This window comes from Clostridium pacaense, assembly GCF_020709765.2.
Classification (GTDB): Bacteria; Bacillota; Clostridia; order Lachnospirales; family Lachnospiraceae; genus Enterocloster; species Enterocloster hominis.
On the sequence record NZ_JAJFEB020000025.1, the window covers coordinates 1 to 57671 of the forward strand.

Consider the following 57671-nt stretch of genomic DNA (forward strand, 5'->3'; position numbering starts at 1 on the left):
GACCTCATGGCAGTGGGGGATACCGATTACTCTCCGCCCACCACTGCCGTTAAGTTTGTTTTTGGCAATTCATCTCACCACCTTAGAGGATGGGAGAATCCTTGCTAATATTTGTTGAAAATCATCTTATTTTCTGACGGTGTTTCCTCCCGGCCCGGTCCTCCCCGCCTACTTCATGCGCTGGGTCTTCTCATAACACGCATCCGCCGCTTTGATGACAGCGTTGCGCAGCCCATGCTCCTCCAGGGCCGACACACCGGCAATGGTGGTGCCGCCCGGCGAACACACCTCATCCTTAAGCTGTCCCGGATGTTTTCCTGTCTCCAGCACCATCCTGGCGCTGCCCAGGACGGTCTGTGCAGCCATGGCATAAGCTGTCTTCCTGGGCAGGCCGTACTTCACGCCGCTGTCAGCCAGGGCCTCGATGAACATATACACGAATGCAGGGGAGCTTCCGCTGACACAGCCCACTGCGTCCATCAGCCGCTCCTCCACCAGCTCCATGCGTCCGCAGGATGAGAAGATAAGGCTGATTTCCGCTTTCTCCTCATCTGAATAGATGCCTGCCTCATATGTAACCCCTGTCATGCCCTCCCCCAGAAGCGCCGGTGTATTGGGCATGGCCCTGACCACCCTTACACCGCCGCCCAGCCTGGCGCCGATATCCTGTATGGAAATGCCGGGGGCCAGGGAAATGATTACCTGTTCTTTTGTCAGCACATCCTTTATCTCCTCAAACACCACGTCAAAATACTGCGGCTTCACCGCAAGGATCAGATACTTTACCTGGGCCGCGCATTCCCGGTTGGAGCCGGCGTGGGCCACCTTTGTCTCAGATGTGACCTGGTCCATCTTCTCCTGATGGGCCGCAGTGAAAATCATGTCCTGAGGCGCATACACCTTGAGAAGTCCTTTCATGATGGCGCTTCCCATATTCCCCATTCCGATAAAACCGATCTTAGCCATTAATAATCCTCCTAATCATGAACTCCTGATATATCGTCAGCTCCCCCGGCATGAATGTCCAAACAGGCACCGGGACGGCTGGGACCGCCAAAGCCGTTTCTTTTGGCAAAAACCCCGGCAGACTGCGCGTTGCTGCATGCCGGGGTTTTTCATCAGTCAATATCTTTGAGTATATCACAAAAATCAAATGTAGCAAAGTAGTCCTCAGGAGTTTCCGCCCTCCGGATCATTTCCACGGAACCGTCCTGCTTTAACAGCAGCTCCGCCGACTTTAGCTTGCCGTTGTAGTTATATCCCATGGCAAACCCATGGGCGCCCGTGTCGTGGATGAACAGCAGGTCGCCTTTCCTTATCTCAGGCAGCATGCGGTCAATGGCAAACTTATCATTGTTCTCGCACAGGGAGCCGACCACGTCATACATGTGGCCGCAAGGCTCATCTTCCTTCCCCATTACCGTGATGTGATGGTATGCCCCGTACATGGCCGGGCGCATCAGGTTCACGGCGCAGGCGTCCACTCCCACGTACTCCTTGTGGGTATGCTTTTCATGGATGGCCTTTGTCACCAGGGCGCCGTAGGGTCCCATCATGAAGCGGCCAAGTTCGGTGCAGATTGCCACATCATCCATGCCGGCCGGTACCAGGACTTCCTCATAAACCTTGCGCACGCCGTCCCCGATGGCCAGTATGTCGTTGGGTTCCTGGTCCGGGCGGTAGGGAATGCCGATGCCGCCGGACAGATTGATGAATTCCACATGGGCGCCTGTCTCCTCCTGAAGCTTCACAGCCAGTTCAAAAAGAATCTTGGCAAGCATGGGATAATACTCCACGGTCACCGTGTTGCTGGCCAGGAAGGCATGGATGCCGAAATGCTTCGCGCCCTTATCCTTCAGTATCTTAAATGCCTGGAAAATCTGTTCCGTTGTCATCCCATACTTAGAATCCCCCGGGTTGTCCATGATGTCATTGCTTACCTTGAACACGCCGCCCGGATTGTAGCGGCAGCTGATGGTTTCCGGGATGTATCCCAGGGTCTGCTCCAGGCACTCAATATGGGTTATATCATCCAGGTTGATGATGGCGCCCAGCTTTTCTGCGTATGCGAACTCCTCAGGCGGCGTGTCATTGGATGAGAACATGATATCATGTCCCTTAAACCCGCACGCTTTTGACATCATAAGCTCTGTCATGGAAGAACAGTCCGTGCCGCATCCCATCTCCTTTAACAGGTTCAGAAGAAAAGGATTGGGGGTTGCCTTAACTGCAAAATACTCCTTATATCCCTTATTCCATGCAAATGCCTGCTTCAGCTTCGCCGCATTCTCCCTGATACCCTTTTCATCGTAAAGATAGAAGGGGGTGGGGTATGTTTTCTCAATCTCTTTCAGCTGTTCAAGTGTTACAAATGGTTTCTTCTCCACTTCTCTTACTCCTTTCCCTTTTTGAGCGTGTATGCGCCCTCCCTTAGATGCAAAAAGCCTGTCAGGAAGCACAATAATCCTTGCGGAATATTGTACCCCCTGCCAGACTCCTTTGTCCAGTACTATTTTACTCGATATTGATTACACGCATGATATTGGTCTGTGTGGCTGCCTCGTGGCGTCTTGCGTAGGTCACCACGCCTGCGGTGATGACTGCCAGCTCGCCCACTGTCACAAGGCCCCTTTCCTTAAGCTCCTCCACGGAATTCTCAATCAGTTCATCCGTGGATTCAGCGCGGCGTGACCATATTGGCACAACGCCCCACTGCAGCTGCATCTGGCGCACGGTCGCCATGCTTGGGGACATGCCGATGATCCTTGCAGCCGGCCTCCACTTGGAGAGCATCTGGGTGGTAAAGCCTGTGATGCTTGGAGCAATGATGACGTCTGCGCTCAGGTCATGGGAGGTGGAAACGGATGCGAAGCACACTGCGTTGGAAACATTTTTCATGTTCTGCTTGGACACCTTCCTCTGGCGGTATCCTGCATAGTCCAGATAGGACTCTGACTCCTCGGCAATGGAAACCATCATCTTAAGGGCTTCAACGGGATACTTACCCATGGCGGTCTCGCCGGAAAGCATCACTGCATCGGTACCGTCATAAACCGCATTGGCCACGTCCGTCACCTCTGCCCTGGTAGGCCTTGGGTTGCGGATCATGGAATCCAGCATCTGGGTTGCGGTGATGACAATCTTACATGCCTCGTTACACTTGCGGATGATTTTCTTCTGGATATGGGGAACCTTTTCAGCGGGAATCTCCACGCCCATGTCGCCGCGGGCAACCATGATGCCGTCCGCCTCCTCGATGATGGCGTCCAGGTTCTCGATGCCTTCCGCATTCTCAATCTTGGCAATTACCTTCATGCTGGAACCCTGCTCATCCAGCATTGCCTTGATTTCCCTGATGCAGTCCGCGGTACGCACAAAGGATGCCGCGATAAAATCAAATCCCTGCTTGATGCCGAAACGGATGTCTTCTTTGTCCTTGTCGGTCAGGGCCGGGAGCTTAATCTTCACATTGGGGACATTGACGCCCTTTTTCTCGCCCAGCTCGCCGCCGTTAATCACCTTACATACAATGTCCGTGCCATTGACCTCCGTCACGTCCATCTCAATCAGGCCATCGTCAATCAGAATCTTATTGCCGGGAACCACGTCTTCGCCCAGTCCGCTGTAATTGATGTATCCGATGTTCTCATCCCCAATCAGCTCGCGGGTGGTCAGCGTATAGGTCTGGCCTTCCTTTAATGTTACTTTCTTACCGTCCTTCAGCTGTCCGGTGCGGATTTCAGGGCCTTTTGTATCCAGAAGCGCCGCAACCGGGATATCCAGCTCCTTGCGGACTTCCTTTAACAGTTCCAGGCGTCCCTGGTGCTCCTCATAATCACCGTGGGAAAAGTTGAAACGCGCCACGTCCATGCCATTCTTTGCAAGCTCCATCATGACGTTCCTGTCATTGGTGTTGGGACCCATGGTACAGATAATCTTGGTCTTTTTCATTATTAAATCCTCCATAAACGTTGTACAGTGTGATATGTGAATGATCTGCCGGTTCTTAGGGCCTGTCTGTGTAAATGCTTTTGCAGTACAGCGCTCATGATGCTATTGGGGGGAATCCGGCTTTTTCACGTGTTGATGAGTATACAAATGATCCATGCAGTATTCATAGCTGCCTTCACATTTTGAACAATAACGGAATTCCATGCCAGGGCTGTCCTTGTCCGTCCGGCCGCACACAGCGCACTTATGGCCGGTCTTGTTGGAAACCATGGGCTTGATCTTTTTCTGGAAATCCTTCTGGCGCTTCTTCTGTTTGTAACCCGTCTCCCCGGCCAGCACCATCCAGCCAAAGAAGATGAACATGTGCAGGATGCACACAAAAATCTGGACCCTGGTGTATATGTCACCCTTGACAAAGTAATAAATGTAAACCGCTGCCTCGGCGTACGCAATCCACTTGGCCTTCAGGGGAAGGACCATCATCAGCAGGACCTGCATATCCGGGAACATGAGTGCAAATACAAAAAAGAAGGAATACACCAGATAAACAGGCGTAAGCACCATGGGGAAGCCTACCACCAGGTACATGAACAGGGATGCCGCCACATTCAACAGCACGCCCAGTATGATGTAACAGTTGAAACGGAACTTACCCCATACCTGTTCCACAATCATGCCAAAGGAACGGATGCAGTAGATGGCCAGGGCGTTAAACAGGATGTAGCCCATGGGGTTCCCTCCTGTAAATGCAGGCGGATATACAAAAAAGGTCAGGATCCTCCAGACCTGCCCCTGCATGATGGCAATGGGGTTTAAAATCAGATAATTCAGGAAGCCCGGCGCCACAAGGTACAGCACCGTGCCCATGGCCAGCATGGCACATACATAGTTGATGATCCCGCCGATTGCAAACCGGTTCATTTTCTGCTCAAACTTCTTTAGAAAATTCATGAATACTCCTTTTATGTCAGAATAAATCCTTCTTATTAAATATATAAGCTACCAACAGTGACAGGGCCAGGGCAAATCCCAGGACTATGACAAACCCGTAGGGATTGTTCGCAAAGGGCATTCCCCTGGAATTCACATTCATGCCATAGAAGCTGGCCACCATGGTGGGGATTGACATGACAATGGTTACGGTTGCCAGGAACTTCATGACAATGTTCAGGTTGTTGGAGATGACCGAGGCAAAGGCGTCCATGGTCCCGCTGAGGATCCCGCTGTAAATGTTGGCCATCTCGATTGCCTGTTTGTTCTCCACGATGACATCCTCAAGAAGGTCCGTATCCTCGGGATACTTCTTAATCTTCTCGGTCCTTAGGAGCTTCTCCAGCACCACCTCATTGGAACGCAGGGACGTGGTGAAATACACCAGGGACTTCTCCAGTTCCAGAAGCTCAATCAGTTCCTCATTCTTCTGGGACTGATGGAGCTTGCGCTCAATGACCTCGCTCTTCTTGTCAATGATGCGCAGGTACTGCAGGTACTGGGTTGCATTTTTATAAAGGATCTGCAGGATGAACCTGGTCTTCATGAATGTATGGAAGTCCCTTACCCTTCCGTCCATGAAGGACGTGAGCACGGGTGTCTCCTCCAGGCAGACAGTAATCAGCACATCGTTGGCCATGATGATGGCCAGCGGGATGGTGACAAACCAGTCCTTGCCGCTGCGCTCCTCTATGGACGGGATATCCACCAGCACCAGGGTGTATTCGTCCTCCACCTCGATTCGGGAACGTTCCTCCTCATCCAATGGCGCCTTTAAGTGGTCCGGGTCAATCTGGTATGCATCCGCAATGTCAATGATTTCTGAGGCTGTAGGGTTTGTTAACGCAATCCAGCAGCCAGGCTGCATCTCTTCTTTTTCGTGCATAGCACCGTCTTCGGTCTTAAAAATCCGTATCATGCGAACTCTCCCCCATTTTGAAATTATACGTTCTCATTATAGTGACTGCCCTGCGGTTTGTCAAATAAAATAGCCCCTGATTTTTCACAAACAATAAGTTTTTACAGGAATCATGCACAATTTTTCCCATTTCTTCACGATTTTTTAACGCCTGTCCCCAATTGTATTCCTACCTAATTTATGCTAAACTTTATTATGACCATTCGCGGCTTACTGCCGCAAATTGTTGCATAAATCACAGTTTTTTCCATAAAACTGTATTATGATGAACGCAAAACAACTTCTCAGCCCGGCACAGCCCTTGTATGGACATCACATGTGCCGCTGCTGCAAGTCACAAAGGAGGTTAGGGTAAAACCCACGTATATGAGCTTACATACAAATACCCTTACACTGGGAATCGATATCGGTTCCACAACCGTCAAAGTAGCATTGCTTGACCAGAACTACCATATAGTATTCTCCGATTATGAGCGTCATTATGCCAATATACAGGAAACTCTGGCAGAACTTCTGAAAAAGGCCTGCCCCATAACCGGCCCCGCCCAGGTCATCCCCGTCATCACGGGATCCGGAGGCCTTACATTGTCATCCCATCTGAACATTCCATTTGTCCAGGAGGTGGTGGCTGTGGCATCCGCCCTGCAGGACTATGCGCCACAGACAGACGTGGCCATCGAGCTTGGCGGGGAGGATGCAAAAATCATATATTTTACCGGCGGGATTGACCAGAGGATGAACGGGATCTGTGCAGGCGGCACCGGTTCCTTCATCGACCAGATGGCATCCCTGCTTCAGACCGATGCCAGCGGCCTCAATGAATACGCCGCCCATTACAAGGCCATCTACCCCATCGCGGCGCGCTGCGGCGTGTTTGCCAAGTCGGATATCCAGCCATTGATTAATGAAGGCGCTACCAGGGAAGACCTGGCCGCGTCCATTTTCCAGGCAGTGGTGAACCAGACCATCAGCGGTCTTGCCTGCGGTAAGCCCATACGGGGCAATGTTGCCTTTTTGGGCGGTCCCCTCCACTTCCTGCCCCAGCTGCGTGAAAGCTTCATCCGTACCCTCCACCTTACGCCGGAACAGATCATTGCTCCGGACCATTCCCACCTGTTTGCCGCTGTGGGCGCTGCCATGAACCCTCAGGAGAACCAGTCCGCTGTTTCCCTGGAGGCTATGATTGAACAGCTGTCCTCGGGTATCCAGATGGATTTTGAGGTAAAGCGCATGGAACCGCTGTTCAGGGACCAGGCTGACTACGACGAATTTTCCAGCCGCCATGCCAGCAACCACGTTAAGTCCGGCGACCTTCCCTCCTATGAGGGCAACTGCTATCTGGGCATTGACGCCGGTTCCACCACCACCAAGGCGGCCCTGGTGGGCGAGGACGGCACCCTGCTGTACCGGTTCTATGACAACAACAACGGAAGCCCCCTTGCCACGGCCATCCGCGCCATAACGGAAATCCGCAGCCAGCTTCCGAAGACAGCCCACATTGCCTATTCCTGTTCCACAGGCTACGGCGAGGCCCTTTTAAAGGCAGCGCTGATGCTGGATGAGGGGGAAGTGGAGACCATCTCCCACTACTACGCGGCTGCTTTCTTTGAGCCGGATGTGGACTGTATCCTGGACATCGGGGGACAGGACATGAAGTGCATCAAGATAAAGGACGGCACCGTGGACAGCGTGCAGCTCAACGAGGCGTGCTCCTCGGGCTGCGGCTCCTTCATCGAGACATTTGCCAAGAGCCTGAACTTTTCCGTGGAGGATTTTGCCAAAGAGGCCCTGTTTGCCAGGAACCCAACGGACCTTGGCACCCGCTGCACCGTATTCATGAACTCCAATGTAAAACAGGCCCAGAAGGAAGGGGCCACGGTGGCTGACATTTCCGCCGGCCTGGCTTATTCCGTCATCAAGAATGCCCTGTTCAAGGTCATCAAGATTACCAATGCCTCTGACCTGGGCGCCCATGTGGTGGTCCAGGGCGGCACCTTTTACAATGATGCGGTGCTCAGGAGCTTTGAGAAAATATCAGGATGCCAGGCAGTGCGCCCTGACATCGCAGGCATCATGGGAGCCTTCGGCGCTGCCCTGATTGCAAGGGAACGCTATCACATGAACGGCGAGGCAGAAACATCCATGCTGTCCCTGGATAAGATCATTGCCCTTAAGTATACCACCTCCATGACCCGGTGCAAGGGCTGCAACAACCACTGTGTGCTCACCATCAACCAGTTTGGGAGCGGACGCCGCTTTATCTCGGGCAACCGCTGCGAGCGGGGACTTGGACTTGAGAAGGCCAAGAAGGAGATTCCCAATCTCTTTGACTATAAGTACCACCGCATGTTTGACTACGAACCCCTGCCCCTGGACCAGGCGGACCGGGGCATGGTGGGGATCCCCAGGGTCCTCAACATGTTTGAGAACTTCCCCTTCTGGGCGGTTTTCTTTAAGAAGCTGCGCTACCATGTGGTGCTCTCGCCCCAGTCCACCAGACAGCTCTACGAGCTGGGCATTGAATCCATTCCCAGTGAATCGGAGTGCTACCCGGCCAAGCTGGTCCATGGACATATATCATGGCTCATCAAGCAGGGAATCAAATACATTTTCTATCCCTGCATTCCGTATGAGCGCAATGAAAGCCCGGAGGCGGGCAACCATTACAACTGCCCCATGGTCACATCCTACGCGGAGAACATCAAGAACAATGTGGAGGAACTGTCAGAAGAACATGTAAGGTTTGACAACCCCTTCATGGCCTTTACCAATGAGGAGATCCTGACCCAGGCCCTTATAAAGGAATTTGCCGGGAACCATCAGATTCCTGCGGATGAGGTGAAAATGGCTGCCCACGCAGCATGGCAGGAGCTTCTGGCTTCCCGCCATGACATGGAGGCCAAGGGCGAGGAAACCCTGGCATGGATGAAGGAGAACAAAAAACGGGGCATCGTGCTGGCCGGCAGGCCCTACCATGTGGACTCTGAAATCCACCACGGTATCCCGGAACTGATTACCTCCTATGGATTTGCGGTGCTCACAGAGGATTCCATCTCCCACCTTGGAAGGGTGGAACGGCCTTTGGTGGTAACCGACCAGTGGATGTACCACTCCCGCCTCTATGCGGCGGCCAGCTTTGTCAAGAACCGGGATGATTTGGACTTAATCCAGCTAAACTCCTTTGGCTGCGGCCTGGATGCCGTGACCACGGACCAGGTGGCCGATATCCTGACCCGTTCCGGCAAGATTTATACCGTGCTTAAGATTGACGAGGTGAATAACCTGGGCGCTGCCCGCATCCGTATCCGCTCCCTGATTGCGGCCCTCAAGGTCCGGGACCAGAAGCACTACGAGCACAAGGTGGTTTCCAGCGCCTATAACCGGGTGTACTTTACCAAGGAGATGAAGAAGACATATACCCTTCTCTGCCCACAGATGTCGCCCATCCATTTTGACCTTTTAGAGCCGGCCATCCGCTCCTTCGGATACAAGATTGAAGTATTGCAGAACCACAACCGCAACGCGGTGGACGTGGGACTCCAGTACGTGAACAACGATGCGTGCTATCCCTCCCTGATTGTCATCGGACAGATCATGGACGCCCTGCTTTCCGGCAGGTATGACCTGGACCACACAGCGGTGCTGATGACCCAGACAGGCGGCGGCTGCCGTGCTTCCAACTACATAGGCTTCATCCGGCGCGCCCTGGAAAAGGCAGGCATGCCGCAGGTGCCCGTTGTATCGGTCAATGCCAACGGCATGGAGACCAACCCCGGGTTTACATTTACGGTCCCCCTTATCACAAAGGCCATGCAGGCCATTGTGTACGGCGACATTTTCATGCGCGTGCTCTACGCCACCAGGCCCTATGAGGCAGAACCAGGCAGCGCCAATGCACTCCATGGGAAGTGGAAGGCCCGCTGTATTGCCTCCCTGTCCAAACGCAGCGCCGCCATGATGGAATTCAGCCGCAACATCAAGGGAATCATACGCGATTTTGACAATCTGCCAAGAACCGATATCAGGAAACCAAAGGTGGGGATTGTGGGCGAGATCCTTGTGAAGTTCTCCCCCCTTGCCAACAACCACGTGGTGGAGCTTCTGGAATCCGAGGGGGCCGAGGCAGTGATGCCCGACCTGATGGATTTCCTTCTCTACAGCTTTTACAACAGTAACTTCAAGGCGGAGCACCTGGGTACGAAGAAATCCACGGCGCGCCTGTGCAACGCCGGAATTGCCCTTTTGGAGTATCTGCGCAGGACTGCCAGGAAGGAGCTGTCGGCCAGCCGGCACTTCACGCCCCCGTCAGCCATCAATGAACTGGCTGAGATGGCCAAGGGCTTTGTGTCCCTGGGCAATCAGACAGGCGAGGGCTGGTTCCTTACAGGAGAGATGCTGGAGCTGATCCACAGCGGCGTGAACAACATTATCTGCACCCAGCCATTTGGCTGCCTGCCCAATCATATCGTGGGCAAGGGCGTCATCAAGGAGCTGCGCCGCCACTATCCGCAGTCCAACATCATCGCGGTGGACTACGATCCGGGCGCCAGCGAGGTAAACCAGTTGAACCGCATCAAGCTGATGCTGTCCACGGCCCAGAAGAACCTGAAAAATGAAAAGGCCCCGGAACAGCCCCGGCAGATGAAGAAGCAGAAAAAGGCTTCCAAGGCAAAGACACTGCAGACCGCGTAGACAGGCGGCAGATGAAGGCTGGTATATTTATGGCAGTATTATGAATTCAAAGGGACGGTCACGGAATTTAACACGATTCCGGATGACCGTCCCTTTATTTTGCCTTATTTACTGCCTTTTTAATTTAAACCGCCCAATCAGGTCCTTCATCATCCGCGACTGCCCAGCCAGTTCCTCGCTGGCCGCCGCGCTTTCCTGGGCAGTTGCTGAGTTGGTCTGTACCACGCTCGAAATCTGATCCACGCCCTGGGTCACCTGGCTGATGGAAACCGCCTGGGTATTGGAAGCTTCCGCAATCAGATCCACAAGACCGGCCACATGATGGGAGCTTTCCACCACCTCTTTTAACGCATCCGCGGTCAAGGCGGCAATTTCCGTTCCATTTTCAACAGCCTGAATGGTCTCTTCTATCAGGCCCGTTGTATTCTTAGCCGCGTCCGCGCTCTTCCCGGCCAGGTTACGGACCTCATCCGCAACCACCGCAAAGCCCTTTCCGGCTTCCCCTGCCCGGGCAGCCTCCACGGCCGCGTTCAGCGCAAGGATGTTGGTCTGGAAGGCAATATCCTCAATGGTCTTGATAATCTTGCCAATCTCGCCTGATTTACTGCTTATCTGGTCCATGGCAGACACCATGTCCTGCATCTTCCTGCTGCTTTCGTCCAGATTGGCGCCCTGGCGTTCGGATTCCTTGCGCGCCTTCTGGGCGTTTTCCGCAATCTTATTCACCTGGCTTGATATATCATTTATGGTGGCTGCCAGTTCTTCAATGGAGCTGGCCTGCTCCGTGGCGCCCTGGGACAGGGCCTGGGCGCCCATGGATACCTGTTCCGCCCCGGAATCCACCTGGCCCGCGGACTGGTCTATCATGTGGAATGCCTCGTTCAGTGAATCTATGATTTTTGAGGAGCTGGTATGAAGGGCAGCGAAATCACCGGAAAAGTCCTGCGTGTATGGAATATCCAGGTTTCCATCCGCAATGCTTCCCAGTATGGACGCCAGCTGTTCTATCACCGACTTCAGCCTGTCAACCAGCTCCTTTGTGGCATCTGCCAGTATCCCGGTTTCATCTTCGCTGTCCACTACCGGTACGGACGTCTGCAAATCGCCCTGGGACAGGCCCACCAGCCTCTCGGAGCATTGTTCCATCGGTCTTGAAATGGCGCGGGCAATAAAGGTTGCCAGTATCATGGATACACAGAAAGCTGCCACGGACAGGAGCGCCATGCATACAACGGTAAGATTGCTCTGCCTGGTTAATTCTTTTGACAACCGGCTGCCCTCCATGCGGTTGCTGTCCATCAACGACGTAACCGCTTCCTGTATCTTCTCGATATGTTCCAGCGCCTCATCCTGATACAGGTCCATGGCCTCTTTATCCTTATTCTGTTTTGCCAGTGTAATTACCTCCTGGGCATGCTGTGTGAATAAGGGCAGGTTTTCTTCAATGGTTTCGTAAAAGCTCCTTTCTTCTCCAACCAGGGTTGGTTCAATATTCGCCATGCACTGGCTGATTGCGGCTGCATTTTTATTTATGTCATCCTCAGACTGCCTGATAAGCTGGGTATTCTCCGGATCAGTGGCCATAATCGTCATGATATTGAAGGTATTGCTGGTCAAAGCCTCCATGAGAAGACCGATATCCCCTTGGGAAAATCCATAATTGGTCAGTGCGCCTGAATACTGCACATCCGCTTTTTTCATAAGGAACAAACTGATGAAACCGCTGCTGCTGGAAAGTATTGTTACCAAAAGAAACGCGATAAGCAGCTTTTTATTAATCTTTAGTGAACTCCACACCCTTTTCATTCAATGCCTCCTGGATTTATAATAAGATACTTATTATATCGGCTGGAGTTCCAAAATTAAAAGTCATTAGCGAAATTTTAACGTTTTTGTAATCCGCAGGACGGACATGGCGCTCTTTGACCCTTCTAATATATTTATGCCTGCTTACGCACCGGCCTGATATGATTCCCCAGTCGCAGAGCCTGCCCTCCGGATCATTGATGTACGCCATGACCTGCCCGCTTCCGCTGTTGCATTCGCTGCCCCCATCGTCATCCAGTTTACCCACGATACTGTCCAACAGGCCGCAGATTGTCTCCTGGTCCTGCCCCGGAATCATACCCTGCTTCTGCCAGAAATCCCAATATCCATTGCTCTCATAGTTTTTAATATGCAGGAATTTGTGCGCGGGAATGGTTACAAAATAAATTTTAATCTCGTCCGTGGATTTCACTCTTTCAGCGCAAAAGCCAGTTTCCTGCGCCGCAGGTAATCCCTGAACTGCATGCCCGATATCTCCTTGAATTTCCTGGTCATATGGAAGCCGGAATACCCCAGCCTGCCGGAAAGGCAGCGCAGGGTCAGCGCTTCATCATTATGGTTCTTTATGCATTTGTCGATTTCGTCAACAATGACCTGAATCTGTTTCTGCCATTCGTACATCCGTCTGTTCACCTCGTTTCGGCCACCCTGCATATATTATAGCGGAGTCCGGGGGCTGGCGCTTGACTTTACTTGCTGTCATTATATGTTTGCCTTCCATTTTATGGAAGCCCAGCTGTTTCTATGGCCTCTAAGCTTTAAGAGGCAGAAGCCTGTGGTTGAGTACATCCACCAGCCCCATATCGGTCAGCCCCAGGTCAGGGACCGTGGGCAGGGAGACAAAGCTCAGGGACATGAACGGGGCATCCATCCTGCATCCCAGGGACCTGGCCATTTCATTTAATTCATCCAGCCTTGTCATCACATCCTCTGCAGGCAGCTGGCTCATAAGGCCTCCTATGGGCAGCTCCATGCTCCCAAGTATCCTGCCATCTGCCGCCACCGCCAGACCGCCCTTTAACCTGGCCACCTCATTTACAGCCAAAGCCATATCCGTATCGTCTGCCCCCACCACCACGATATTGTGATGGTCATGGGACATGGAGTAGGCCATGGCCCCCTTCTCCAACTGAAAACCGTGTACAAAACCAATTCCAATGTTGCCGTTCTTACCATACCGTTCCACCACGGCCAGTTTCAGTATATCCTGTTTCAGGTCAGCCAAAACAGTGCCATCCTTCACCTCCAGTTCCCTTATGGTGTCATGGTTTATAATCTGCCGCGGCACCATATCAATCACATGGACCCGGAGTGTATCCCCCTTTTCATCTGTCTTCACCAGGAAGGACTCCGGTATGATTGGATCCTTAAGTGTCACTGTCTCTTTCAGCCACTGGGGATATTCCCCCACCGGACACGCATTAAGCAGTCTCCCGTTCTCAGCAACCACCTTGCCCTCAAAGATAACAGTCAGTGGCTTAACCACCCGCCAGTCCTCCACCAGCAGGATATCCGCCAGACGGCCCGGTGTTATGCTCCCGATTTCATCCTCCAGACGGAAATGCTTAGCGGCATTGACCGTTGCCATCTGGATGGCATCCATTGGATCCAACCCCAGTTCAACTGCCCTGGTCACATTGTAATTGATATGGCCTTCTGTCTGTATTTCCCTGGCATGCTTATCATCCGTGCAGAACATCAGGTTATCGGTGCTAAGCCCCAGGCTTACGATTCCTTTTACCAGTTCATCCACATTGCGCTCACTGCTGCCCTCGCGGATCAACACCTTCATCCCCACCTTCAGGCGCTCCAGCATTTCTTCCGCCGTCACGCACTCATGGTCGTCGGAAATGCCGCTGGACGCATATACATTAAGTTCCTGGCCCAGCCTTCCGATGGCATGTCCGTTCACCACCTTCCTCCTTGCCAGGGTATCTGCAATCTTGTGAAGGTATTCCTCCTTTACCCAGAGGATTTTGGATGGATCCAGTTCCCCCAGGCTTACACTCTCTTCCCAGTCCATGATTTCCGCCACTTCCTCCGCGCCCAGGACCGCTCCGGTTGTTTCCAGTCCCGGTGCAGTGGGGACGCGTGATGAAACCTCTATGAGCATCCGGTATGGCAAACGGCTCATGGAAGCCAGCATGGCCTTCAGGCCGCCCGCCCCTGCCACATTGGCAATCTCCATTAAATCCGCACACAGGGTGGTGGTACCCTGTGGCACCACCACCGAGGCCAGCGCCTCAGGTGACAGCATGGTGGATTCAAAATGCATATGGGCATCAATCAGACCCGGTATGGCATATCTGCCGCGGCAGTCCATTACCGTTGCGGCTTTCAGCCCTGCTTCAGGGTCAATGGACACCACCCTTTTATCCTTGATGTAAATATCTGTCTCATATACCTGTGCGGAAAACACATTAACCAGCTTTACATTGGCAAGCTTCAGATCACATGGCACCCTGCCAAGCCCTGCTTCAATTATATTTTTAATGTCCTCAAAGGTCCTCATATCCTACACCTCCCAGTATACTATTATCCCCGCCTGTATGCTACAGCATGATATCAAGCGCCAGATAAACAATAAACACCGCCGTCAGAACCCACACGGTCTTTGTCATCTGCCGGGCTTTCCCCGCTGCAATCTGTCCCACACTATAGCCGATCAGGCCAAAGAGGATCCCATATGCAATATTATATGTAAACGGCATGATTGCAACTGTCATGAACACGGGCAGCGCAATGGAAACATCATTCAGTGCAAGGCCGCGCAAAGGTTCAATCATGAAAATCCCCACCATTACAAGGGCGGGCGCTGTTGCTATGGATGGGATCATCAGGAACACCGGCGACAGGACCAGGGTGAGAAGGAACAGGATTCCGGTCACGCAGGCCGTCATGCCGGTCTTTCCCCCTTCGGAAATGCCGGTGGCGCTTTCCGCACCATAAATTGTCACGGTACTGGTTCCAAGAACGGCGCCTACGGCAGCACTGCCGGCTGACACGAACAGCGCTTTGCCCGCGCAGGGCATGTTACCCTTCTCATCAATAAGACCTGCCTTGGTTGCCACGCCTAAAAGTACGCCGATGCTGTCAAACAAATCCACAAAAAGAAAACTGATGATGGCAAATACAACGCCCAGGATCATTTCCGGTGAACCGGTGAACATCCCCTTTAATGTAAGCTGCCCAAAGGTCGGAGCCAGGGCCTGGGCAGGATTATCAAACGCAATCAGCTGTGTGGGCAGGATTGTATAGGCAGCCCCGGTCACAGGGTCCTTGATGAACACTCCCAGCACGGTTACTGCCAGCACCCCAATCAGGATTGCCCCCTTTACGCCCCGTATGACCAGGACCGCTGTAAAGAAGATCCCGGCCAATGCCAGCAGCGCCCCAGGATTGGCAAGGTCACCCAGGGTTAACAGGGTGTCCGGTGAGTGGACCACGATTCCTGCCTGGGTCAGACCGCTGAATGCAATAAAGAATCCGATTCCCGCGCCGATGGAATGCTTGATGCACTCCGGCATGGCGTCCACAATCTTCTGCTGTACCTTGAAAATGCTCAGAAGCATGAACGTGGTGCCGGAAATAGCCACACATCCAAGGGCATTCTGCCATGGCAGTCCCAGGGTATTGCAGACATAATAGGCAAAATACGCGTTCAGTCCCATGGCCGGTCCCATGGCAAAGGGCAGGTTTGCCCACAGCCCCACCCAGATACAGGCAATGGCCGCGGACAGGGCGCTGGCCCAGAACAAGGCCTTCATATCCATACCCGTAGCGCCCAGAATCGCCGGATTAACAGCCACAATATACACACAGGTCAGGAAAATGGTGATACCTGCCAGAATCTCAGTTTTAGGGTCGGTCCCCCTCTCCTTCAGATGGAATATCCGTTCCAGTTTCTCATTCATTGTTAAACCCCCAATCTTTTCTTATTCCCCAAATGCTCCGTATCTTATCTTGCTTCCTGTTTCCTGCGCCTGTCTCTTATGCCTCGTTCTTTTTGAATGCCTCTACCCAGGCGTCAAACTGTTCCAGATACTTCTGTCCCTTAATGGAATATGCAAATGCGTTCCTGGCCGTCCGGATCAGTTCATCCTCTGTAAAATGCATCTCATCCAGGGCAATTGCATACTCCTGCACCAGATCCACCATATAAGGCGGGTCATCCGAACTGATGGATACGGGTACGCCTGCCCGCATCATGGTCACTGCCGGATGTTCCTCATAGTTCCTGGCAGCCCCGGTCCATATATTTGATGTGGGACACATGGCGCAGAGGATTTCATGCTCCTTCAGATACTTAAGCAGTTCAGGTTCATGGATGGACTGACAGCCATGGTCAATCCTGCTTACATGCAGCGTTTGGATGGCATCCCATATATTATAGGCGCCGTCATCCTCCCCCGCATGGGCGGTCAGGAACAATCCCATGTCTTCTGCAAGCCTGTAGCTGCCCTGGTGTTTGATACAGGGATGCCCCTTTTCCTCACAGTCCATTCCCAGTCCGTCCACCATGTCCCGGTAACCTTCAAGGTTCTTTACAAAACGCTCACACTGCTCAGGAGACAAGGTCCTGTCCAGGCCCGCAATATAGACAATCTCAACCCCATACTGTTCCTTCGCCTTTTTCTGGGCGCTGCGGTATCCCTCCATTACCACTTCCATGGGGATTCCCCGTTCCTCATTCAGCGGATAATCCAGGTGCAGCTCCTGGTAAACCACGTTCTGCCTCCTTGCATCCTTTGCCAGTGCAAGCACCACCGCCTCGTAATCCTCCTTGGTAATGCATACGGAATTGATGGTCCTGTCACAAAGCATGAAACCATTCAGCCCATCCGCCTTCAGGATTCCTTCCACCCACTGCCGCAGTCCCTCCACCGTATCAGCAGGGAGCTTTACCCCATTCTTCCTGCCAAGATCCAGTGCCAGGTCCCAGGGGATGGAACCTTCAATGTGGATGTGGTTCTCCGCCTTTGGCATGTTGACGATAAGTTTCATTTGACGTGTTGTAAGCATATCTTCTCCTCCTTGATATAGGTATTTAAGTATTATGGTAATACCTTTATATGTGTGAAATAATAATCCTGCGCCGCCCAGGGCATACAGGCCTTAGGGGCGCAAGATGTATTATATTCAGCTTATGATTGTCTCCCGGCGCAAATACGCCGGACAGGTGATATGGCGGTCCGGTCAATAATGCTCCTGGCTCCGCAGGAGATTATAGCGGATATATTTGGTATCAAAAAACGCATTGGCTGAGATGACCGGCTGGTTATCCTGGTCATAGGCCAGATTATCCAGCTCCAATACGGATTGGCACTCCATCAGCAGGGCGCTGTCCGTCACTGATCCCATCTCTTCCCTGGTCATGGTCAGTATCTCCACCCTGTCCCTGCACAGCAGCCTGCCCGCGTACCTGCGCAACAGTTCAAACGAGGACATGGATGACCACTCATCCTCCGATGGTTCCTGCTGAAACAATTCCCTTGGCATATAGTCAATACATACAATGGCCGGATGGCCATCCGCATAATAGACCTTCTCAATGCGGTACAACCGGGCGCCCTCCTCCACCTGGAGATTCCGGCAGTGCTTTTTCATGCGGTGGGACGCGCCCTGAGCCATGGTCCCCTGATTCACGGTCCCCTGATCCATGGCTCCCCGATTTATGGTTTCCTGGCTTATGAGCTTAATCTGCGCCTCATAGCCTCCCAATTCAATCAGGTGTCCGAACTCCTGGGCCGGATTCAGGCTGATTTTGATGGCCGCTGCCTCGGGGTTCACAAAAGTTCCCCTTCCATGAATGCGGAAAATCAGGTTCTCCTGTTCCAGTTCATCCAATGCCCGCCGCACCGTTACCCGGCTGACCCCAAACTTGCGCCCGATCTCCACTTCCGGTGGAAGCTTGGCAGACTCCTTCAGGTCCATATCCAGTATGTATTTCTTCAAATCGTGTTTAATATTATCACTTAGATTCTGTTTAATCACAGGCATCATCGCCATGTCAATACCTCTTTCCGGTATTATGGTAATACCTTTATACCCTATAGTAAGTATTTTTGTGGATTTTGTCAAGTGTTTTATGGATCTATATAAATAAATTCCGTAAAACCGCAAGACAGGTTACCTGCACTGAAACCATATTCCGGTAAAATTGCCATTTAAAAAAGCTGCCATGAACAGATTGAACGCTTCATGGCAGCATTTCCAACTCATCCGGTATAACCCGGCCAAACCGCATCCCTTCCCTACGCAGTCTCCACTGAAACCTTTTTCACCCTTCCCCGTATCCCCGAAACCAGCAGCACCGCGATGGTCATGAAATAGGGCAGGGCCAGCACGATCTGGGACGGGATCCCGAAGTTCTGCATGCTGGCCGCAAGGGCCTGGGCATAGGCGAACATGAAACTGTACACCGCTGCCAGCACCGGGTTCCCCTTTGCAATCATGATGGCTGCAACTGCCAGGAATCCCCTGCCTGCCGACATATTTTCCGTGAATATGGAGGTGCCGCCCAGAGGAAGGACCGCGCCGGCAATCCCCACGAAAAATCCGGTGATTAAAACAGAATACCATTTATAGCGCAGGACATTGGTCCCGGTTGTCTGGGCCGCCTTTTCATTGATTCCCACACTGCGCAGCCTCAGGCCAAAGGGCGTTTTATACATGGCAATCCAGGTCCCGGCAATAGCCAGAAGGGTAAAATAGACCACCAGATTGTGGGTTCCGAACACTTCCCCTATATAGGGGATCCTGCTTATGACAGGCAGCTTGACAGAGGGAAGGCTGACCAGCCTTGAATCCATGAACGAGCCGCGTTTCCCGAAGATATTAAGGAGCAGGAAGGATGTAAATGCATCCATCCCCAGGTTCATGGCGATGCTGACCACCATACCGCTGGAGCCAAGATGGAACACCAGGATGCCGAACAGGACGGAACAGGCCAGCCCTGCCAGGATCCCGCACAGCACCCCTGTGTATGGGTTCCCGGAGTAATAGGTGCCCAACGTGGCAAAGAATGCAGCGCACAGCATGAAGCTTTCCAGGGCAATGTTAAAGATTCCCGTCCTGTCCCCGAAACAGCCGCCAATGGATGACAGGATAAGCGGCACGGCCAGACGCAGGGCCGCTGCCATGGTTATGGTTCCCAGTAAAATTGAAAGCATTATCCCACCACCGCCTTCCTCTTGACAGAACCAATCAGTTTACGGTAATCCACAGTGATGAACAGCACGAACAGGGCCTGAATCAAAAGCACGGTCAGGCGGTTCACGTCGCACATCCGCTCCATATGGAGGGACCCGGCTTTCAGGACGCCCCAGATAACGGCTACTCCCAGGACCGTAATGGGATGATTGCCTGCAATCATGGCAATCATGATGCCGTCCCAGCCAAGGTTATTGGAGAAGCTAGCGGTGAATTTCCCATACGTGCCCTGGACCTCGATGCTGCCGCACAGACCGGCCACGAATCCCGACAGCAGGAAGATTGCCAGGAAGGTCTTTGTCACATTCACGCCTCCAATCCTTGCAAACCTGCGGTTCTCCCCCACCTGCTTCAGCTCATATCCGACTATGGTATACCTGTAAACCATGAAAATCACGATGACCAGCGCCACCGCTATGAGCACGCCCGTGCTTGCATTGGTCTTGGGTATCAGGTTGGTCAGGCGCGCCGTATCTGCTATGGGCGGCGTTGACAGGGCCAGTGAATCCCCGGCAGCGCTGATTCCCATTACTATATAAGTAAAATATTCGGTCAGCAGCACGGCGATATAGTTAAGCATCAGGGTCGTAATCATTTCGTTGACATGGAATGTAAGTTTCATCACGGCCGGAATCAGGGCAAACAGCATGCCCGCAATACCGGCTGCCAGAAGACAGCCCGTGACATGCAGCGCTTTTGGCAGATGCACGTAAAAACCGAACAGGGCCGCCGCATATGCCCCAAAGTAAAGCTGCCCCTCAATCCCCAGGTTCATGACCCCGGATTTGAATGCAATGGTGGCCGCGATTCCCGTCAGGATACAGGGCGTGATCCACCGCAGGGTGTTGCCGAAGTTGCGGACGCTGCCAAATGCTCCCTGGAGGATATATTTCATGGCCGTAGCCGGGTTCTCTCCCTGCCATAGGATCAGCAGGCTGCCGATGATCATGACAGCCAGGAAGGAACACGCGTATTTCATGATGTTCCACAGGGCGTCCTGTCTCATCACCTTTGCTTCCTTGTTCATGGGCAGCCACCTCCTGTCATCAAAAGCCCTATATCCGTCTCTGTCTTTTCCCCATGAAGCCCCCCGTCATACAGCTGCCCGCCGTACATGACCAGGATACGGTCCGACACCTCCATGACCTCGTTCAGTTCATGGCTTACCAGCAGGATTGCCGTGCCCGCGGCAGCCAGGCTTTCTATCTTTTTCCATATGAACTCAATGGCCCCTATGTCAATGCCCCTGGTGGGGTCTTCAATGATCAGAAGGCTGTTATCCTGCAAAAACTCCCTGCCCACAATCAGTTTCTGTATGTTTCCACCTGAAAGGGTCTGTATCTTCAGGTTGGGGGAGGATGCCTTGACATTGAATTCATGGATGATGCGTTCCGTAAATGATATGGCCTGTTTCCGTTTCAGGATGAACCGGTTTCCAAACCCTTTGACAATATGGTATCCCATAATGGCATTTTCCCACAGGGACGCTTCCCGGTTGATTCCCTCGCTGATCCGGTCCTGGGGCACATATCCGATGTGGCGCAGCCGGTGTTCCCGGCAGCCCAGATGGGTGATGTCCCTTCCGTCAAAGGCCACCTCCCCCTTGCTGCATTTCCTAAGACCGAACAGGCCCTCCACCAGTTCCTGCTGGCCGGAGCCTGCGACGCCTGCGATTCCCAGGATCTCGCCCTTTCTGATTTCAAATGAGACATCCTTTAACTTTTCCCGCCCCTCATGGTCAGGAACACACAGGTGCTTAACCTGAAGCAGCACATCCCCCTGTTCCTTGTCCTCCTTCTGGGCGGTCAGGATGACCTCCCTTCCCACCATCATGGTGGCAAGACCGTGTTCATCTGTTTCTTCCGGCTTCACCGTGCCGACATAGCGGCCGTTTTTTAAGACCGTGATGCTGTCCGATATCTCCATGACCTCTTTTAACTTATGGGTGATGAAAAGCACGGTCTTGCCGTTCTTAACCAGGAAACGGATTGCCTCGAACAGGCCCTCGATTCCCTGGGGTGTAAGGACCGAGGTGGGTTCGTCAAAAATAATGATATCCACTCCCCGGTACAGTATCTTTACGATTTCCACCTGCTGGAGCATGGACACGGACAGGTCCTGTACCTGTTCGTCCAGCGGTATGTTGAAGTGGTATTCCTCACAGATAGCCTCCACCCTCCTGCGCGCCTTGTCACGGTTCAGGAAAATGCCCCACCTGCGCGTTTCGTAACCCATCATGATATTGTCCAGTACCGACAATTCGGGAAACAGCATGAATTCCTGGTGCACCATCCCGATGCCGGCCCGGCTTGCATGGTTGGGGTTCCTGAAATCCATCTTTTTCCCATGTACAAACAGTTCTCCCTCATCCGGCCGGTAAAGGCCGCTGATGACATTCATCAAAGTACTTTTGCCTGCCCCATTTTCCCCGATAACCGCATGAACCGTTCCTTTCCTGACGGACAGGGTGATTTTATCATTGGCTGTCAGGCTGCCGAACCGTTTGGTAATTCCTTTTAATTCCAGCACAAAGTCCATAAATGCCTCCTTTTGTACCATCGGCCCTTTGCAGTCCCTATTTCAGCAAATCCTCCAGATTAAGGGAACCTGATTTTACGTCTTCAATTAATTTGTCCAAATCCGTCCTGACATCCTCTGGAAGCTTATCGTAATCCCTGTCGTCGAAAATGGCTGACTGTGTCTCTATCCCGTAGTTGGTACGTCCTGACACGAACTGCCCGTCCTTATAAGCGGTAAAGGAATCAAATACAGCGCCCCGGATATCGGTCAGGGATGACCAGAACACGCAGTCATCAATTCCGCCCTGCCACTCATCAACCCCGATACACCTGATTCCTGCCTCGGAACAGCCCTGAATCACGCCCAGTCCTGCCAGGTTGGCTGTCTGGAAGATCACATCCGCGCCCTGGCTGACCATGATTTTCGTCTGCTCCCCCGCCTTTACCGTGTCGCTGTCATCCCCCACGTATGCGGTCTGTACCGTCACGTCCGGGTCTGCGTATGCGGCTCCTGCCAGATATGCATCGCGGAACCGGTTAATCACAGGAATGTCCAGGCTGCCGATCCAGCCGATTGTTTTTGACTGTGTGGTCCTGGCCGCCACAAAACCGGATACAAAGGCCGGTTCCAGGGAGTCCACGTACACATTTGCCACATTGTCATATTTGGTATCCAGGCTGCTGTCAATGAGACAGAACATGGTGTCCGGATACTCCGGGGCCAGCTCGATGGCCACTTCGTTTACCGTGTCGAACATGGTGTAGATGGGGTTGGCGCCCATTTCCGCCATTGCCCTGATCTGCTCTGAATATTCGGCCTTGTCCAGCGCCTCAATCAGCTTGACCGTGGCCCCGTACTCCTGCTCAATCTGTTCAAATCCGGTCCACGTCAGGTCGGTGAACGGAACCCCTGCCGGGGCTTCGCTGATCAGGCAGGTAAATAATTCTTTATCCTGCTCCCCTGCCCCTTCCTCTTTTTTCCCTGTTTCCCCTTCACTCCCTGCCTTGGCCTGTTCAGTCTGGGCCTGTCCGGCCTGGGACGTTTCCTTTGCAGTTTCCCCTTTGCCTCCGGCGCATCCGGCCAGCACGCAGATGACGGCAGCAGCAGTTAAAAACAGTCTCATTTTCCTCATATCTTTCTCCTCCTTCATGACTCATCAAAAATGGAACACAGCTCACTGATATCTTTAATCACACAATCCGGCTTCTTTTCCTCCAGGGACCCAAGGGGCCAGTTCCCGGACGGCACCCCCACCGTATAAATCCCCGCAGCCACCCCGGCTTCTATATCAAAGGGGGACTCCCCTATGTATACGCATTCCTCCTTCAGGCAGCCGCACACAGCAGCCCCCTTTAGGATGGGTTCCGGGTCGGGTTTGAAGCGGATTACATCATCCCTAGTGACCAGCAGGCTGATATACCGGTCCAGTCCCGTCTGCTTCAGGATATGGGATGCGTTTTTCCTCCGCTCCGATGTAATCAGGCAGATCTTACAGCCCAGATTCCAGATATGGTCCAGGGTCTTCACGGCCCCGTCAATGAGCCTGGCCCGCTCCATATGGATTGGGTACTGCCTTTTATATTCCTCTATGAATTCCTCTATGGTACCATGGTCATCCGGGCTTACATCGGTCAGCGTGGTAAGCATCACTTCCACCGGAAGCCCGAACATGTCCATAATGTCCTCTTTGGCGGGTCTGCCCCCGCTTACCTTTTCAAATGCTTCTGCAAGGGCGTCACAGATGCAGTCCTGGGAATGGATTAAGGTCCCGTCCAGATCCGTGAGCAGCGCCTTATACCGCGGCATCCTCCGTCACCCCTTACTTCTTAAGGATTGCATGGTCCAGCGCATGGCTGCACGGGCAATCCCTTTCGTCCTTCAGATCCGGTATGGCCAGATATAATACCTGCTTGAAATCCTCAATCCCCTGCTTTAACAGCCTTGGGAAATCGTCCGCTTCAATCTGCTCTCCCAGGCACCAGTTGGTGGGGACGCAGATATGTGCATAGCAGATGGCCGCCTCCCTTGCAAAGACTGCTTCCGGAAGGGTGGTCATCCCTATCAGGTCAGCACCCAGCTTACGGAACATGGTAAGCTCAAAGGGTGTCTCGAACCGGAGTCCTTCATTGACAAAGATGACCGCCTTGTCGTGCACATGTCCGGGCTTCACCTTGTTTGCAGCGTCAATCAGCGCGCGGCGCAGGTCCGGGCAGTAGGCAGGCGTCATATCCACATGGTAGGCCTCCACCTCGTCGTCATACAGGGACCGCGGGAACCTTCTGGTCCAGTCACAGAAATCATGCGGGATGACCAGGCTGCCCAGCTCGATGTCCGGATTGCTGCTTCCCACACAGTTGGTGGCCAGGATCTGTTCCACCCCAAGCTCCTTGAAGGCCCAGATATTGGCCCTGTAATTGATGCGCGGGACAATGATTTTGTGCTCCTCCCCATGTCTTGGAAGAAAATACACCTTCCGTCCCTGGATCGTGCCCTCGAAAATCTCAGAAGAACGTCCATATTTGTTATTGTGGACAAACATCCTGGGATTTTCCAGAAGTTCATAGAAGCCGCTTCCTCCGATAATTCCAACTGGTTTCATTTGTATTTCTCCTTTTCCTTTTTATGATTTGGAACTGAAATCGTTTTCAGTTCCTGTAAAAAAAATGTTGTCTTTGCCATGACCACATCTTTTATACTTCCATCTTTAATATTTCCATCTTTTATACTTCCGTCTTTTCTATGTCCATTTTCCAGCAGATATATTAACTGCGGCATATCCGGGGCACCCAATCGGTTATCCATGTGCCCCGGACACACCTTTTATGTCTTCCAGTCCGGCCTGCCTCATCACACCAGCTTCTGAACGGAGGTCCTTTCAATGAATTTCAACTCCAGGGCCTCGGTCCTTGCCCCGCCCCTCTCACCGGGCTGCTCCATCCGTTTCAGCAAAAGCCTGACCGCACCCACTGCAATGGCCGATGTATCCAGGCGGAAGCTGGTAATCCCATGGCGTTCAAAGGCCATGACATCCTCATCGCACTCCTCAAAACCGATGAGGGAAATATCCTTTCCCGGCGTCATCCCATGGTTCCTGACAGCTTCCAGCATGCCTGTTGTCAGGGTGTTGTTGCCTGCTATGATGGCCGTAGGCGGTTTTTCAAGCCCAATCATCTGGGATGTATAGCGGATGCCCGCCTCTGTCTTCCAGCAGTCCTGTATGAAATACTCATCCCGCCACGGCAGCCCGTGCGCTGCCAGGCAGTCCCTGAAACCGCGGATGCGTTCCTCTGCAATCCCATGCCCCTCTGCGCCCACCAGGAATGCAATCCTGCTGTGGCCGTTTTTTATCAGATACCCTGTTCCCTGATACAGGGCTTCGTAGTTCCGGTTCATGATGCAGTCCAGGGATGTATTCTCTTCAAAGTACCTGTCTATGAGCACCACCGGCTTCTCTACCTGCTGCAGCCGCGTCAGTTCCTTTAAGGAGGTGGCGTCCAGAATGCCGTCCGCCATCTGGCAGATGGAGCTGCTTAAAAAACTGCATTCCTCATCTGCTGATTCTGTTGTATAGACCACCACGTAATAGCCGTATTTCTTCATCTCACGGATGACGGTGTTAATCAGCTGGGTGAAAAAATGATTGTCAATCACAGGGACAATCACCACCACGACCTGGCTCCTGCCGCGGACCATGGCTTTGGCCGTGAAATCCGGGACATAATGAAGTTCCTCAATCGCTTTCTGTACCCGCTCTTTTACCTCTGTATTAATCCATTTATAGTCATTCAGTACACGTGATACGGTGGATGGGGACACCTGAGCATACTCCGCCACATCTTTGATTGTGATTTTATTCTTTTTCATGTGCACTTCTTCCTCTTTTCCGAACCTGAAATCCTTTTCAGTATAGCAATATTACCATATCTGACATTATTTTGCAAGAGGTGCGGGGGGATATTACAAAAAAGTAATACCAAACCGTTTCTTCTGTGTTACAATAAGGAATGGATATAAACCATATATGATCAGGAGGACAGATAATGTCATACACATTAACCAGCGTAACAATCCGTACGGACAATACACCGGAGGGCATGAAAAAGATTGGGGAATTATGGGCCGACGTGGCAGGAGGAAAGCTTCCCATCCTATTTGACAGTGCACAGAACTTCCAGACGGGTATTTCCCCCATATCAAGATACAGCAATTATGCAGGAGATGAAACCGGCGCCTACGACCTCTCCGTCATGGGCGTGACAGCGGACTTCTTCCAGCACATGGAACATCTGGTCAGCGAAGGCGTGTACCGCAAATATGACGAGGCCGATGAAAGCGGCGACATAGGCGCATGTACCAGAAAAGCATGGGAACGCGTGTGGGCTGAACAGAAAAACGGCGGGATTGTGCGGGCCTTCACGATGGATTATGAAAGCAGCGTGCCTGCGGAGTATACAAAGGACGGGAAGGCCCATTGTTATCTGTATATTGCGGTACGGTAAGGCTGCGGATGCTTATTACTGGGGCGGCAGGAACTTTCCCTTTTTCCCACGGTAATGCCACAGGACACACCCAATGGCCGCCAGGGTCACCAGGGTTGTGAACAGACCGCCTTCCGGGCCGAACAATCCGCCGTTTAGCAGGTTTTCCTCACCGATGACCGTTGTGAACATCCGGGGCGTATTGATTCCGCTTACCTCAAATCCATATACAGGGCCTTGGAAATAATTCCAGGCAATGTGAAAGCCGATAGGAATCCACAGCTGGTCCGTGTACCAGAAAAGAAGGCCAAGGAAAATCCCCACAAGGCAGATATTGATAAAGCCCAGAAGACTGAAATTACTGTTGGAGGAGTGCGCGATACCAAACAGAAGCGCCGGAAGGATCAGGGCCAGCCATCCAGGTCTGGCCTGCCGCATGGCATCCATGGCATATCCCCTGAAAAAGATTTCCTCGCCAAATCCCACTGATATGAACATGACCAGATAACCTATGAGCCACGGGTCCAGGCCTGCTTTCCCCAAACTCATGGATGCATTGCCGGTCAGGCAGATTCCCGCGGCAACCAGCGTAATCATGGCCATACCGATGAGAAGGCCCTTGCCCAAATCCCTTAACCATCCTTTGCCGTGTATGCCAAGGTTTTTCCAGGATGAATGGAAGCCCCATTTCCACAGGGCAAGCGGCAGGAATATGATGACCAGGTTCTGGATGCATATCAGGATAATCATATACCAATGGTCCGCCTGCCCCCTGTATGCCTCCATCAGGCTGCCGTCCCCGTCCATGATTCCCAGGCTCATCAACAGGATCCGGAAGGCAAGGGAGAATGCCAAGGCAATCGCTACTATGATTACAGGTATGACCATATCCCATATCAATACAAGACTGAGGAACTTATAACCCCATCTGACCTGTCCCTGCTGGTTCTTAAACGGATTTCTCATCGTAATCTCCTATGCTGTCATTTATTTTCCTATCTGGAATCCATCACATACCGGCCGCCGGGATACTGGAAGCCGTGGCGTACCGGTAACGCCATACGCTTGCCGGATAACCGGTCAGGATGGAATATCCCGTCTTATCCACCAGATCTATGGTGATGGTCACATCATTATCAATGCAGTACCTTGAGAGTCCTTCGGCTGAATCGTTGTTCCCGGTGAAGTCAAAACTGTAAATCCTGTCATATTCAAAGGGCATCATATGGATTTCGCCTAACACCACACCTTTCCCATCAATGGCCGTGACCCCGTACAGCCACACCTCATGGGCATCCAGGCTCAGGTTCGACTGCCCGCTTGGAAACATGAAGCAGTCCACTCCCCGGTCCATCACATAGCATTCCATATCGTGATGGATCTCGTTCTGATACATGGGCCGTCCTTCATTGTTCATCCACATTGTTATCACTGCATCCTCATCCCCGCACCGGATGCCGCCCACCTCATCCACGCTCTGTCCAGGCCCCGGCAGGAACGCGCCGTCAGCCCCCACCTGATATCCGTCCGGGGTGGTTGTATCCGACAACATATAGCCGCGTCCATCAAAATAATAATATCTGCCCTTAATCCATTTCCATGTACCTGCAGGATAGGTACCGTCGTCCTCCTCATACCACCTGCCGCCGGAGTCCTGCTGCCACTGTCCGGCATATGAGGTGGCGGATGACATGGCTGTGGCGGTTGTAATGGCCGCAATGCCTATGGCGGCCATGGCTGCGGCTTTTAACGCTGCTGTCTTTGGAAAAGAATGGAACGGCAGCCGCTTAGTCGGAACTATCTTAAACTGCCGCCCTTTTGCCAATATATAAACCAAAGACGCTATGACTCTTTTCATGAAAATCATACAAATCCCCCCTGCCCTTTCCTGTCTGCCCTTTCCTGCATTTCACTGCGGATACCCTTGCCAAACCTTAAGTACATCCAGTATACCATAATCTTCCGGCACTTTACAGGGGCTGATTACTTTCATTCTTTTCTCTGGCCATCCAATCCCTTCATACAAAAAATACTCAATTATGAAATCATGCCATCATGAGCATTCTATCATAATTGAGTATATCTATGTAATTTGGTTCCATACTGATTGTCGGGTTCCTGTTACCTGTTATCGGTTAACGGTTCACCACATTCTGCGGCTTCCCATCCACAAACTTCCGCAGGTTATCCACCGCAATGTCCATCAGCCTCTGCCTGGATTCCCTGGGTGCCCAGGCAATGTGGGGTGTGATGATCATGTTTTTAGCTCCCAGGAGGGGATTGTCCTCCCTGATGGGTTCTGAGGAAACCACATCCACGGCTGCCCCGCTTACTTTTCCACTGTTTAACGCTTCTTTTAAGTCTTCCTCCACAATCAGGGGACCTCTCGAGGTATTAAGGATCTTCACCCCATCCTTCATCTTTGCAATGGTGTCTTTGTTGATAATCCCCTCTGTGGACGGGAACAGTGGGCAGTGAAGGCTGATTACATCCGACTCAGCCAGCAGCCGGTCCAGGGATACGTATCTGCATTTCTCCGTTTCCAGGGCCTTGTCGGGGTATTCATCAAAGGCAAGGACCTTCATCCCGAAAGCCTGGGCGATTTCCGCTGTCCTCCGGCCGATTCTTCCGAATCCAATGACTCCGAAGTTCTTGCCTGCCAGCTCCACCAGAGGATGTTTCCAGAAACACCAGTCCTGGTTATTGCTCCATTCCCCTGCCTTCACGCAGTTGGAATGTTCACCCACATGGTGGCATAGTTCCAGAAGAAGGGCCATGGTATACTGGGCCACCGCGTCTGTTCCATAGGAGGGGATATTGGAAACCACAATCCCCTGTTCCTTGGCAGCCACCGTATCAATCACATTATAACCCGTGGCCAGGACACCGATAAACTTCATGTCCGGGCACTTATGTATGGTCTCTGCCGTAATAGGCGTCTTATTGGTGTACACGGCCTGGGCATCCCCAATCCGCTCCGCCACTTTGTCCGCCGGGGTCCTGTCATACACGGTCAGGGAACCGAGGGCCTCAAGCCCCTCCCAGCTTAAATCCCCGGGATTTTCTGTGTATCCATCTAAAACAATAATTTTCATGCTTCCTCCTGAGACATTGACTTATCACATCCTGCCCTTACCGAAGCCCCATCCCAGCCTTCAGCATCCGGAACATCCTGTCAGCCGCGCCCACATACAGCTCCTCGGACCGCCCAAGGGCCTCCTCCAGCTCCATGGCGCCATTAATGGTAGTCATGATACTGTCCACACCATAGTCAAAGATGGTCTCCGCCTTCTGCCCCATGCCGCCCACAATTGCAACCACAGGTATCCCGCGTTCCTTGCAGCGCTGTCCGATTCCGCTGGGCACCTTGCCAAAGGCGGACTGCCAGTCCATCCTGCCTTCCCCTGTCACCACCAGATCCACGCCCTCTAACAGTTCATTAAAATGCACCAGATCCAGGACCGTGTCAATACCGGACTTCAGGGTGGCCTTCAGGAACACGCAGAAAGCTGCTCCCAATCCACCGGCAGCGCCGGAACCAGGAATCCTATCCACATCCACACCCATTTTTTCCTTAATCAGAGCAGCATACTGAATCATGCCGCCTTCCATGATATCAAGGATTTCGGGCGTGCCGCCTTTCTGCCTGCCAAAGGTATAGGTGGCCCCGTCCGGCCCTGTAAGCGGATTCGTCACATCGCACATGACCGTGAACCTGGCCTGGGACACGGCTGGATGCATTCCGCTCACATCGATATCAGCCACCTTCATAAGGTCCTCTCCCCTTCCCTCCAGTTCATGGCCCTGGGCATCCAGGAACTTCACCCCGAGGGCGCGCATGGCCCCCATGCCGCCGTCATTGGTGGCGCTTCCCCCAATGGCAATGGATATCTTCCTGTATCCCCTGTCCAGGGCGTCCTTAATCAGTTCCCCTGTGCCGTAGGTGGTTGTGTCCAGTGGATTGCGCTTCTCGGCAGGAACCATGGGAAGGCCGGAAGCCGCGGCCATCTCGATGATGGCGCTGTCCCCTTCGAATTCCCCGTAAAAGGATTCGCACTCCTCCATCAGAGGTCCGTGGACCACAAGCCTGCGGTATGTCCCGTTCAGGGCCGAGATGACCGCGTCAATGGTTCCCTCCCCTCCGTCAGCCACCGGTACCCCGGCTGTCTCGCAGCCAGGGAAGATGCGGCCCGCGGATTCCTCCAGCAGGGCCGTGATCCGCTCAGATGATAAGGTTCCCTTAAATGAATCAGATGCAAATAAAAATTTCATGTTCCGCCTCCCAAATAGTAGTATGTCATAACGGTTTCCTTATCTACTATTTTAGCCGCCCCAGGACCCGGCGTCAATGTTCCCCAGAACAATCATTTTTCATTTTTTATGTTCTACAAGACTTCCTCCATCCCGTCCTTCACATCCCTGAAGAAAAGCATTGCCATATAAAACACCGTTGACTGGCTCACAAGCCGCACATCATATCCAGTCAGCTCCTCCAGCCGCTTCAGCCTGTAGGTCAGCGTATTCTTGTGTACATGGAGTTTTTCCGATGCCGCCTTGAGCGAACCTTCCGCTTCGAAATATGCTTCCAGAAGCCCCATCCACTGGCACAGTTCCTCATATCCGCATTTTTTGAATAACTTATGGATGTACTCAGCCTTCACCCCATCCCCCAGGTCCTCCGTAAACAGTTCCAGGGTAACGCTGTCGTATGCAAGGATGTCTTTTTTTGCCAGGCCCGCGGAGCGCCATGCCTTATTGGCCTGTCCATAGGCCACGTGGATGTCCTCCGCCCTTCCGTCAATCCCCACCACCATGCGGATATTGAACTTTTTAAAAACCGCTGTGCGGATACGCCCGGCCAGCTGTTCCATCTGGCGGTCCGGGCATTTCTTTACCAGTATGATCTGCCTGCCGCCGCTTCTTAGCACAAGGCTTCCCCTGCCTGCAAGGGAGGCAGCCTCCCGTTCCACCTGCTCCAGCAGTTTCTGTCCTGAGGCAGTGGATGCATACTCCTCCAGCTCCCTGGCGCTGGCAACCATGACGCGCCTGGGCACGGCAATGTCAATGCCAAGGGCAAATCCCCTCTCCTCCAAAATCCTGGGCTGCATCAGGCCGCTGCCAATGACCCAGTCCTCCAAAAACCGGTTTAAGACCCGCTGGCCCATACGGCGTTCATCCTGTTCTGCATTTTCCCGTATCAGGATCTCCACCATCTTCTTCACAACCTGGCCATAGCCCACCACCTCGCCGTACAGGCCTGTGATCCCGATGACGCCCACAATGCTCCCGCCATGGGTAATGGGCAGGTTCAGGCCCGGCCGGGACGTGGACGTGGCGTGTTCCGCCTCCACATACAGCTCCGGCAGATGTTCCCCGATTAATTTCCTGGCGCCTTCATGCAGACTGCCGATCCTGGTCTCATCCGTGCTGGCAATCACATACCCCCCGCGGTCCATCATGTTGATGTTCTGTCCCACCACGGCCCCTACTTCCTCCACGATGGACTGGGCGCCCTGCCTAGACAGCTTAAGCCCGCTCTCCATTTCCAATTCATATTGTTCCATACGCCTGCCCCCGGACATACAAAAATCTTAATTGCCAAAACGGCTGCGCCTGAAGTCTCCAGACGCAGCCCCTTATCCTTTTGTTTCTGTAACTGTGTATTCCGCAAATCTTACCTATTTGTATATCGGATACTTGTCGCAGAGTTTTGTGACCTCGCTCCTGATATAATCAGCCTGGTTCTCAAAATCCGTGGCTGCCAGCCAGATGCACTCTGCAATCTTAGGCATATCCTCTTCCTTCAGGCCCCTGGTGGTGATGGCCGGTGTTCCGATGCGCACGCCGGATGTCACAAACGGGCTTCTGGGGTCATTAGGAACCGTGTTCTTGTTCAGTGTGATGAATACCTCGTCACAGCGGTTCTGCAGTTCCTTGCCGGATACATCCATGCCCCGCAGGTCCACTAACATCAGATGGTTGTCCGTGCCGCCTGTAAGCAGCTTGAAGCCCTGTTTCTGAAGCGCCTCTGCCAGCGCCTTTGCATTCAGTACCACCTGGTGCTGGTATTCCTTGAATTCAGGCTTAAGGGCCTCGCCAAAGCAGATGGCCTTGCCTGCGATTACATGCTCCAGAGGGCCGCCCTGGGTTCCCGGGAATATGGCCTTGTTGAAATTAAACTTCTCAGCAGCCTCCTTGTTGGCCAGTATCATGCCGCCCCTTGGCCCCCTCAGGGTCTTGTGGGTGGTGGTGGTCACGACATCCGCATACGGGATGGGGCTTGGATGCTCACCAGCGGCAACCAGTCCTGCAATGTGCGCCATATCCACCATGAGATATGCGCCTACCTGGTCGGCAATCTCACGGAATCTCTTAAAATCAATGGTTCTCGCATATGCGCTGGCGCCTGCGACAATGAGCTTTGGCTTTGCCTCTTTGGCAATCCTCTCCAATTCGTCATAGTCGATGTATCCCTCATCATCCACGCCGTATGGTACGATATTGAAGTAAAGGCCGGAAAAGTTAACTGGGCTTCCGTGTGTCAGATGGCCGCCGTGGTCCAGGTTCATGCCCATCACGGTGTCTCCTGGTTTTAACATGGCCACGAATACAGCCATATTGGCCTGGGCACCTGAATGCGGCTGCACATTGGCATAATCACATCCAAACAGCTTCTTGGCGCGCTCGATGGCCATGGTCTCCACCACGTCCACGCACTGGCATCCGCCGTAATAGCGCTTTCCTGAATACCCTTCCGCATACTTATTGGTAAGCACGGTACCCATAGCCATCATGACCGGCTCTGATACGATATTCTCAGATGCAATCAGTTCCAGGTTGCGTCTCTGACGCGCGCATTCGGCCTGGATGGCCTCGCCCACTTCCTTGTCATATCCGGTGATAAAATCCATTACTTCATTAACCATTGGTCTTACCTCTTCCTTTCGTTTTAACATATTAACGTGACAGCCTTTTGGTGCTGATTATAACCTATATAGTAACAAAAAGCAAGACATTGAATCAACAGCGCCAGCACAAATCCGGCGGCACAAATCCAGAGGCACAAATCCGGCTCATCCGCAACAGTCCATGTCAATCCGGCTAACTGAGGATCAATATAAACCATATTGCCCTGAAACCAGTTCCCAAAGTCCCTTGCGGGCAAGTCTTTCCCTGGGAACCCTGAATGTGATTGTCACCACCCCGGGCGCCCGTCCAATCTCGATTGCCCCTGATATGGTAACCCTGTTCTGCACCTCAGGAACACTCATATCAAACAGTCCGGCTGCCATCCATATCCAGAAGAATAGAAGAATATCCATGCATCTGTGGCAGCGCCGCCAATCGGCCGGCCGGCTGGTCCGCAGTATTTCCGGAAACCGTGCGTTAAAATTTTGTTATCTTTTATCAGATTGGAAAAATAAGAATTGTTCATAATTTTTCCACTAAACCCCTTTGTTTTAGGGCTTTCTCGGATAAAAAACTGACAATTCCCCATCCATCTTCTTAATAATTCCGTAATAAACATAGTACTTTCTTTATATTTTGGACACAATTTGGTCACAATTATAGTCTATTATCAATCTCGTTCCAGAAATTTACGTTTTGTGGAAAACCTCATCGGGAGGTTTTCAGAGGAGAGGAGAACTATTATGAAGAAATCTATCGCAAAATCCATGACAGCCGTTATGGCAGCAGCAATGATCGCAGCAGGCCTGACTGCTTGTGGCGGTTCTGACAACAAGGCAGAGACCACCACAACTGTTGAGACCACTGTAGCTGCTACAGAGGAAACCACCACAGCAGAGGCTTCTGAAGAAGAGACCACTGTTGCTGAGGAAACAAGCGAGGAAGCTGATGCAGAAGCTGCCACAGAAGAGGCTGCTGATGCTGAGGAATCCAAGGAGGCTGACGCTTCTGAGGAAGAATCCACCGAGGCTGCTGATGCTGCCGTTGCTCCTGTAGAGGAGTCAACCGAGGCTGCTGAATAATCAGTACCAGGTAAATGGAAAAGGCCGGGGCGTTTTCGCTTGCCCCGGCCTTTTATGATTCCTCCATCTCCCGGATTTCCGGTCCAGGATAATGACAAATGTCATCCCATCCATGACAATCAACATCTATACCATCCCCCTCAAAAAGGATATAATCATTATAACAGAAAGGGGGATGCCCAATGAATTCCAATGAATTTTACAATGAATTAAAACAGCTCACAACGCTTGGTTACCTGGAACAGGCCCAGCTGGAACGTATTCAGGATGAATACATAAAGACCAGGAAGGAACACCATAACGCCTTTCTGATATTTGCCCTGATAGGCGTGGTCTTCATCGGCGCAGGCGTAATATCCTTGTTTGCCTACAACTGGTCCATGTTTTCCAGGGAAATGAAAGCATTCATTGCCTTCCTTCCCCTGCTGGGCGTCCAGGTACTTCTTTTCCTGAAAATCCGCGCCCAGGCTTCCGAGGTGTGGATTCAATCCCTGTCACTGGCACTTGGCATTGCCTTCTTATCTGCACTTGGGCTGATATATCAGGCGTACCAGATTTCCTACAGCCTCCAGTCCATGCTGCTGACCGGTTTTGTGCTCATGCTGCCCGTGGTGTACCTGCTGGACGGATACTATCTGGCCCTCTTATATATGGCGGGAATCTGCTGGACCGGATGGAACAGCGACTACATCCTTCTGGCCTCCCTCCTGCTTCCCTATTATATAAAATGTGTCAGGAAGGACGGGGCCTGCCGTCTGCTGTCCCTGTGCTTTTTTATCTGGATGCTGTATCTGGCAATCCTGTATGTGCCCTATGGCGCCTTTTACGCCTGTATCCTTATCCTCCTGATTTACATGACCATTGAACGGCCGGCCCTTTATCCGGTGCTGGCAGGACGGATGTTATATATCATGCTGTTCACAAAAGCTGTTTTCTATCTGTTCTTCAACAATTTTACGGATTTCTTTGGCTACGGAAGCCCTGACCCGTACTTCTACCACATGCAGGACCCCCTCTTATTGGCGCTGCTGGCAGGGGCTTTCATCCGGATTTATGTCTTTTACACAAAAAAGGTCGGGAAGGCGCGGTTGGACCTCCTGCTGTCCGTTATCTTATGCGGGCTTCTGACAGCTGACCTGATGGTTTTCCCATATGCCTCCTTCCTTGCATATGAAATCCTTGTCAACCTCTGTCTCATTGCATTCAGCCTGTACAAACTGCTGCGGGGGATAAAATCCGCCAACCTGGTATCTGTCCGCCGTTACACGGCCGCCATCATACTGTATATCGTGTTAAAGGTATCCCTTGGCAATTACCAGCTGCTAATCAAAGGAATTGTCTTCCTGATAGCGGGCCTGGCGTTCCTTGCCGTGAACTACAGGATGACCTTAAAGCTGAAGGGAGGGAACGTACATGAAAATGCACCGCAATAAGATAATCCTGATTGTATCTGCATTGCAGCTTCTGATGCTTCTGTCTGTCATTGCCATGGTCTACGTGGTATCAGGCAACGGCCGGACCGTGACCCTGGAAATGACCGGTTATGACCCTTACGACGCCCTGCGGGGCCGCTATCTCCGGCTCAGCAACCCGGACAGCAGGGTTACACTGGAACCTGGTTCCATTGAACGCTACGAAAACAGGCGCGGAAACAGCATCCCTGTATATGTGGTCCTGGATACGGACCCGGACAGCGGTATATCAAGCTTTTCCTATGCATCCCTGGACCGCCCGGACAGCAGTACACCCTATATCAGATGTTCCTCCCGGTATCTGTGGTTATACGATGACGGGGCACAGGTTGCCATCCAACCGCGGATTGAACAGTATTACCTGAACGAACGGCATGCAGACGAGCTGGACCATTCCATTACCTGGGACAGCAATATCCGGCTTACGCTTAAGATATGGCGCGGTATGTATGTGGTGGATGGTCTTGTGGTTGACGGTCAGGCTTATTAACCATCCCATATCAGCAAAACCCGTGAGGAAATTCCTTAAAGGCAGATTTCCTCACGGGTTGTTACATCATATCACAATAAAACCAGCTGCCCCCTACACCCTATACTTCCCTATAGTATCCCAATTCAGGCTTAATCCTAAACCTGGCTCCTCAAATACAGTAACCATACCATCCTTCATCACAATACCCTGCTGGCAAAGTTCTGTCCGCAGCGGATTCTCATCCAGGGTATACTCCATATACCTGGTATTGGAAAGGGATAATCCGAAGCTCAGATTCGCTGCCAGTGAAACCATGGAGGCTGAGAAATGGGGGATTACACTTTTACCCCAGGCAGCAGCCAGCTCCCCTACCCTTTTGGCTTCGCTGATGCCTCCTGACCAGATAGCATCCACCTGGACAATATCCACTGCATCATTTACAATAAAATCCCGCATCCCAAACCGGGTAAGGTTCGTCTCGTAACCGGCAATGGGTACATCTGTACTGTGGGCCAGGCGGATACAATCCTGCATGAAATCAGTAGACATGGGTTCCTCAAAAAACAGCACGTTTTCCTCCTCGCAGATTCTTGCCATCTTTAATGCGGTTGGATAATCCCAGGCGTTATTGGCATCAATGCCAAAATCCGCATCTCCCACAGCTTTCCTGACAGCCCTGACCCGCTCCACATCCTCATTAAAAGGAGCGCCGCCCACCTTCATCTTCATGGTCTTAAAACCCATATCAAGATAGCCGGTAAATTCCTCCTGAAGTTCTGTTAAACCTTTACCATCCATATAATATCCTGCGCTGGCATACGGCTCAAGTGATTCCCTGGCAGCTCCCAACAGTTTATAAACGGGCTGACCGGAAACCTTGCCCAGGATATCCCACAATGCAATATCCACAGCGCTGATGGCTGCCATAGTAACCCCTCTGCGCCCGTATCTGGACGTGTTCTGATACATGGCGTCCCACAGCTGCTGAATCATTAAAGGATTTTTTCCTATCAGGTGTGGCTTTAATGTCTCATTGGTGATTGTCTCCAGGGAATCCAGACATCCCAATGCGAATCCCTCACCGATTCCTTCAACCCCTTCATCCGTCTTAATCTGAACTAAAAACACATCCCGGCTTGGAATGCCGGCCAACCCATCCCTTGGCGGGTTCTTTGGAAAAAATTTTAATTTGATTGGGTTGATTTCTGTTATCTTCATGGACGTTCCTCCTGGTCATAATAATGTCCTGCAGCTTTTTCTTTCTACCAGCTTTCCCTCCAGCACACAATGTGCTTCCTCGGCTTCAGGCTCCTGTATTAAATCTTTTAATATCTCAAAGCACCTGCACCCCATCTCGTATTTCGGTACGTGTATGGTCGTCAGGTCTATCCCACTGACTTTTCCCCAAAATATGTCATCAATACCAATGACAGATGCATCCTCCGGCACACGGTATCCTTCGTGTTTTAATGCATCCATTGCTCCTATGGCCATCATGTCATTGCTTCCAAGTATTGCGGTAAATCTGACTTTTTCCTCCAGCAACTGCGAAACCGCCCTGTATGCCCCATCATAAGAAAGGTTGCCCTTGACAATCCTGCACTCATCCTTCTCAATTCCGGAATCCCGGAGCGCATCCAGATAGCCATTCAACTTCTGATGACTGCTGAAAGACTTCTGCTTTCCAAAAATAAAAACAATTTCACTATGGCCTAATCCAATCAGATACTCTGCCGCTTTATACGAGGAGCCGTAATCATCGCATACCACATAACTGCTCTCTGCATTCTCCAGTTTTCTTCCTAAAAGAACATAAGGGATGTTTGTCTCACACAGGTACTGTATCTGGTCTTCCTCCTGCAGCAGGCCCGCGTGTATGATTCCATCAACCCCCAGTTCCAGAAGCTTCGGTATGGAATCACAGCTATCGGTATTTCCCATATGGCAGCTCAGGATTGTTCCATACCCATATCCGGCGGCGGTTTCTTCCACCCCCTGGATAATTTCCGTGTAAAAAGGATTCTCCAGCTCAGGAACAATCAGACCAATCATATTCCTACGGTTATTGACCAGACTCCTGGCCGCACCATTCGGTATGTACCCCAGCATATCAGCTGCCTCTTTTACCTTTCTCACTGTTTCCGGGCTGACGTGCACATTGTTGGTCAGCACCCTGGAAACAGTCGAAGTTGATATACCTGATAACCTCGAAATATCTTTTATTGTTACCCGCATCTTGATTCTCCTATATGTTATATTTTTACATTCTTCAATAACCGCACAGCCTTGGAAGGAATGTGGTGATTGGCTCTATAAAGATAATGACCAGTGCCAGTATGACCTCCAAAACAGCATAAGGAATAATGGCCTTGTACATTTTTGACAAATCTATCTTAGCCACGGTTGAAGTTGTAAATAAAAGCATCCCCACTGGCGGCGTTATCATTCCAACGGTTAACGTGATGGAAACAATTAATCCAAACCTGAGCATATCCACCTGAAACATCTGTGCAGCCGGCATGAGTATGGGAACCACAATAAGAATCGCCGGAGCCACATCCATCAGCATGCCTACCATCACAAGCAGGAAAAATACAATCAGAAGGAACGAATTCTGGCTGCTGGCAAAGGATAAACAAAACCCTGATATCTTCTGGGGCAGCTGCATGGCGGTAATCCCCCAGCCCATGGCCGCAGCCATGGCAATGATAATCATGACCACGGATGTCATTCTTGCCGCATTGGCCAAACTATTGTATAAATCCTTCCAGGTAAAGTTTTTAAGACCGAAAGCTGATATAATTATAGCATAAACCCCCGCCACAACAGAAGACTCTGTAGCAGTAAATATTCCGGTTGTGATTCCTCCCAGAATGATAAATGGCATAAACAGCGCAGGAAGGGTTTTCCAGATTGTCTGCAATACCTTTTTCCATCCGGCGAAGTTTTCCTTATAAGGATAGTTCCGTTTTACTGCAAAGTAGTAATTCATCGCAAACATCCCGGTAGTCAGTATGATAGCCGGCACAATCCCCCCGATGAACATGGCTGACACGGAAACATTTCCTGCCACAATCGCATAGATGATGAAAATATTACTAGGCGGCACTATAGGCGACAGGACCGCGCTGGCAGCTGTGACGGAAGCGGAAAAGTCCCTGTCATATCCCTGGTCTGTCATCATCTCTATCTCAATCGACCCCAGGCCCACTGCGTCCGCGTTAGCAGCCCCGCTGATTCCGCCAAAAAGCATGCTGGCCAGCACATTGGCATGGGCCAGGCCACCCCTGATATGCCCCACAAGCGCATCACAGAACAAAAGGATTCTTTTTGTTATACCACCTTTTGACATAATATCCGCAGCCAGGATGAAAAATGGTATGCAAAGATATGTAAATGAATTCACTCCCGTAATCATCTTGGTTGGAAGTATGGTCATCTTAGCGTCACACATATGTAACGAAATAATTGTTATAAAACCAATTCCCCAGCTAATAGGTACGCCAATGACAATGACAGCTATAAAAACCACCAGAATAATCAGTCCCTGCATTACTCAACACCTCCCTGTCCCATATTTTCAAATGGTTCCTTTTCTTTTGTGATAATCCCAAGAACATCAATGGCATATCTGACAAATATAAACAGCATACCAATCGTAATGGGTACATACATCATGAAACCAGGAAGGCCCATGGCCGGAGACCGGTAAGTACGGTTGGTATTAAGCACTACGAATGAATATCTGAATGCCACTACCGCCACGAACAGGCAGATGCACTGCACAACAATATACAAAAATAGCTTAGGAACGCCTTTACATCTGTTGATGAAAAACGTATTGGCAGATTCCAGCCCCTGCTTTACCGTAATCGGCAGTTCCAGATATATGAGCCAGAACAAGCAGAATCTGGAAAGTTCTTCCGTAAATGACAACGGCAATATTAAAAACCGGGAAATAATGAACCGGTAAAGCACCTGCACAAAAATAGACAGGAATGCTGTTGCCAGCAATACTACCCCGCATACTTCAAAACACTTATGTATCCGGTTTTCTAACTGGTCCATTTTTCTGTATGCTAATTTCAAAACCTCCATCCTCTGCTCCTCCTAAACTCCTATTAAACTTAATGGCTTGACCTGTATGCTTCAATCTTTGCGATAAAATCATTGACCGGTTCCTCACCTATCAAATTGACAATATAGTCATGTGAACCCTTATATACGGCTTCATGCCAAAGTTCTAATTCCTCCGGGGTTGGTTCATATACGACGATATCCTCATTTTTCAAAAATTCCAGTCCTTCCTTTTCCTGCTTATCCACAAACTGGATAGCGGATTTCCGGGCCTCTGCCACGGCCTCATCAAATATAGGTTTCAAATCCCCGGGAAGGCTTTCATACCACTGGTGATTTACCACAAATGGTGATATGGAATATACATGCCCATCTGTTACCATATATTTTTGGACTTCATATGTTAAATCACTGATAATAAATGCTGTCGGGTTTTCCTGGCCATCCACCACTCCGTTCTGCAGCGCTGAATATAATTCAGACGAAGACATGGGGGTTGCTATGGCTCCCAGGGATTCAACCATTTTCACATAAAGCTCATTCTCCATAACGCGGAATACAATTCCCTTCATATCATCCGGAACCCTTATTTCCTTTTTATTATTGGTAAAATGTCTGGCCCCCGCAGTAAAACATGTGGCAACATCTATACCCATGGAATCTTCCACTGTCTCAAAGGTTTTCATCATCTCCCCGTCAGCAAGCAATGCATTACACTCCTCATTGCTTCCTATTGAGCCCGGTATCTGCCACAGGTTCAGCTGTGTGTCATTAGAAATCAGTGTGCTTATATTGACCAAAGCTGTCTCTATATTGCCATCGGATACACCCGACAATACTTCGCTAAAGGACCCCAGCTGCGCTGCGGGATATATCTGGATGTCAAACCTTCCAGGTGCTTTTTCGTCCAGGTAATCTTTAAAGGTCTGTGCAAATTCAGTCTCCAGGCAGGTTTCCCTGGTCAGTTCAGGCGAGTTATAAGAAAACTTAAGTTTAATCACATCACCTGTACCTTCTTTTGCTGCCTCTGTTTTCTGTGTTTCCGGCTTTTTGGACGGTTCCTCTGTAGATGTGCTGCCTCCACATGCAGTCAGGATCCCCATCATCACACATGCTGCGGTTACAAATACGGTTAGCTTTCTCTTCATAAATTTTACCTCCTTATACTTGATTTACAGTTTTTGCTTTCTATGGGAACGTTCCCACACATATCCTAAGGATAGGAACGTTCCCATGATAACGTTCCCACACTTTATTATATAGCATATTTCACAATGACTGTCAATATTATATTTATTTTTTCACCAATTTTACACCTTCCATATAATAACACTGTTAACATGTAAAAAGGATGGACACGTAATAAAGTACCATGCTCCATCCTTTTATCTTAAAATTAAGTTGCATACGCTCTTGCGGCAGACAGCTGTCCCTATCCATTTACGCCTTATCTCAATGGAACTTCCAGTCCTTCACCACTATCTGAAGATTCCTGTTCCCATTATATTCATTTACCCCAGGGTAATAGATGATATCCATGACCCTGCTGTTTCCTTTTTCCTCCATAAACAGGTCGCCCTCTGTAAATACCACCCCGTTCATGGATACCCCCCGCTCATTGACCAGGCTCAGACGCACCACATTCCGGTTCCTGCCCATGACGCTGGCGCTCCGTATCACCATATTCTTCTGTGCAAACTGCGGTTTCTCATTGCCCTGTCCGTAAGGCTCCAGCAGTTCCAGTTCCTTCACAAATGACTCCGATATGTACTCAAAAGGCATGGCCACATCTATCCAGACCCTGGGGATGAAATCATCCTCCGTCAGACGCTCCCTGGCGTTCTCATTAAGACGGCGCCGGAACGCATCCACGTCTTCCTCCCTCAGGGAGAATCCCGCCGCCATGGGATGGCCTCCGAACTTGAGAAGCAGGTCCTTTACCTCCACCAGCGCATGGAACATGTGGTAAGCTTCAATGGAACGCCCTGAGCCCTTGGCACAGCCTTCTGCGCGTGTCAGGACAAAGGAAGGCTTGCCGTACCGTTCCCTCAGCCGCCCTGCCACAATCCCTGCCAGTGACTCGTGGCAGTCCGGCAGGAACACCACCAGAACCTTGTCATCCCGGTATAGTTCATCCACCATGGCCGCCGCATCGTCAATGCCTGCCTGGGTCATGTCCTTTCTCTGGTCATTGAGTTCCTTAAGCTCCTGGGCCATGCGGTCCGCCTCCATCTCATCCTCACAGAGCAGAAGCCCAAGGGCCAGCTTGGCGGTCTGAAGCCGTCCGCTGGCATTGAGACAGGGTCCGATGACAAAGCCGATATGGTAGGCCGTAATGGAGTCCGCTGCCAGGTTATTCTTCTCTATCAGCTTACGCAGCCCAAGATTGGATGTATGGCCCAGGCGGCAAAGCCCTTCCTTCACAATGATGCGGTTCTCGCCCTGGAGCTTCATCACATCCCCTACCGTTGCAATGGCCGCAATCTCAAGCATGTCCAGCCATTCCTCCGCAGGCACCCCGCATTCCTCAAACAGCACCTGTACCAGCTTGTAGGCCACCATGCCGCCGCATATGCCGGGAAATGGATATCTGCAGCCCCTCATCTTGGGATTCACAATGGCATCCGCAGGCGGAAGCACCTCGGTTCCCTGGCAGGAGTCCTCTGCATCTGCATCATTTCCATCCTGGCCGCCCGCATCATCTCCAGCGCCGCTGTTTCCGCTTTCCTCCACCAGTATGTCATGATGGTCCGTAACCACCACGGTCATCCCCAGTTCCTTTGCCCTGGCAATCTGGCTGACCGCCGCGATTCCGTTGTCGCAGGTGAGTATGGTATCAATGCCGTCCTCTGCCGCTGCCTCAATGATCATCTCATTGATCCCATACCCGTCCTTAATCCTGTCCGGTATCTCAAAATCCACATTGGCCCCAATCCGTTTCAGCGCCCGGTAGAGCAGATAGGTGGAGCAGACGCCGTCAATATCATAATCCCCCACAATGCGGATGGATTTCCCTTCCTGCACCTTGCCCCGCAGGATTCCCACCGCCTTTTCCATGTCCGGCAGCAGACGGGGGTCGTGCAGGTCTTTTACGGAGCCATGCAGGTAATGCCCGATGTCCTCCATCCCCTCAATTCCCCGGTTACGGATAATCCTTGCCGTTACCGGACTGATTCCATATGTCTCCGCAATTTTATTAAAATCCGCCTTTTTAGCGTGCAGCATCCATCTCGTCTGTGTCATGTCCCATCCTGTCCTTTTCTGTGTCAATCACAATTCCATCAATCATTCTGAATCAATATTTTCCTATAAATCATTTTCCTCCTCCATCACAGAGGAGACAACAATCCCAGCCGCCATCCCTGCCAATGCAGGCACGACCCATCCCAGTCCGGCCCCATATCCCGGAAGGTAGGTGGTTGCCTGGCTCAGGAAAGGTATGGTAACCTTACTCTGCTCCAGCGCATATACCACGCTGACAATCCCTGTGAGCAGGATGCTGCACGGGAACATGGATGGCCACCTCCTGGTCAGGGGGCCCAAAAATGCCAGCACAATCAGCACGATTGCCACCGGGTATATGGCGTTCAGCACTGGTTCCGATACGGTCAGTATCCGGTTCAGCCCCGCGCTGGATATCACCAGGCTGACAGCCGCAAACACAAATACCCACACCCTATATCCAATCACCGGGATTATGGTGGTAAAATACTGGCTGCAGCAGCTTAAAAGTCCCACGCATGTATTAAAGCACGCGATGAGGAAGATAACCCCCAGGATCATCATCCCTGCATTCCCAAACAGGCTGCCCGCCACATAGGTAAGTATCCTGGCTCCGTTCCTTGTATCGGCAGCCGCTGCGCCCGCAGGCGCCCCAATGTGGGCCAGCGCCCCATAGACCAGGGCCAGAAGGATGCCGGCAATCACTCCCGCCTTTACGGTTTCCCTGACAACCGCGCCCTCCTGGTCCACGCCCTTGGCCCGGATATTGATGGCAATGATGATGCCGAAGTTAAGGGCGGCAATGGTATCCATGGTCTGATATCCTTCCAGAAAGCCCTTGACCACCGGCCCTGCGCTGTAAATCGCCTCCGGCGCCCCATAGGGACCCATGGGCCATACCAGGCATCCGGTAAAAATCACCCCGATTAATATTAAAAGCGCGGGGCAGAGCACCTTCCCCAACCGGTCCGTCAGCTTCTCAGGCCTGAAGGCCACTGCCATGGCCGCCATGAAGAAAAGGGCCGAATATCCAAACTGCGCCGCTGTCTGAAGGGTAAAACCAGTTCCTCCCACAAGCTGCCCCATCTCAAACCGCATCCCGGTCAGAATGGGAAGCACCGTCATCTCAAAGGAGGTGCTGGCTGTCCTTGGAATAGCCAGACATGGTCCGATGGACAGGTAAATCAGCAGCGTGAACAGAAACGCGAAGGCAGGATGTACTTTCTTTGCCAAGCTGGGTAGCCCGCCGGAAAGCGCAACCGCCGCCACGCCCAATACAGGAAGCCCCACCGCGCTTATGAGGAACCCCTCCATTGCCCGCCATGTAAGGCTGCCTGCCTGTGCCCCAAGAAAAGGCGGGAAAATCAGATTTCCCGCGCCAAAAAACATGGAAAATAATGTAAATCCAACAAGCAGCAGATTGTGCTTTGATAGTTTCTGTCTCATATGTACGTCCCCGCTCAATACAAAATAAGAGATAAGAGTTTATCCCCCGATTTCTCTTATCTCTTCCTTTCCCTATGATACCACAAAACAGGACATGTTTCAACACTAACACCACGTCCCTGCAGACACACGCATGCACGGCTCAGTCCCCTGGCCCGTCTTCATCCTGCCGTTCAAAATATCCGCGTATGTATCGGAACAGCGCTCTTTCCGGCTCGTTCTGGATCAGGTTCTTCCTGCGCACCAGGGCATTATAGCGGTACATCCGGGGATTCAGGGAATAATAGGCAACATTTTCCCTGTCACTGACACAGGACCTGGCAATGAACGTGACGCCAATCCCTTTTGCCACCATGGCCCGGGTGGCAATGATGCTGTTGGTCTCGCACATGGTACTTGGCTGGAACCCTGCGGATGCAAATATCCGGTCTGCCAGTTCCCTCAGAGTGGACCCTTTCTTGGACAGCATGAAATTCTCATCCTTAAATTCCCGGACCAGTTCTTCCCTGGTCAGATTTCCGGTCCGGTTACGCAGGCAGTAACCATGGGCCGCAGGCACTGCAAAAAGCACCTCTTCCTTCCGGAGAAGGGACACCTGTTCCCCTGCAAATGCATCCGCGCAGTTCAGCGCCATGACCGCACAGTCAATTCCCTCCTCCAGGATCATCCTTGTAAGCGTGGGCACATTGGATTCCGTAATCTCAATGGTAACCTGGGGAAACTCCTTCTTATAGACAGGTATGATCTCCGTCAGCATCCTCAGGCCGAACTGGGAAGTCACCCCAATGGTGATATGGCCTTTATGGTTCAGCCCCCGGATGTTATGGTACAGGTCCTTCTGGATCTGGATTACCTTCCTGGCAGCCTCCACATACAGTTCCCCTGCCGGGGTCAGCAGCAGTTCCCCCTTGGCCCGTATGAAAAGCGGTACCCCAATCTCCTGTTCCAGCCTGGACAGGTACTGGCTCAGGGAGGACTGGGATACATAAAGCTCTTCCGCCGCCTTTGTCATATTCTTTTTCCTGGCAATTGTCAGCACATAATTCAAATATTTTGTATCCAATGTAATCCCCTCCCGCACATCCATGATTGGATATATTTACTATTAGCAAATGTGATTGCTCCAATTATTTTTACATATTGGCCTGTTTCTCCTAACTGTATTATAATGAAAACCGTCAGAAAAACAAGAGTTTCAAGAAAAGGAGCAGATGATATGTTGAATAATACGCCGGTCATCACAGACATGAAAGTCATTCCCGTGGCTGGATATGACAGTATGGAAATGACCCTGAGCGGGGCGCACGCACCCTATTTTACGAGAAATATTGTAATCCTTGAAGACAACTCCGGCCATACGGGAATTGGGGAAATCCATGGCGGTGAATACACCTGTGAATGCCTGACCAGCTACATCCCCCTGGTAGTGGGGCAGGAAGTCGGTAAATACCGCTCCATTCTTGGAACCATCCACCGGGGAGGCAGGAAAGCGCCTGGGGATGACGGGGAAGGGATACAGACCCTGGACATCAGCAAACTCAAGTTCGTGGTCCAGGCAGAATGGGCCATTGAATGCGCTCTGCTAGACCTGCTTGGACAGCACCTGGGTGTTCCTGTGTGCGGGCTTCTGGCTGAAGGAAAGCAGCGCAGCCAGGTGGAAGTGCTGGGATACCTGTTCTATGTCTCAGATAAAGGCAAAACCAGCCTTCCTTACATAGATGAATCCAACAGCAGCGATTCCTGGTTCCGGATGAGACGCAGGGAGATGGTCAGCCATGAACAGATTGTGGAACAGGCCTGCTGCCTTCAGGAAAAATACGGATACCGCAACTTCAAACTGAAAGGCGGCGTATTCTCCGGTGAATATGAGATGGAGACCATACGCGCCTTAAAGAAACAGTTTCCAAACGGACGCATCAACATAGACCCCAACGGGGCATGGAGCCTTCAGGAGGCCATCGGACTGTGCCGGGACATGGGCCATATCCTGTCCTATGTGGAGGATCCCTGCGGACCTGAGGCAGGATTCTCCAGCCGTGAGATCATGGCTGAATTCAAGAATGCAACCCATATTCCGGTTGCCACCAATATGATTGCCACCAACTGGAGACAGTTTTACCACGCAGCCGCGTTAAAATCCGTGGACATCGTGCTGGCAGACCCGCATTTCTGGGGACTTGAAGGAAGCCTGCGCATGGCGGCGCTTTTAAATGACTGGGGACTTACCTGGGGAAGCCATTCCAACAACCATTTTGACATAACCCTTACCACCTTTGCCCATGTGGCCGCCGCCGCCCCCGGTTCCCCCACCGCCCTGGATACCCACTGGATCTGGCAGGACGGGCAGAACCTGTTAAAGGATACGCCTGCCATCCGGGACGGTTATCTGGAGGTTCCTGACCGGCCTGGTCTGGGCGTCACCCTGGATATGGAGAAGGTGATGGAGGCAAACCGGCTTTATCATTCCATGCCAAACCATGACAGGGATGATGCAATGGCCATGCAGTACCTGATACCAGGATGGAAATATGATTCCAAAAAGCCCTGCCTTGTAAGATAGGCTTGAAACAGGCATGCTGCCCCGGCATAGGGCAGGCCGCTCCTGCAGCAGAAAACAAATAATGGGAGGATAATGAAACATGAGTTATACCGCAATTATAGGCTTCGCGATGATGATATTAATCACCACGCTGCTCTTAAAGAAGAAAGTCAGCACCTTGTTTGCATTTACAATCATTCCCATCATTGGCGCCTTTTTAATCGGCGCCAGTGTCCCGGAGATATGCGGCTATATCAATTCCGGCCTGGGAAAAACCAGGGACCTGATGTTCATCATCTTCTTTTCCCTGCCATACTTCTCCGTCATGTCGGAAGCAGGACTGTTCGACATCATGGTTGAATTCCTGTTGAAACACACCAGGCTCAGTGTCACCGTAATCTGTATCATCACGGTGCTGGTATCCCTGATTACGGAAATTGACGGAAGCGTCACCTCCACTTATCTGGTTACCATCCCCATGATGCTGCCCCTTTACAAAAAGCTGAAGATTGACCCCAAGGTCCTTCTGCTGCTGTGTTCCGCCACCATGTGCGCCCTGTTCGTTACGCCATGGAACGGCAGGACCTTAAGGGCGGCCACGCTCTTAGAGGGAATCGAAAGTCCACAGAACTACATTTTCATGAAAATGCTTCCCATGATGCTGATTTACATCGCACTCTGCATTGTCCTTGCCGTAATCCTTGCACGGCTGCAGATGAAGAAAGGCGCAGGGCAGGTAAGCGCGGACGTGGACACCCGGACGGTGATGGAAGCTTCTGAACTGAAACGGCCTAAATTGTTCTGGTTCAACCTGGTCTGGACAATCCTTCTTATAATCGGACTCAGCGTCGTGCCCTGCCCGGACTACTTTGTATTTGCCATTGGCCTGATTGTGGCCCTCAGCGTCAACTACCCTGACCTGAAACTCCAGGGAAGCCTGTTAAAGAAATATTCCCAGGAAATGTATTCCACTGCCTGCGCCGTATTCCTGTCCGGAGTAGTGGTCGGGGTGCTGTCTGAAAGCGGAATGATGGATGCCATGGTGGATTTCCTTATCCGTATCATCCCCGGTACCATGGGACCATGGGTATATCTTATCATTGCACTGTTTTCCACCCCGCTCATGCTTATCTTCACCAATGATATATGGCAGTATGCCCTGGTCCCCATTGTTGCCGGGGTAAGCAGCAAATTCGGCGTTCCCAATGAAATAGTGGTGCTTACACTTCTCATGAACATGGGCGCCATGATTTCCCCGGTTGCCCAGCCTCAGATCTATCTGGCCTGCGACCTGGCCGATGGCACGGAGTTGGCGGATTATGTGAAATTCTCATTTGTGCCTCTGTGGATCCTGTCCGTGCTTTGGGTGGTGATTGGGTATTGTATTGGGGTGTTTAGGTGATGGAAGGATTTTAGGTGCGGAGGGATTTTGGGGTGCGGACGGGGAGGTGGTGGCGTCCGTGAGCGGAAGGGGGCTGGGGGAGGTGGATACGGCTGCGGTGCTAGTAGTTCTAGGTCGTGTTTGAAAATTGCTTTCCGTCAGCTGTGCGTTCCACTTTGTGGGAGATTTGGTCCCGATGAGGGAGGCGTAGCGGGCTACGTTGACCGAATTGGGACCAAATATGCCGCGAAGTGGGGCGTGCAGATGGCGGGAATGAATTTTCAAACACGACCTAGGACTCTGGGAACCGGCTAAAAACAAGAGGCTTCTGCCCTAACTCGCTGCTGCTCTTTTCCTTGATTTTAGTTACTGGGCTCAGACAAAGGGCGCCAGCCTCTTAACGCCGCTTCCCACAGCCCAAGAACTACACGCACCTGTAGATGCATCCACCGCCCCCAGCCTCCTTCCGCTCACCCACTACGTTTCCTCGCGCCTGCATCCATTCAATCTGTACCGGTGGGATGGTTGACAGGCTTAGGCTTTTCTGATTGTTTCGTGATTCCGGCTTTGATTTTATTGGATGTGTCTGACTGTCAGAGGGTTTACTTCAATTATTGGAATGTATCAGAAATATCAAAATGCCGCGGGTCCACAAAACTTGATTGATGTTTATGTGGGACTGCGGCATTCTGTCTGTTGGGATTTTCTTTTGATTTGGATTCTGTTCTGTTTTGAATCTGTCTTATTCTGTATCTACTCTACGCTGTATCAGCCTTATTCCGTATCTGTTCTGCACTGCTTCAGCCTTATTCCGTATCTGCTCTGCACTGTATCAGCCTTATTCCGTATCTGTTCTGCACTGCTTCAGCCTTATTCCGTATCTGCTCTACGCTGTATCAGCCTTATTCCGTATCTGTTCTACTTCCAGCCACCCTATGCCAGACTTATTTCCTTTATGTCAGCGGAAAGTGGCAGAACACCTGGCGTTCCCCGATTGTTTTTCCTTCTGGCACGGTTTGGCTGCAGATGTCTTTTGCGTATGGGCATCTTGTGTGGAAGCGGCAGCCGGAGGGAGGGTTTACGGGGCTGGGGATTTCGCCTGTCAGGAGTTCTTTTTCATCGCTGCGAAGCCTGGGGTCTGCTTTTGGTATGGCGTTGAGCAGGAAATGGGTGTATGGATGCAGGGGATGGTCGTAAAGTTCATGGGTGTCCCCTATCTCGCAGACCATGCCCAGGAACATGACGCAGACCCGGTCGGATATGAACTTCACCACACTCAGGTCATGGGAAATGAACAGGTAGGTCAGCTGGTACTGTTCCTGCAGGTCTTTTAACAGGTTTAATACCTGGGACTGGATGGATACGTCCAGGGCGGATACCGGCTCGTCGCATATGATCAGCCTGGGATGCAGGGCTATGGCCCTTGCAATACCGATTCTCTGGCGCTGTCCGCCTGAGAACTGGTGGGGGTACCGGTTGATGAACTCCCTTGGGATTCCCACCTCATCCATCAGCTCCTTGACCTGGCGGTCAATCTCGTCCTTTGTCCTGGCAAGGCCGTGGGTGGTAAGTGGTTCTGAGATGATTTCCCTTACGTTCATACGGGGATTTAAGGATGCGTACGGATCCTGGAAGATGATCTGCATCTGACGCCGGATTTCCGTAAATTCCCTGTCCTTCATCCTGGTGATGTCTGTCCCGTCAAATTCAACGGTACCGGATGTGGCCTCTATGAGCTTAATCAGGGTGCGCCCCAATGTGCTTTTGCCGCAGCCTGACTCGCCTACCAGGGCCAGCGTCTCGCCTTCGTATATCTTTAGGTTCACACCGGATACCGCGTGCACCACATTTTTTCCTTTTTTGCCGCCTTCAAGGGCAAATTCCTTTACAAGGTCCCTGGCCTCCAGAAGTATTTTCTTATCTGCCATCTTCCGCCACCTCCCCGCAGGATGAGCCTGCCTGTCCATCCAGGCCGCATGATTCAGGGGCCGTGTCCTTCTGCCCCCTATCTTCATAAAGGAAACACCGTACCTTGTGGCTCATGCCGTTTTCATCTGTCCCAATCCCGTACAGTCCGGGCTTTTCCTCCATGCACCGCGCCTCCGCCTTTTTACAGCGGTTGCAGAAATTGCAGCCTGCCGGCAGATGCAGGAGGTTGGGTACCACACCTTCTATGGTATAGAGCCGCTCCTCCCTGCTATCCAGTTTGGGTATGGACTTTAACAGTCCCTGGGTATAGGGGTGGCTGGTGTTCCCAAACAGGTCGAATACCTCTGCCTGCTCCATTACCTTGCCCGCGTACATGACGTAGACGTAATCGCACACCTCTTCCACCACTCCCATATTGTGGGTTATCAGGATAATGGATGTTCCCTGTTCGTCCCGCAGGCGTTTCATCAGACGCAGTATCTGCGCCTCTATGGTAACGTCCAGGGCCGTGGTCGGCTCGTCTGCAATCATGACCTTGGGCTTACAGACCATGGCCATTCCTATCATCACACGCTGGCGCAGGCCGCCGGAAAGCTGATGGGGATAGGAATGGTAACGCTTCTCCGGCTCCGGGATCCCCACCTCCTTAAATATCTCAATCACCTGACGGCTGGCCTCGGCCTTTGATACCTTCTGGTGCAGAAGGATGGCTTCCTGGACCTGCCTTCCCACCGGATACACGGGATTCAGGGAGGTCATGGGTTCCTGGAAAATCATGGATATCTCATTGCCGCGCACCCTGGCCCTCTCCTTTGGATTCAGATAGGTAATGTCCCTGCCGTCCAGGGTAATCCTTCCTCCCACCACTTTGCCGGGGTGGCGCAGAAGCCCCATCACGGACATGGCCGTCATGCTCTTCCCGCACCCGGACTCGCCTACCAGGCCGATTATCTTGCCCGCAGGCACCTCGATGGTCACATCATCCACCGCCGGGACCGTACCCCTGGCTGTGAAAAAATAGGACTGCAGGTTCTCAATTGTCAGTACATTGTTCCCTGCCGGGGCATTGTCCCCGGTCAAAGCATTTTCTTGTGTCAAAGCATTTTCCCTGTTCATCCGCCTGCCTCCTATTGTTCTTTTAAATACGGGTCAAGCACATCCCTGAGGCCGTCGCCAAGGAAGTTAAATGCCATGACCACAATCATGATTGCCACGCTGGGCGCAATGGAAAGCCACGGTTCGGAGAAAAGGTACTTCTTGCCGCGGACAACCGCAAGTCCCCAGCTGGCTGACGGCGGCTGCAGCCCTGCCCCAAGGAAGCTTAAGGAAGACTCCGTCAGTATGGCCGCCGGTATGTTAAGGGTAAACAGCACAATCAGGGACGGCAGGCAGTTGGGAAGGATGTGCCGGAACATAATCCTCCACTTCTTCACGCCGATGGAACGGGCCGCCTCCACATACTCCGCCTCTTTCAGGGAAAGGGTCTGGGAGCGGACAATCCGGGCCGTCCCTGCCCAGTTCACCAGGATCAGCGCCGCGAAAATACTCACAAGGCCGCCGCCTATGGTATAGGTAATGACCAGAGCCAGAAGCAGGGAGGGAAATGCAAGCATCACATCTGCCAGGCGCATGATTGCAAAGTCAACCCTGCCGCCGTAAAAACCGGCCAGCAGCCCCAGGACGGTTCCGATTGCCATAGAAATCAGCGTGGGGACAAGCCCTACAAGCAGGGATACCCTTGCTCCGTATATAATCCGGCTGAACAGGTCCCGTCCCAGCTCGTCCGTTCCCAGAAGGTGGGCCGCGCCGGGCGCCTGAAGCCGATCGGTCAGTGTCTGGGCGTATGGGTCATAGGGCGCTGCCAGCGGTGCGAATATGGCGGCCAGCGCAATCACGATGATTACAATTGCCGCAAATGCAGCCAGTTTATTCTGGCGGACCATGGTCTTCATCTGGTCCAGCAGTGTCTCGGATTCCCCTATCTGTGACTCCACATCCAGGGAATTGATTGTTGTTATTTTTTCCTCATTCATCATGCGCCCTCCCTGATTCTCGGATCCAGTACCGAATACAGCATATCCGCTACCAGGTTTCCTGCAATTACAAGAATGGTTGTAAAGATGACTGTGCCCTGCAAAAGAGGCATGTCCCTTGTCTCAATGGCGTTCACCGCCAGACGTCCGATTCCCGGAATCCCGAACACGCTCTCAGTCAGCACGGCTCCTGAAAGCATGCTGGAAACCTGGAGCGCCATCATGGTGACCACAGGCAGCATGGCGTTCTTAAGGGCGTGATGGACAATGACGCCCCATTCCCTGAGTCCCTTGGCCCTGGCCGTGCGTATGTAATCCCCCTGCATGGCCTCCACCAGGTTGGAACGCGTCATGCGGGCAATGCTTCCCGCCGAGTTCCACCCAAGGACAATGGCCGGCAGCACCATGGCAGCCAGGGAATCATATCCGGATACCGGAAACAGTTTAAGCTTGAATGCAAATACGTACTGAAGCACAAGCGCGGTCATGAATACAGGCATGGAAACCCCCAGCAGGGCGCATCCCATGAACAGGCGGTCCAACAGCCTGTTCTGTTTCACGGCAGCCACAATCCCGGCAGTGATTCCGATGATCCAGGCCACCACGGCCGCGCACACGGAAAGCTTGACCGTGTTAGGAAATGCTTCCAGTATGATTCCTGTCACATTCCGGTTCAGCCGGTAGGAAGTGCCAAAATCCCCTTTAAGGGCATTGCCCACATACCGGAAAAACTGGATATACAGCGGCTGGTCCAGACCCATTTCCCGGCTGACCTTGTCAATGATGGCCTGGTTCACATGCTCGCCCAGCATGGTGGTGACCGGATTGCCGGGTATGATCCTCAGCATGATGAAAATAATCAGGACAACGCCTATAAGGACCGGTATGGATATCAGGATTCGTTTCAGACATTTTTTAAGCACTGGATTACCCCCTTCTTCCTTCTGGGAGTACTCTCAGAAACCACCTTGACAGGCAAAGAGGTTTCTGAGGGCACTCCGCACATCTGCCAAAGGTGCCGCAGTATATGCGGCACCCAGGCAGTCCGGCGGACGCCGGACTAATATCATATGTATGGCCCCGTCAAGGCAGCCGTAATTTATTCTGAAATGGACAGCGGATAGAAATCATTGTCGCTGAGGCCGTTCCAGGCAACCTTAAAGTTCTGCACGCGCTTGGAAACAGCGAAGAGGTGGAGTCTGGAAAACATGGGAACCCATGCAGCATCCTCTGATATGATTTTCTCCTCCAGGGCATTGTATTCCTTCATGCGCTCATCGTTATCCAGGATGGTCCTGGCCTTTGCCACGCGCTCCATCACGGCTGTATCCGGATAGTTCAGGGAACGGGCCGTGGTTTTCTCCACATTGCCGAAGAAGGTGTAGATAAAGTTATCCGGGTCATTGTAATCAGCCGTCCATGTGGAAATGAAGGAACCAAGCTCGCCGGATTTCCTTGTCTCCAGCCATGTGGACTCATCATAATTCTTAATCTCCGCATTGATTCCCACCTGGGCCAGCTGCTCCTTGATGATCTCAAGGGCCATGGTCATGGTGTCGGAAGCCGACATATCAGCCGCAATCTCCATGGTGAATCCGTCCGGGTATCCTGCCTCTGCAAGCAGGGCCTTGGCGCCTTCGGGGTCATATTTGATTTCAGGCATATCCGGGTTAAAGCCAATCAGGCCGTGCGGGAAGATACCGTTCTCCAGCTGGCCCTTGCCGCCGTAAAGTGTGTCCAGGATTACCTGGCGGTCAATTGCCATCTGGACCGCTTTCCTGACCTGCAGGTTGTTAAACGGTTCTATCTTCTGGTTCATGGTAAAGTAGGTTGTTCCAAGACGCGGTCCGGAAACCATCTGGTCCGGATAAGTCTCCTGGAAACGGTCAATCTGCTCTGTCATATAGTCCATGTCCAGAAGATCCAGCTGGCCGCTCTCAAACATCATGGTCTGTGTCTCAGTATCAGGCACGATCTTGATTACAACGCCCGGAAGCTGGCTGGCTCCCTGGAAATAATCATCGTTCCTCACAAGTACAAGCTGGTCATTGTAAGTCCAGCTGGCAAACTTAAAGGGGCCGGTGCCAACGGTCAGGGCCGGGTCAAGGCCGAACTGGTCCCCTGCTTCCTCGGTGGCCTTTTCATTGTAAATGCATACGGCCGGGGTGGAGATGCAGGCCAGGAAACCGGAATACGGTTCCTTAAGGGTCAGCTTAAATGTGTAGTCATCCAGGATTTCGAAGCCTTCCAGCTCAGTTGCGGTTCCCTCAAACAGCTCTGAGGAGCCTTTTATCTGGTCCAGGAATTCGGAGTTGGTCCCTCCCTGTACCGTAAGCATGCGCTCGAATGTATATTTCACATCACTGGCCTTCAGTTCCTCGCCATTATGGAACTTCACGCCTTTTCTCAGGTAAAAGGTGTATTCCATGCCGTCGTCGCTGATGTCCCACTTCTCTGCCAGACACGGTTCAATGGAGGATGTCCCGTCATCCGCAACCTTGATTTCACAGAGACTGTCATAGATATTAATGGGAATCTGATAATCCTTGGATGTCTTCTGCATGTCCGCTGTCTGGATATCCGCATTCAGGGCAACGTAAAGGAAACCCGTTGTGTCAATGCCGGTATCGCCCACGCTCTGTCCTGCGCCCGCTCCCTGGGCGTCTCCCGAAGCGCTGCTCTCTGCCGCTCCCGGCTGGGTTGCTGGCGTGCTGCCGCCCTGACCGCCGCAGCCGGACAGTCCCAGACCGGCAGCCATCATCAGTGCAAGTACCAGGCTTAATTTTCTTTTCATAGATGCTCCTCCTTTTTGTTCGGCCTCATACACAAAAAGACGCAGTACAACTTTTTTCTGCGTCATTGCATCCTCTTCCGAATTAATTGACTTATGAAAATAATAATACCATAGGGGATATCTCTTTTCAATGTTTTTGTTGCAGTTCTTCATTTACCAGGTCAAAGGTTTCTGTTTTATCATCCATGGTCACAGTTACCCGGATTACTTCATCACCCTGCACAATCGCCCCGCCCCTGCTTGCGCCGCGGAGCTTGAATACCGTGTCCCTGTATGGTATGGCATCGCTGAGGGACCCGCCTCCCACGGAAGTTTCATAAGAAATAGCAAGTTTTTTCGTCTGATTCAATACATCCAGGCCTTTTTTGTAAGATGCGGTTACCTCATACTGGCATTCACTCTCTGAACTCAGACGGCCATCCATATTGTAAAGTGTAATGGAGCCATCCACCTGGTACTCAAAATCCCATTCCTCATTGCCGCCTGTAAATGTAAAGCAGCGGCGGTCCACGGAATCAACATACTTTGTCATATCCGGTTTACGGATGAAATCAGTCAGCATGCCGGATGACATGATTACTTCCGGCAGCTGCCCGTAATCGCTGCTTTGATTGGAAGATGAGGCCGGTAAGACCATAGCAAGGTAACTGCCCCAGAATTCAAGGGAATCCTTATACACAGCAAAGGTCTGCGGTCCGGTTTCCTGCTGTTTCGGGTCAAGCTCCTTTATTTCATAGTAGGCATCAATTATCCCCTCTTCCTGGAGTTTAATCATGACCGCCTCATTATGGGCGCTAAAATATACAGGCAGGGATCCATCATATGCTTTCATGAATTCACGCACCTGTGCCAAGTATCCTGATTCCGAAACCGGGATAAACCGCAGTGGTTTGTCCAGCCGTATATAGTTCCCACGCAGCCGTTCGGGCAATTCCGTTTCTTTTGCCTGGGTCCACTCTATGTCTGTATCCAAAAACCAGACAGCCGCGTCCTCTTCCGTCCCCGTTGCCATGCCTCCCCTGTCTTCCCCGCTGATTGTCACATCAGGCTCCGTTCCATCAATAACAGATGCCTTACATCCTGTGGTAAGAACCACAGATAAGGACAGCATTGCCATTAAACCAGTTATACGCATTGCATCCACCTCCTCCAAACAGACCATTCATCGCGCCATATCTTATAGTCATAATATAGCATAATGCAGATATCAATATCTGTCATTTGTATTAAATGTTTATTACAATGGACTATAAAATTTTTTTCCAAAAACCATTGACATTTATCTCCAAATGGGATATAATAGCTCTTGCGCTGTTAGAGATAAACAAGCAGCAGCATGCGTCAGTAGCTCAGCTGGATAGAGCATACGGCTACGGACCGTAGTGTCGGGAGTTCGAATCTTCTCTGGCGCATGAAAAAAGCCTCGCAGGTGAACCTGTGAGGTTTTTTGTTGTCTGTAATCTGTGTTGTCTGTAATCCTAATCCTATAAGCCTAATCCTATTAATCGAAAACCGGCCGCATGGTTCCTGAACCGCCCGGCCGGTTCGGTCCGCCTTCATTAGGAACGAAAGGATGCAACGGGATTGTCCGGTGTCACATACCGCATCCCGTCTTTTCTCCCGCCCCAGGGAACCTCCTTTGCAACGGTATCAGCCGTTCTCGTCCAGGACAGCCCGCACCACTTTAAGTATCTCCGGCGTGACCTTAATCATGCGCTGGCGTTTG

At 51.8% G+C, this 57671-nt stretch carries 48 protein-coding genes, 1 tRNA gene and 2 pseudogenes (1 of these 51 running past the window's edge); 9 read left to right on the forward strand and 42 right to left on the reverse strand.

Annotated features, from left to right (window positions below):
* Positions 1–168: 168 nt before the first annotated feature.
* The 5 genes from proC to LK536_RS54745 all read right to left on the reverse strand — a co-directional run bounded on the left by proC (position 169) and on the right by LK536_RS54745 (position 5860).
* A complete protein-coding gene (gene proC, locus LK536_RS54725; protein ID WP_227796617.1) occupies positions 169–966 on the reverse strand; it encodes a pyrroline-5-carboxylate reductase in 798 nt (265 codons plus the stop codon).
* Positions 967–1118: 152 nt separating this feature from the next.
* Positions 1119–2387, reverse strand: a complete 1269-nt coding sequence (locus LK536_RS54730) for a diaminopimelate decarboxylase (RefSeq protein ID WP_025485866.1) — start codon at positions 2385–2387, stop codon at positions 1119–1121.
* 127 nt (positions 2388–2514) lie between these two features.
* Positions 2515–3951: a pyruvate kinase gene (gene pyk / locus LK536_RS54735; protein WP_025485864.1), complete on the reverse strand. Its 1437-nt coding sequence runs from the start codon at positions 3949–3951 to the stop codon at positions 2515–2517.
* Positions 3952–4053: 102 nt separating this feature from the next.
* A complete protein-coding gene (locus LK536_RS54740; protein WP_025485862.1) occupies positions 4054–4902 on the reverse strand; it encodes a hypothetical protein in 849 nt (282 codons plus the stop codon).
* 16 nt (positions 4903–4918) lie between these two features.
* Positions 4919–5860 (reverse strand): magnesium transporter CorA family protein, encoded by a 942-nt coding sequence (locus LK536_RS54745; RefSeq protein ID WP_008719300.1) that lies wholly within the window; start codon positions 5858–5860, stop codon positions 4919–4921.
* A 366-nt stretch (positions 5861–6226) separates the two neighbouring features.
* On the opposite strand from LK536_RS54745, the gene LK536_RS54750 reads away from it, so the two are divergent.
* Complete coding sequence (locus LK536_RS54750) at positions 6227–10552, forward strand: 2-hydroxyacyl-CoA dehydratase (RefSeq protein ID WP_120055507.1); 4326 nt, start codon at positions 6227–6229, stop codon at positions 10550–10552.
* A 108-nt stretch (positions 10553–10660) separates the two neighbouring features.
* Here LK536_RS54750 and LK536_RS54755 read toward each other — a convergent pair whose 3' ends face one another.
* From LK536_RS54755 to LK536_RS54820, 14 genes and pseudogenes are all read right to left on the reverse strand, one after another.
* A complete protein-coding gene (locus LK536_RS54755; RefSeq protein WP_227796616.1) occupies positions 10661–12358 on the reverse strand; it encodes a methyl-accepting chemotaxis protein in 1698 nt (565 codons plus the stop codon).
* Positions 12359–12506: 148 nt separating this feature from the next.
* Positions 12507–13000 (reverse strand): annotated as a pseudogene (locus LK536_RS54760) (helix-turn-helix transcriptional regulator); the annotation flags it as partial.
* A 130-nt stretch (positions 13001–13130) separates the two neighbouring features.
* Positions 13131–14891 (reverse strand): adenine deaminase, encoded by a 1761-nt coding sequence (gene ade, locus LK536_RS54765; RefSeq protein ID WP_227796615.1) that lies wholly within the window; start codon positions 14889–14891, stop codon positions 13131–13133.
* A gap of 40 nt (positions 14892–14931) precedes the next feature.
* A complete protein-coding gene (locus tag LK536_RS54770) occupies positions 14932–16293 on the reverse strand; it encodes an NCS2 family permease (RefSeq protein ID WP_050927263.1) in 1362 nt (453 codons plus the stop codon).
* A gap of 76 nt (positions 16294–16369) precedes the next feature.
* Positions 16370–17401, reverse strand: a complete 1032-nt coding sequence (gene add / locus LK536_RS54775) for an adenosine deaminase (protein ID WP_025485856.1) — start codon at positions 17399–17401, stop codon at positions 16370–16372.
* 174 nt (positions 17402–17575) lie between these two features.
* Positions 17576–18388, reverse strand: a complete 813-nt coding sequence (locus LK536_RS54780) for a GntR family transcriptional regulator (RefSeq protein ID WP_227796614.1) — start codon at positions 18386–18388, stop codon at positions 17576–17578.
* Positions 18389–18633: 245 nt separating this feature from the next.
* Positions 18634–19551: an ABC transporter permease gene (locus tag LK536_RS54785; RefSeq protein ID WP_227796613.1), complete on the reverse strand. Its 918-nt coding sequence runs from the start codon at positions 19549–19551 to the stop codon at positions 18634–18636.
* Entirely contained in the window at positions 19551–20618 is a 1068-nt protein-coding gene (locus tag LK536_RS54790; RefSeq protein WP_227796612.1) for an ABC transporter permease, read from the reverse strand. The genes LK536_RS54785 and LK536_RS54790 overlap by 1 nt, the downstream gene beginning before the upstream one ends.
* Positions 20615–22129: an ABC transporter ATP-binding protein gene (locus tag LK536_RS54795; RefSeq protein ID WP_008719317.1), complete on the reverse strand. Its 1515-nt coding sequence runs from the start codon at positions 22127–22129 to the stop codon at positions 20615–20617. The genes LK536_RS54790 and LK536_RS54795 overlap by 4 nt, the downstream gene beginning before the upstream one ends.
* Positions 22130–22166: 37 nt before the next feature.
* Positions 22167–23243 carry a BMP family ABC transporter substrate-binding protein gene (locus LK536_RS54800; RefSeq protein ID WP_040380123.1) on the reverse strand — a complete coding sequence of 359 codons (1077 nt, stop codon included), beginning with the start codon at positions 23241–23243 and terminating at the stop codon, positions 22167–22169.
* A gap of 14 nt (positions 23244–23257) precedes the next feature.
* The gene (locus LK536_RS54805) at positions 23258–23917 is read right to left on the reverse strand and encodes an HAD family hydrolase (protein ID WP_008719321.1); all 660 of its coding nucleotides are present in this window, start codon (positions 23915–23917) and stop codon (positions 23258–23260) included.
* A gap of 13 nt (positions 23918–23930) precedes the next feature.
* Positions 23931–24710 carry an MTAP family purine nucleoside phosphorylase gene (locus tag LK536_RS54810; RefSeq protein ID WP_008719322.1) on the reverse strand — a complete coding sequence of 260 codons (780 nt, stop codon included), beginning with the start codon at positions 24708–24710 and terminating at the stop codon, positions 23931–23933.
* Positions 24707–24913: a hypothetical protein gene (locus LK536_RS54815; RefSeq protein WP_120055499.1), complete on the reverse strand. Its 207-nt coding sequence runs from the start codon at positions 24911–24913 to the stop codon at positions 24707–24709. The genes LK536_RS54810 and LK536_RS54815 overlap by 4 nt, the downstream gene beginning before the upstream one ends.
* Before the next feature lie 45 nt (positions 24914–24958).
* On the reverse strand, positions 24959–25975 hold the full coding sequence (locus LK536_RS54820) for a LacI family DNA-binding transcriptional regulator (protein ID WP_040380126.1): 1017 nt from the start codon (positions 25973–25975) through the stop codon (positions 24959–24961).
* 176 nt (positions 25976–26151) lie between these two features.
* Here LK536_RS54820 and LK536_RS54825 point away from each other — a divergent pair, with 176 nt between their 5' ends.
* Positions 26152–26610: an AraC family transcriptional regulator gene (locus LK536_RS54825; protein WP_130789935.1), complete on the forward strand. Its 459-nt coding sequence runs from the start codon at positions 26152–26154 to the stop codon at positions 26608–26610.
* Positions 26611–26625: 15 nt separating this feature from the next.
* Here the strand turns inward: LK536_RS54825 and LK536_RS54830 are convergent, their stop codons facing one another.
* The 7 genes from LK536_RS54830 to LK536_RS54860 all read right to left on the reverse strand — a co-directional run bounded on the left by LK536_RS54830 (position 26626) and on the right by LK536_RS54860 (position 33881).
* Positions 26626–27555 (reverse strand): CPBP family intramembrane glutamic endopeptidase, encoded by a 930-nt coding sequence (locus tag LK536_RS54830; protein WP_227796611.1) that lies wholly within the window; start codon positions 27553–27555, stop codon positions 26626–26628.
* 43 nt (positions 27556–27598) lie between these two features.
* Positions 27599–28456: a hypothetical protein gene (locus LK536_RS54835; protein WP_227796610.1), complete on the reverse strand. Its 858-nt coding sequence runs from the start codon at positions 28454–28456 to the stop codon at positions 27599–27601.
* A 268-nt stretch (positions 28457–28724) separates the two neighbouring features.
* A complete protein-coding gene (locus tag LK536_RS54840; protein ID WP_227796609.1) occupies positions 28725–29684 on the reverse strand; it encodes a D-2-hydroxyacid dehydrogenase in 960 nt (319 codons plus the stop codon).
* Between the two features lie 37 nt (positions 29685–29721).
* The gene (locus tag LK536_RS54845; RefSeq protein ID WP_227796608.1) at positions 29722–30861 is read right to left on the reverse strand and encodes a glycerate kinase family protein; all 1140 of its coding nucleotides are present in this window, start codon (positions 30859–30861) and stop codon (positions 29722–29724) included.
* Positions 30862–30974: 113 nt separating this feature from the next.
* Positions 30975–32153, reverse strand: coding sequence for a CdaR family transcriptional regulator (locus tag LK536_RS54850; protein WP_227796607.1), 1179 nt, complete (start codon positions 32151–32153; stop codon positions 30975–30977).
* 114 nt (positions 32154–32267) lie between these two features.
* A complete protein-coding gene (gene glyA / locus LK536_RS54855; protein WP_008719357.1) occupies positions 32268–33515 on the reverse strand; it encodes a serine hydroxymethyltransferase in 1248 nt (415 codons plus the stop codon).
* Between the two features lie 186 nt (positions 33516–33701).
* Positions 33702–33881 carry a hypothetical protein gene (locus tag LK536_RS54860; RefSeq protein WP_506092248.1) on the reverse strand — a complete coding sequence of 60 codons (180 nt, stop codon included), beginning with the start codon at positions 33879–33881 and terminating at the stop codon, positions 33702–33704.
* Positions 33882–34145: 264 nt separating this feature from the next.
* Between LK536_RS54860 and LK536_RS54865 the strand changes: the two genes are divergently transcribed.
* The 3 genes from LK536_RS54865 (at position 34146) to LK536_RS54875 (ending at position 36542) form a co-directional block, all read left to right on the forward strand.
* On the forward strand, positions 34146–34580 hold the full coding sequence (locus LK536_RS54865; protein WP_506092249.1) for a hypothetical protein: 435 nt from the start codon (positions 34146–34148) through the stop codon (positions 34578–34580).
* 182 nt (positions 34581–34762) lie between these two features.
* The gene (locus LK536_RS54870; protein WP_227796606.1) at positions 34763–36013 is read left to right on the forward strand and encodes a DUF2157 domain-containing protein; all 1251 of its coding nucleotides are present in this window, start codon (positions 34763–34765) and stop codon (positions 36011–36013) included.
* Positions 35994–36542 (forward strand): GDYXXLXY domain-containing protein, encoded by a 549-nt coding sequence (locus LK536_RS54875; protein ID WP_227796605.1) that lies wholly within the window; start codon positions 35994–35996, stop codon positions 36540–36542. Before LK536_RS54870 ends, LK536_RS54875 begins: the two co-directional genes overlap by 20 nt.
* A gap of 93 nt (positions 36543–36635) precedes the next feature.
* Here LK536_RS54875 and LK536_RS54880 read toward each other — a convergent pair whose 3' ends face one another.
* From LK536_RS54880 to LK536_RS54915, 8 genes are all read right to left on the reverse strand, one after another.
* A complete protein-coding gene (locus tag LK536_RS54880; RefSeq protein WP_120055467.1) occupies positions 36636–37742 on the reverse strand; it encodes a mandelate racemase/muconate lactonizing enzyme family protein in 1107 nt (368 codons plus the stop codon).
* 15 nt (positions 37743–37757) lie between these two features.
* The gene (locus tag LK536_RS54885; RefSeq protein WP_025485802.1) at positions 37758–38759 is read right to left on the reverse strand and encodes a LacI family DNA-binding transcriptional regulator; all 1002 of its coding nucleotides are present in this window, start codon (positions 38757–38759) and stop codon (positions 37758–37760) included.
* 34 nt (positions 38760–38793) lie between these two features.
* Positions 38794–40077 (reverse strand): TRAP transporter large permease, encoded by a 1284-nt coding sequence (locus tag LK536_RS54890; protein WP_120055465.1) that lies wholly within the window; start codon positions 40075–40077, stop codon positions 38794–38796.
* Positions 40077–40592: a TRAP transporter small permease subunit gene (locus LK536_RS54895; RefSeq protein WP_506092250.1), complete on the reverse strand. Its 516-nt coding sequence runs from the start codon at positions 40590–40592 to the stop codon at positions 40077–40079. Before LK536_RS54895 ends, LK536_RS54890 begins: the two co-directional genes overlap by 1 nt.
* A gap of 59 nt (positions 40593–40651) precedes the next feature.
* Complete coding sequence (locus LK536_RS54900; RefSeq protein WP_025485799.1) at positions 40652–41749, reverse strand: TRAP transporter substrate-binding protein; 1098 nt, start codon at positions 41747–41749, stop codon at positions 40652–40654.
* Positions 41750–42053: 304 nt separating this feature from the next.
* A complete protein-coding gene (locus LK536_RS54905) occupies positions 42054–43844 on the reverse strand; it encodes a single-stranded-DNA-specific exonuclease RecJ (protein ID WP_227796604.1) in 1791 nt (596 codons plus the stop codon).
* Between the two features lie 63 nt (positions 43845–43907).
* Entirely contained in the window at positions 43908–45269 is a 1362-nt protein-coding gene (gene brnQ, locus LK536_RS54910) for a branched-chain amino acid transport system II carrier protein (RefSeq protein ID WP_227796603.1), read from the reverse strand.
* 142 nt (positions 45270–45411) lie between these two features.
* On the reverse strand, positions 45412–46332 hold the full coding sequence (locus LK536_RS54915; RefSeq protein WP_008719375.1) for a LysR family transcriptional regulator: 921 nt from the start codon (positions 46330–46332) through the stop codon (positions 45412–45414).
* A gap of 153 nt (positions 46333–46485) precedes the next feature.
* Here LK536_RS54915 and LK536_RS54920 point away from each other — a divergent pair, with 153 nt between their 5' ends.
* Together LK536_RS54920 and LK536_RS54925 are read left to right on the forward strand one after the other, a co-directional pair.
* Positions 46486–47829, forward strand: a complete 1344-nt coding sequence (locus LK536_RS54920; protein WP_227796602.1) for an enolase C-terminal domain-like protein — start codon at positions 46486–46488, stop codon at positions 47827–47829.
* A gap of 79 nt (positions 47830–47908) precedes the next feature.
* On the forward strand, positions 47909–49210 hold the full coding sequence (locus LK536_RS54925) for an SLC13 family permease (RefSeq protein ID WP_008719381.1): 1302 nt from the start codon (positions 47909–47911) through the stop codon (positions 49208–49210).
* Here the strand turns inward: LK536_RS54925 and LK536_RS54930 are convergent.
* Positions 49139–49414: pseudogene (locus tag LK536_RS54930) on the reverse strand (DUF6783 domain-containing protein); the annotation flags it as partial. The gene LK536_RS54925 and the pseudogene LK536_RS54930 overlap by 72 nt on opposite strands.
* Between LK536_RS54930 and LK536_RS54935 the strand changes: the two are divergent.
* Entirely contained in the window at positions 49331–49504 is a 174-nt protein-coding gene (locus tag LK536_RS54935; protein ID WP_329602257.1) for a DUF6783 domain-containing protein, read from the forward strand. The pseudogene LK536_RS54930 and the gene LK536_RS54935 overlap by 84 nt on opposite strands.
* A 638-nt stretch (positions 49505–50142) precedes the next feature.
* Here the strand turns inward: LK536_RS54935 and LK536_RS54940 are convergent.
* The 6 genes from LK536_RS54940 to LK536_RS54965 all read right to left on the reverse strand — a co-directional run bounded on the left by LK536_RS54940 (position 50143) and on the right by LK536_RS54965 (position 57080).
* Positions 50143–51117: an ABC transporter ATP-binding protein gene (locus LK536_RS54940; RefSeq protein ID WP_227796601.1), complete on the reverse strand. Its 975-nt coding sequence runs from the start codon at positions 51115–51117 to the stop codon at positions 50143–50145.
* Complete coding sequence (locus LK536_RS54945; RefSeq protein ID WP_227796600.1) at positions 51107–52234, reverse strand: ABC transporter ATP-binding protein; 1128 nt, start codon at positions 52232–52234, stop codon at positions 51107–51109. The genes LK536_RS54940 and LK536_RS54945 overlap by 11 nt, the downstream gene beginning before the upstream one ends.
* A gap of 11 nt (positions 52235–52245) precedes the next feature.
* Positions 52246–53151 carry an ABC transporter permease gene (locus LK536_RS54950; protein WP_008719388.1) on the reverse strand — a complete coding sequence of 302 codons (906 nt, stop codon included), beginning with the start codon at positions 53149–53151 and terminating at the stop codon, positions 52246–52248.
* Positions 53151–54074: an ABC transporter permease gene (locus LK536_RS54955; protein ID WP_008719390.1), complete on the reverse strand. Its 924-nt coding sequence runs from the start codon at positions 54072–54074 to the stop codon at positions 53151–53153. The genes LK536_RS54950 and LK536_RS54955 overlap by 1 nt, the downstream gene beginning before the upstream one ends.
* A gap of 176 nt (positions 54075–54250) precedes the next feature.
* Positions 54251–55945, reverse strand: coding sequence for an ABC transporter substrate-binding protein (locus tag LK536_RS54960; protein WP_025485791.1), 1695 nt, complete (start codon positions 55943–55945; stop codon positions 54251–54253).
* 127 nt (positions 55946–56072) lie between these two features.
* Positions 56073–57080, reverse strand: coding sequence for a hypothetical protein (locus LK536_RS54965; protein WP_227796599.1), 1008 nt, complete (start codon positions 57078–57080; stop codon positions 56073–56075).
* Between the two features lie 203 nt (positions 57081–57283).
* On the opposite strand from LK536_RS54965, the gene LK536_RS54970 reads away from it, so the two are divergent.
* Positions 57284–57357: transfer RNA gene (locus LK536_RS54970), tRNA-Arg, on the forward strand.
* A gap of 238 nt (positions 57358–57595) precedes the next feature.
* Here the strand turns inward: LK536_RS54970 and LK536_RS54975 are convergent.
* Positions 57596–57671: the 3' portion of a hypothetical protein gene (locus tag LK536_RS54975; protein ID WP_025485788.1), read on the reverse strand. 236 nt of this gene lie beyond the right edge of the window; only the last 76 of its 312 coding nucleotides appear in the window; the start codon falls outside the window, past its right edge — the gene reads right to left on this strand; its stop codon occupies positions 57596–57598.

Coding starts and splice junctions, on each gene's coding strand:
- proC (WP_227796617.1), bottom strand. CDS start 966: ATGGCTAAGATCGGTTTTATCGGAATGGGGAATATGGGAAGCGCCATC.
- pyk (WP_025485864.1), bottom strand. CDS start 3,951: ATGAAAAAGACCAAGATTATCTGTACCATGGGTCCCAACACCAATGAC.
- LK536_RS54740 (WP_025485862.1), bottom strand. CDS start 4,902: ATGAATTTTCTAAAGAAGTTTGAGCAGAAAATGAACCGGTTTGCAATC.
- LK536_RS54745 (WP_008719300.1), bottom strand. CDS start 5,860: ATGATACGGATTTTTAAGACCGAAGACGGTGCTATGCACGAAAAAGAA.
- LK536_RS54750 (WP_120055507.1), top strand. CDS start 6,227: ATGAGCTTACATACAAATACCCTTACACTGGGAATCGATATCGGTTCC.
- LK536_RS54755 (WP_227796616.1), bottom strand. CDS start 12,358: ATGAAAAGGGTGTGGAGTTCACTAAAGATTAATAAAAAGCTGCTTATC.
- ade (WP_227796615.1), bottom strand. CDS start 14,891: ATGAGGACCTTTGAGGACATTAAAAATATAATTGAAGCAGGGCTTGGC.
- LK536_RS54770 (WP_050927263.1), bottom strand. CDS start 16,293: ATGAATGAGAAACTGGAACGGATATTCCATCTGAAGGAGAGGGGGACC.
- add (WP_025485856.1), bottom strand. CDS start 17,401: ATGCTTACAACACGTCAAATGAAACTTATCGTCAACATGCCAAAGGCG.
- LK536_RS54780 (WP_227796614.1), bottom strand. CDS start 18,388: ATGGCGATGATGCCTGTGATTAAACAGAATCTAAGTGATAATATTAAA.
- LK536_RS54785 (WP_227796613.1), bottom strand. CDS start 19,551: ATGCTTTCAATTTTACTGGGAACCATAACCATGGCAGCGGCCCTGCGT.
- LK536_RS54790 (WP_227796612.1), bottom strand. CDS start 20,618: ATGAACAAGGAAGCAAAGGTGATGAGACAGGACGCCCTGTGGAACATC.
- LK536_RS54795 (WP_008719317.1), bottom strand. CDS start 22,129: ATGGACTTTGTGCTGGAATTAAAAGGAATTACCAAACGGTTCGGCAGC.
- LK536_RS54800 (WP_040380123.1), bottom strand. CDS start 23,243: ATGAGGAAAATGAGACTGTTTTTAACTGCTGCTGCCGTCATCTGCGTG.
- LK536_RS54805 (WP_008719321.1), bottom strand. CDS start 23,917: ATGCCGCGGTATAAGGCGCTGCTCACGGATCTGGACGGGACCTTAATC.
- LK536_RS54810 (WP_008719322.1), bottom strand. CDS start 24,710: ATGAAACCAGTTGGAATTATCGGAGGAAGCGGCTTCTATGAACTTCTG.
- LK536_RS54815 (WP_120055499.1), bottom strand. CDS start 24,913: ATGGATAACCGATTGGGTGCCCCGGATATGCCGCAGTTAATATATCTG.
- LK536_RS54820 (WP_040380126.1), bottom strand. CDS start 25,975: ATGAAAAAGAATAAAATCACAATCAAAGATGTGGCGGAGTATGCTCAG.
- LK536_RS54825 (WP_130789935.1), top strand. CDS start 26,152: ATGTCATACACATTAACCAGCGTAACAATCCGTACGGACAATACACCG.
- LK536_RS54830 (WP_227796611.1), bottom strand. CDS start 27,555: ATGAGAAATCCGTTTAAGAACCAGCAGGGACAGGTCAGATGGGGTTAT.
- LK536_RS54835 (WP_227796610.1), bottom strand. CDS start 28,456: ATGATTTTCATGAAAAGAGTCATAGCGTCTTTGGTTTATATATTGGCA.
- LK536_RS54840 (WP_227796609.1), bottom strand. CDS start 29,684: ATGAAAATTATTGTTTTAGATGGATACACAGAAAATCCCGGGGATTTA.
- LK536_RS54845 (WP_227796608.1), bottom strand. CDS start 30,861: ATGAAATTTTTATTTGCATCTGATTCATTTAAGGGAACCTTATCATCT.
- LK536_RS54850 (WP_227796607.1), bottom strand. CDS start 32,153: ATGGAACAATATGAATTGGAAATGGAGAGCGGGCTTAAGCTGTCTAGG.
- glyA (WP_008719357.1), bottom strand. CDS start 33,515: ATGGTTAATGAAGTAATGGATTTTATCACCGGATATGACAAGGAAGTG.
- LK536_RS54860 (WP_506092248.1), bottom strand. CDS start 33,881: ATGGCAGCCGGACTGTTTGATATGAGTGTTCCTGAGGTGCAGAACAGG.
- LK536_RS54870 (WP_227796606.1), top strand. CDS start 34,763: ATGAATTCCAATGAATTTTACAATGAATTAAAACAGCTCACAACGCTT.
- LK536_RS54875 (WP_227796605.1), top strand. CDS start 35,994: ATGAAAATGCACCGCAATAAGATAATCCTGATTGTATCTGCATTGCAG.
- LK536_RS54880 (WP_120055467.1), bottom strand. CDS start 37,742: ATGAAGATAACAGAAATCAACCCAATCAAATTAAAATTTTTTCCAAAG.
- LK536_RS54885 (WP_025485802.1), bottom strand. CDS start 38,759: ATGCGGGTAACAATAAAAGATATTTCGAGGTTATCAGGTATATCAACT.
- LK536_RS54890 (WP_120055465.1), bottom strand. CDS start 40,077: ATGCAGGGACTGATTATTCTGGTGGTTTTTATAGCTGTCATTGTCATT.
- LK536_RS54895 (WP_506092250.1), bottom strand. CDS start 40,592: ATGGACCAGTTAGAAAACCGGATACATAAGTGTTTTGAAGTATGCGGG.
- LK536_RS54900 (WP_025485799.1), bottom strand. CDS start 41,749: ATGAAGAGAAAGCTAACCGTATTTGTAACCGCAGCATGTGTGATGATG.
- LK536_RS54905 (WP_227796604.1), bottom strand. CDS start 43,844: ATGACACAGACGAGATGGATGCTGCACGCTAAAAAGGCGGATTTTAAT.
- brnQ (WP_227796603.1), bottom strand. CDS start 45,269: ATGAGACAGAAACTATCAAAGCACAATCTGCTGCTTGTTGGATTTACA.
- LK536_RS54920 (WP_227796602.1), top strand. CDS start 46,486: ATGTTGAATAATACGCCGGTCATCACAGACATGAAAGTCATTCCCGTG.
- LK536_RS54925 (WP_008719381.1), top strand. CDS start 47,909: ATGAGTTATACCGCAATTATAGGCTTCGCGATGATGATATTAATCACC.
- LK536_RS54940 (WP_227796601.1), bottom strand. CDS start 51,117: ATGGCAGATAAGAAAATACTTCTGGAGGCCAGGGACCTTGTAAAGGAA.
- LK536_RS54945 (WP_227796600.1), bottom strand. CDS start 52,234: ATGAACAGGGAAAATGCTTTGACACAAGAAAATGCTTTGACCGGGGAC.
- LK536_RS54950 (WP_008719388.1), bottom strand. CDS start 53,151: ATGAATGAGGAAAAAATAACAACAATCAATTCCCTGGATGTGGAGTCA.
- LK536_RS54960 (WP_025485791.1), bottom strand. CDS start 55,945: ATGAAAAGAAAATTAAGCCTGGTACTTGCACTGATGATGGCTGCCGGT.
- LK536_RS54965 (WP_227796599.1), bottom strand. CDS start 57,080: ATGCGTATAACTGGTTTAATGGCAATGCTGTCCTTATCTGTGGTTCTT.